General features: G+C 70.0%; 41 protein-coding genes. 23 read left to right on the top strand and 18 right to left on the bottom strand.

Translation table 11 applies throughout. The annotated features are described in order from the left end of the window. Positions 1–115 precede the first annotated feature (115 nt). Together KDL01_RS08660 and KDL01_RS08655 are read right to left on the bottom strand one after the other, a co-directional pair. A complete protein-coding gene (locus tag KDL01_RS08660) occupies positions 116–523 on the bottom strand; it encodes a hypothetical protein (RefSeq protein WP_212527854.1) in 408 nt (135 codons plus the stop codon). A 125-nt stretch (positions 524–648) separates the two neighbouring features. After that, complete coding sequence (locus KDL01_RS08655) at positions 649–1677, bottom strand: serine hydrolase domain-containing protein (RefSeq protein ID WP_212527853.1); 1029 nt, start codon at positions 1675–1677, stop codon at positions 649–651. A gap of 45 nt (positions 1678–1722) precedes the next feature. Here KDL01_RS08655 and KDL01_RS08650 point away from each other — a divergent pair, with 45 nt between their 5' ends. Together KDL01_RS08650 and KDL01_RS08645 are read left to right on the top strand one after the other, a co-directional pair. After that, a complete protein-coding gene (locus KDL01_RS08650; RefSeq protein WP_212527852.1) occupies positions 1723–2082 on the top strand; it encodes a nuclear transport factor 2 family protein in 360 nt (119 codons plus the stop codon). Between the two features lie 115 nt (positions 2083–2197). After that, positions 2198–3202: a hypothetical protein gene (locus tag KDL01_RS08645; RefSeq protein WP_212527851.1), complete on the top strand. Its 1005-nt coding sequence runs from the start codon at positions 2198–2200 to the stop codon at positions 3200–3202. 19 nt (positions 3203–3221) lie between these two features. Here KDL01_RS08645 and KDL01_RS08640 read toward each other — a convergent pair whose 3' ends face one another. Both KDL01_RS08640 and KDL01_RS08635 read right to left on the bottom strand, forming a co-directional pair. Further along, positions 3222–4160, bottom strand: coding sequence for an alpha/beta hydrolase family protein (locus tag KDL01_RS08640; RefSeq protein WP_212527850.1), 939 nt, complete (start codon positions 4158–4160; stop codon positions 3222–3224). Between the two features lie 111 nt (positions 4161–4271). Further along, positions 4272–5135 (bottom strand): PaaX family transcriptional regulator, encoded by an 864-nt coding sequence (locus KDL01_RS08635; protein ID WP_307846187.1) that lies wholly within the window; start codon positions 5133–5135, stop codon positions 4272–4274. Between the two features lie 142 nt (positions 5136–5277). Here KDL01_RS08635 and KDL01_RS08630 point away from each other — a divergent pair, with 142 nt between their 5' ends. The 6 genes from KDL01_RS08630 to KDL01_RS08605 all read left to right on the top strand — a co-directional run bounded on the left by KDL01_RS08630 (position 5278) and on the right by KDL01_RS08605 (position 12391). Continuing rightward, the gene (locus KDL01_RS08630; protein WP_212527848.1) at positions 5278–6198 is read left to right on the top strand and encodes an SDR family NAD(P)-dependent oxidoreductase; all 921 of its coding nucleotides are present in this window, start codon (positions 5278–5280) and stop codon (positions 6196–6198) included. A 44-nt stretch (positions 6199–6242) separates the two neighbouring features. Then, positions 6243–7079 carry an amidohydrolase family protein gene (locus KDL01_RS08625; RefSeq protein WP_212527847.1) on the top strand — a complete coding sequence of 279 codons (837 nt, stop codon included), beginning with the start codon at positions 6243–6245 and terminating at the stop codon, positions 7077–7079. Between the two features lie 65 nt (positions 7080–7144). Further along, the gene (locus tag KDL01_RS08620; protein WP_212527846.1) at positions 7145–8677 is read left to right on the top strand and encodes an acyl-CoA synthetase; all 1533 of its coding nucleotides are present in this window, start codon (positions 7145–7147) and stop codon (positions 8675–8677) included. Positions 8678–8702: 25 nt separating this feature from the next. Further along, complete coding sequence (locus tag KDL01_RS08615) at positions 8703–9158, top strand: MaoC family dehydratase (RefSeq protein WP_281415314.1); 456 nt, start codon at positions 8703–8705, stop codon at positions 9156–9158. A 36-nt stretch (positions 9159–9194) separates the two neighbouring features. Continuing rightward, positions 9195–10814 (top strand): MFS transporter, encoded by a 1620-nt coding sequence (locus tag KDL01_RS08610; RefSeq protein ID WP_212527845.1) that lies wholly within the window; start codon positions 9195–9197, stop codon positions 10812–10814. A 206-nt stretch (positions 10815–11020) separates the two neighbouring features. Next, complete coding sequence (locus KDL01_RS08605) at positions 11021–12391, top strand: alpha/beta fold hydrolase (protein ID WP_212527844.1); 1371 nt, start codon at positions 11021–11023, stop codon at positions 12389–12391. Positions 12392–12482: 91 nt separating this feature from the next. Here KDL01_RS08605 and KDL01_RS08600 read toward each other — a convergent pair whose 3' ends face one another. The 3 genes from KDL01_RS08600 to KDL01_RS08590 all read right to left on the bottom strand — a co-directional run bounded on the left by KDL01_RS08600 (position 12483) and on the right by KDL01_RS08590 (position 15895). Continuing rightward, positions 12483–12896, bottom strand: a complete 414-nt coding sequence (locus KDL01_RS08600; protein ID WP_212527843.1) for a VOC family protein — start codon at positions 12894–12896, stop codon at positions 12483–12485. A 198-nt stretch (positions 12897–13094) separates the two neighbouring features. Beyond that, complete coding sequence (locus KDL01_RS08595; protein ID WP_438801953.1) at positions 13095–14582, bottom strand: arabinofuranosidase catalytic domain-containing protein; 1488 nt, start codon at positions 14580–14582, stop codon at positions 13095–13097. Positions 14583–14866: 284 nt separating this feature from the next. Continuing rightward, complete coding sequence (locus tag KDL01_RS08590) at positions 14867–15895, bottom strand: substrate-binding domain-containing protein (protein ID WP_212527842.1); 1029 nt, start codon at positions 15893–15895, stop codon at positions 14867–14869. Between the two features lie 156 nt (positions 15896–16051). Here KDL01_RS08590 and KDL01_RS08585 point away from each other — a divergent pair, with 156 nt between their 5' ends. Further along, entirely contained in the window at positions 16052–16720 is a 669-nt protein-coding gene (locus KDL01_RS08585) for a ThuA domain-containing protein (RefSeq protein WP_212527841.1), read from the top strand. A gap of 61 nt (positions 16721–16781) precedes the next feature. Here KDL01_RS08585 and KDL01_RS08580 read toward each other — a convergent pair whose 3' ends face one another. Next, positions 16782–17174 carry a MerR family transcriptional regulator gene (locus tag KDL01_RS08580; protein WP_212527840.1) on the bottom strand — a complete coding sequence of 131 codons (393 nt, stop codon included), beginning with the start codon at positions 17172–17174 and terminating at the stop codon, positions 16782–16784. A gap of 74 nt (positions 17175–17248) precedes the next feature. On the opposite strand from KDL01_RS08580, the gene KDL01_RS08575 reads away from it, so the two are divergent. Continuing rightward, a complete protein-coding gene (locus KDL01_RS08575) occupies positions 17249–18277 on the top strand; it encodes an aldo/keto reductase (RefSeq protein WP_212527839.1) in 1029 nt (342 codons plus the stop codon). A gap of 28 nt (positions 18278–18305) precedes the next feature. Here KDL01_RS08575 and KDL01_RS08570 read toward each other — a convergent pair whose 3' ends face one another. The 4 genes from KDL01_RS08570 to KDL01_RS08555 form a co-directional block, all read right to left on the bottom strand. Continuing rightward, positions 18306–19280, bottom strand: a complete 975-nt coding sequence (locus KDL01_RS08570) for an NAD(P)-dependent oxidoreductase (protein ID WP_212527838.1) — start codon at positions 19278–19280, stop codon at positions 18306–18308. A gap of 10 nt (positions 19281–19290) precedes the next feature. Next, positions 19291–20109: an SDR family oxidoreductase gene (locus tag KDL01_RS08565; RefSeq protein ID WP_212527837.1), complete on the bottom strand. Its 819-nt coding sequence runs from the start codon at positions 20107–20109 to the stop codon at positions 19291–19293. A gap of 137 nt (positions 20110–20246) precedes the next feature. Further along, positions 20247–21611, bottom strand: coding sequence for an NAD(P)/FAD-dependent oxidoreductase (locus KDL01_RS08560; protein ID WP_212527836.1), 1365 nt, complete (start codon positions 21609–21611; stop codon positions 20247–20249). 9 nt (positions 21612–21620) lie between these two features. Next, positions 21621–23216 (bottom strand): GMC oxidoreductase, encoded by a 1596-nt coding sequence (locus KDL01_RS08555; protein ID WP_212527835.1) that lies wholly within the window; start codon positions 23214–23216, stop codon positions 21621–21623. Positions 23217–23461: 245 nt separating this feature from the next. On the opposite strand from KDL01_RS08555, the gene KDL01_RS08550 reads away from it, so the two are divergent. The 7 genes from KDL01_RS08550 (at position 23462) to KDL01_RS08520 (ending at position 33220) form a co-directional block, all read left to right on the top strand. After that, complete coding sequence (locus KDL01_RS08550; RefSeq protein ID WP_212527834.1) at positions 23462–24847, top strand: cytochrome ubiquinol oxidase subunit I; 1386 nt, start codon at positions 23462–23464, stop codon at positions 24845–24847. A gap of 24 nt (positions 24848–24871) precedes the next feature. Then, a complete protein-coding gene (gene cydB, locus KDL01_RS08545; protein ID WP_212527833.1) occupies positions 24872–25888 on the top strand; it encodes a cytochrome d ubiquinol oxidase subunit II in 1017 nt (338 codons plus the stop codon). 19 nt (positions 25889–25907) lie between these two features. Further along, a complete protein-coding gene (gene cydD / locus KDL01_RS08540) occupies positions 25908–27599 on the top strand; it encodes a thiol reductant ABC exporter subunit CydD (RefSeq protein ID WP_212527832.1) in 1692 nt (563 codons plus the stop codon). Positions 27600–27634: 35 nt separating this feature from the next. Continuing rightward, the gene (cydC, locus tag KDL01_RS08535; protein ID WP_212527831.1) at positions 27635–29365 is read left to right on the top strand and encodes a thiol reductant ABC exporter subunit CydC; all 1731 of its coding nucleotides are present in this window, start codon (positions 27635–27637) and stop codon (positions 29363–29365) included. Positions 29366–29505: 140 nt separating this feature from the next. Continuing rightward, positions 29506–31326 (top strand): glycoside hydrolase family 15 protein, encoded by a 1821-nt coding sequence (locus KDL01_RS08530; protein WP_246576155.1) that lies wholly within the window; start codon positions 29506–29508, stop codon positions 31324–31326. Between the two features lie 5 nt (positions 31327–31331). Continuing rightward, on the top strand, positions 31332–32282 hold the full coding sequence (locus KDL01_RS08525; protein ID WP_212527829.1) for a cyclase family protein: 951 nt from the start codon (positions 31332–31334) through the stop codon (positions 32280–32282). A gap of 83 nt (positions 32283–32365) precedes the next feature. Then, positions 32366–33220: a hypothetical protein gene (locus KDL01_RS08520; protein ID WP_212527828.1), complete on the top strand. Its 855-nt coding sequence runs from the start codon at positions 32366–32368 to the stop codon at positions 33218–33220. Between the two features lie 328 nt (positions 33221–33548). On the opposite strand, the gene KDL01_RS08515 is transcribed toward KDL01_RS08520, so the two are convergent. After that, entirely contained in the window at positions 33549–34709 is a 1161-nt protein-coding gene (locus KDL01_RS08515) for a glycoside hydrolase family 3 N-terminal domain-containing protein (protein WP_212527827.1), read from the bottom strand. A gap of 344 nt (positions 34710–35053) precedes the next feature. Between KDL01_RS08515 and KDL01_RS08510 the strand changes: the two genes are divergently transcribed. Next, a complete protein-coding gene (locus KDL01_RS08510) occupies positions 35054–36367 on the top strand; it encodes a lipase family protein (RefSeq protein ID WP_212527826.1) in 1314 nt (437 codons plus the stop codon). A 127-nt stretch (positions 36368–36494) separates the two neighbouring features. On the opposite strand, the gene KDL01_RS08505 is transcribed toward KDL01_RS08510, so the two are convergent. Beyond that, positions 36495–40451 (bottom strand): glycoside hydrolase family 3 C-terminal domain-containing protein, encoded by a 3957-nt coding sequence (locus KDL01_RS08505; RefSeq protein WP_307846183.1) that lies wholly within the window; start codon positions 40449–40451, stop codon positions 36495–36497. 601 nt (positions 40452–41052) lie between these two features. Between KDL01_RS08505 and KDL01_RS08500 the strand changes: the two genes are divergently transcribed. Next, positions 41053–41232, top strand: coding sequence for a hypothetical protein (locus KDL01_RS08500; RefSeq protein ID WP_212527824.1), 180 nt, complete (start codon positions 41053–41055; stop codon positions 41230–41232). Between the two features lie 109 nt (positions 41233–41341). Here KDL01_RS08500 and KDL01_RS08495 read toward each other — a convergent pair whose 3' ends face one another. After that, on the bottom strand, positions 41342–42838 hold the full coding sequence (locus KDL01_RS08495) for a DUF4246 domain-containing protein (RefSeq protein WP_212527823.1): 1497 nt from the start codon (positions 42836–42838) through the stop codon (positions 41342–41344). Positions 42839–43061: 223 nt separating this feature from the next. On the opposite strand from KDL01_RS08495, the gene KDL01_RS08490 reads away from it, so the two are divergent. Then, on the top strand, positions 43062–44033 hold the full coding sequence (locus KDL01_RS08490; protein WP_212527822.1) for a phosphotransferase enzyme family protein: 972 nt from the start codon (positions 43062–43064) through the stop codon (positions 44031–44033). A 93-nt stretch (positions 44034–44126) separates the two neighbouring features. Here KDL01_RS08490 and KDL01_RS08485 read toward each other — a convergent pair whose 3' ends face one another. Continuing rightward, the gene (locus tag KDL01_RS08485; RefSeq protein ID WP_212527821.1) at positions 44127–44822 is read right to left on the bottom strand and encodes a hypothetical protein; all 696 of its coding nucleotides are present in this window, start codon (positions 44820–44822) and stop codon (positions 44127–44129) included. Between the two features lie 234 nt (positions 44823–45056). Here KDL01_RS08485 and KDL01_RS08480 point away from each other — a divergent pair, with 234 nt between their 5' ends. Together KDL01_RS08480 and KDL01_RS08475 are read left to right on the top strand one after the other, a co-directional pair. After that, entirely contained in the window at positions 45057–45578 is a 522-nt protein-coding gene (locus tag KDL01_RS08480) for a hypothetical protein (RefSeq protein ID WP_212527820.1), read from the top strand. Positions 45579–45968: 390 nt separating this feature from the next. Continuing rightward, positions 45969–49955, top strand: coding sequence for a glycoside hydrolase family 3 C-terminal domain-containing protein (locus KDL01_RS08475; RefSeq protein ID WP_307846180.1), 3987 nt, complete (start codon positions 45969–45971; stop codon positions 49953–49955). 161 nt (positions 49956–50116) lie between these two features. On the opposite strand, the gene KDL01_RS08470 is transcribed toward KDL01_RS08475, so the two are convergent. Next, a complete protein-coding gene (locus KDL01_RS08470) occupies positions 50117–50836 on the bottom strand; it encodes an SDR family NAD(P)-dependent oxidoreductase (protein ID WP_212527818.1) in 720 nt (239 codons plus the stop codon). A gap of 265 nt (positions 50837–51101) precedes the next feature. After that, entirely contained in the window at positions 51102–51737 is a 636-nt protein-coding gene (locus KDL01_RS08465) for a TetR/AcrR family transcriptional regulator (RefSeq protein ID WP_212527817.1), read from the bottom strand. 115 nt (positions 51738–51852) lie between these two features. Here KDL01_RS08465 and KDL01_RS08460 point away from each other — a divergent pair, with 115 nt between their 5' ends. Then, positions 51853–52485, top strand: a complete 633-nt coding sequence (locus tag KDL01_RS08460) for an FMN-dependent NADH-azoreductase (protein WP_212527816.1) — start codon at positions 51853–51855, stop codon at positions 52483–52485. Positions 52486–52526: the final 41 nt, after the last annotated feature.

The raw sequence follows: 52526 nt of genomic DNA, 5'->3' as shown, positions 1-52526 counted from the left end.
GGGGAACAGGGGTGGGTGCATGACGCCTCCTGGATGACAGCGTTGTCATTGCTCCGACGTTGTCTAATGGAGAATCAGGCCCGTGGCAAGATCTGCTCAGTATGCGGGATCGCCGTCAGTCGGCCCCCGGCCCCTCCGGAACCGGCTGGAGCAGTCCGTACTCAAGGCCGCCCGGGGCCCGACTGCGGAATCTCATCGGCAGCGGCACCTCGACCAGGTCTCCGCCGACGAACATCCAGAGGCCGGCGCACGAGTCCTCCTCGTCATGGATCAGGACCTGCACCCCCTGTGGGTCCCACCAGGGCAGCGCCGCCAGATCGGCGAGCAGTGCCGAGCGCTCCAGATGGTTGAACGCTCCGACCCATACCTTGCAGCACGTGGATTTGCCGGAAGTCTCCCAAAGGCGTTCGCCGACGAGGTTGAAATAGCCGTACCAGGCGCGGCTCTCGTCAAGGCGGGTCAGTGGATCCATGGCGTCGCCCTCGGAAGGGGAGACGATGATGACATCGGTGATTCGGCTCATCGGGGCAGTGTGACAGTCGGTGACATGGCAGAGCACGTGGTTTGTTCCGGGCGTTTGTTCCGGGCGCCCGCAACCGCCGCCTGTCGGCCACCGGAGAGGTCGCGGTCGATCGCCGGACTAATAAGTCATCCGCGGAGCGCGGCCTGGATGAATGCGGTGTCCGAGGACAGCGGGTCGTGCAGGTCCAAACCGTTCTGCCACAGCACGATGCATCGTCCTGTCTCGGTTCGAGCCACGAATGTCGTAAACCCGGGTGAGCCGCCGTGATGACCGTAGGCCACGTTCCCGGTCCCGAAGTCGAGACGGACCACCCCGAGACCCCGGCTGCGGTGCCGATCGAGCTGCTCGGTCGGTTCGATCATGCGGGCCAGGTACCGGTCCGGCAGCAGAGCGCCGCCGAAGAGCCCGTCGAGGAACGCGGCGATGTCTGAGGCAGTGGATACGATCGCGCCGGCAGTCCACCCCTCCGACGGGCTCATCGAGGTGATTTCCGTGTAGGGGGCGCTCGGAGAGGTGCGCAGGTAGCCTCTGGCGTGCGGACCGCGCAGGTACGGGTCGACCGTGGGAAGCGTCGTATCCGCCAGGTTCAACGGCTTGAAGATGCGCTGCCACATCTGTGCGTCGATACGCTCGCCGGTGGCCTGCTCGACCATCATCCCGAGCAGGATGTAGTCGGTGTTGGAGTAGCGGTACTGCCGGTTCGGCGGAAGGCGGCCGCTCGACGCCAGCGCCGCGGTCACCAGATGCCGCGGAGACCAGTAGGTCTCCAGCGGGGACAGGTCGGTCAGCGAATCCCCGAACAAGGCGGCCATGTAGTCCGGTAACCCTGATCGCAGTCGCAGCAGCATTTCGACGGTGATGTCGGAGCCTTCGGGCACGAGGCCGGGCAGGAGTTTCTCCACCGTGTCGTCGAACGCCAGCAGCCCGTCGGCCACCACCTGCGACACGAGGGTGGCGGTGTACATCTTGGTCACGCTGCCGATCCTGAAACGGTCGCGGGCCTCGATCGGACGAGGATCATCGAGGTCCGCGGAACCGGCCGAACCGCTGAACACCGGCTGACCGCCCTCGGTCACCAGGCCGAATACGCCAGGTCCATGGTCCGCGGCAGTAGCAGCGAGAGCGATCTCCAGAGCCTCCGCGTCAACCGGCATGCGCCGAGTGTATGCGCGGCAGCCGTGGTCTCCTAGGCTCGAGGAATGACCGACGATCAGACTTCTGCGGCAGTGCGGGAACATGTCGAGGCGTTCAACGACGGCGACCTCGAAAGGCTCATGGCGGGATTCGCTGAGGACGCGCTCTGGATCACCGGCGAAACGGTCGTACGCGGCCTGGGCGAACTGAGGAGTTTCTTCGGAGGGGCGATCGACGGGCTGCGGCCGAACCTGGCCGTCGAGAACCTGGTCGCGCAGGACTGTCGGGCAGCATGTCAGATGACGGAGACGCTGCTGTTCGAACAGGAGCAGCGCTCGTATTCGATCGCGGCGTTCTTCCGGCTCCGCGACGGACTGATCACCTCGGCGAAGGTCTATCGGGAGGGCAGCGCCAAGGTCGCCTGACGTGACCCGAGAGTCAGCCCTCGATGTGTGCGGCATCCTGTTATCGGCTTGCGGAGGGCTCGCCGGTCCGCGATGATCGCGGTATGTATGAAGGAACGGACATCCATCCCGCCCGGTGAACGGGCACGTGGCAGGACTGCGGGTCTGGGGTGCGCTGCCTGAGCGCTATTCCGGCCGGCAGGTCGCGACTTCCACCATCGACGCGCAGGGGCGCATCGTCGCCTTGCTCGTCGATCCCGATGCGACGTGCGCGCAGCGAGTCCCTTTGACAGCGCCTTACGATGCGACTGCCGTCGTGATCGATGGCGGTGATCGGTACGAGGTCGAGATCCACGGGCTCGACCTGCGCTTTCCGAAGATCGACACGCTCGGGGACGGCTTCGTTCTGGCCGCCGCACGCTGCACGATGCCGTCCGGGCCCGCGGCGAGGACGTTCGAGGAGTTGGAGGCCGAGATCCCGCACAATGCGCGGGTGATCGGGGCCGACGGCGGCACCACGTGCACCTTCCACGCCGGCGACGGCATCGAAGACCTGATGACCGACGCCGCGGGCGACATCTGGATCGGGTACTTCGACGAGGCTTCGATCTGCGCGCTTCTGCCGGGCAGGCGCGCCCGTCTCGCCGATGGCTCTCGGCCGCAGCACCGGGCGACGATGTCGACGCCCGGGCTCATCCGGTGGACCTCGGCCGGGGAACCGGCCTGGTATGCCCTGTCCGACCGGTCGGGGCCGCGCAGTTGGGTGGACTGCTACGTGCTGAACGTCGGACGCGAGTACACGTGGGCGTACCCCTACACCGGGTTCCCTCTTGTGGAGATCGACAAGAAGGGTGTGCGTTGCGTACGCCGCACGCCCGTCGACTTCGCCACCGGCATCATGGTCGACGGCGGCACGCTCGCCTTCGTCGCCAGCGCGGGCGGCCGGACCAAGACGCCCGGCCACTACACGGTCACGCTGGCGCACACCGACGGCGGCCCCATCGAGGCGACCGGCGAGTCGCCGTTGCTGCTGCCGGACGGAAGCCGACCGCGGGTTTGGGCGAAGCGCACGGTGTGCCGCGACGGCCGGATGTGGATGCAGTTCGAAGACCCGAGCACCTGGTACGTCATCGAGGTCTGATCGAGCTCCGCCGGCGTCGTCAGATGGCGGTGGCCAGCCAGTCGGCGAGCATCGGGAAGAATCCCGGGGCGAGTTGCCCGGCCAGCGGGACGTGCTCGTCGCGTGCTTCGACGAAGAGGTTGTGATCCGCGCGGGAATAGACGACGAGGGCGTGGCGCGGGTCCTGCGGCAGCCGCTGGGCGTAGACGGCGACGCTGCTGTGGACCGGCACCATGTCGTCCGCGCCGCCGAACGCGGCGAAGACCGGGCAGTGGACGCGGGGAAGCACCTCGGCCGGATCGAAGCGCGCGATCCGGCCGGCGAACGCGAGCAGGTCCGCCGTCTCGTAGGCGTATTCGGTCGCGGTGGTGAACCACGGCCGGTCGGCATACAGGAGCTGGTCGGCCAGGATGCGCTCCGGGGCTTCGCCGGCCACCAGGCGCCTGGCCCGCTCGTCGACCCAGGCCATGGCCTCGGCGTCGTGCTCGAGCGCCTCGCCGATGCGGTGGCGCTCCTGCTGCAGCGCGGTTTCTCCGGGCCCGGAGATCGTGACGATGAAGGCGACCGCGGCGCCGCCGACCGCCGCCGCCTGCTGGCAGATCCAGCCGCCTTGGCTGATGCCGAGCAGGCCGACCCGCTCCGGATCGACGCCGGGCTGCTTGCGCAGCAGTTCGAGTGCCGCGAGCGACTCGGCGGCGCGATCGTCGAAGTCCTGCGTCCGCCAGTCACCGGGCGAGTCGCCGCAGCCGGGCTTGTCGTGGCTGAGCACCACGGCGCCGCACGCGGCGATCGCATCCGGCCACCGTCCCCAGCCGTCCGCGGTGCCGTCGCCGGAGCCGTCGACGAGCACGATGCCCGGGCGCAGGCCCTCGGCGGAAGCCGTACGAGTGCTTGCGGCGTCCGCGTCGGGGTGGTGGATCAGGGCGTGCAGATCGCCCTGCGCGGTGTGCAGGACGGCAGGTTCGGGCTTTGTGGGCACGGCGAGACTCCTGGCTGTGTCGGCGGTGTCGGTGTTACGACCGCCTTGACTGATCGTCACAGACCGATTGTCACAGGGGCGGAAGTTCTGCGCCGACGGGAGTCGGCGCGGCTAACTCCGCTCGCCCGCCGACGGACGCAGGTCGAGGATCTCTTGCGCGATGGCGTGGGCGGCTTCGTCCACATCCTTGTCCACGCGGACGAACAGGGCCTCGGCCTCGGCCGCGGGCCAGTCGGCGGGCAGGTGGGCCGAGGGCAGGCGCGGGTCGGCGCGGATGACCTGGAGCCAGTCGCAGGCCAGCAGGAGTTTGACGGCGAGCGGGTCGCCATGGCGTGGGGGAGTGTCCGGGTCGTGCCAGCGGGTCAGGAAGCTGCGGTAGCGGGTGGCGACGGCGTCGAGGTCCCAGGTCTCCTGGACCATCTTGGCCGCGTCGGTGCCGGGCACGGACTGCGCGTAGAACGCCTTCACGTGCGATTCGAGGCCGAGGCTGCCGACGAGGTCGGTGACGTCGAGCTTGCCGGGGGCGATCCACAGGCCGTTGAACAGGGGGCCGAAGCCGGCCCAGGTCAGCTGGGAGCGCAGCTCGTGGCGCTGGCGCTGCCAGGACTCGGGCAGGGAGAAGCCGAGCAGGGTCCAGTACCCGTCCCAGTCGCGGTTGACCGCGCCGCGGCGCCAGATCCGGTCCTCGCCGTCGCGCAGGATCCGCTCGGCCTGGGCGGTCAGGCCGAAGTACATGGCGCGGCCGTGGCGCTGGCGGGTGAGCATGCCGCGGTTGACCATGCGGGCCAGGGTGGAGCGCGCGGCGTGCTCGCCCACGTTCACGCGGGCGAAGACCTCGATGACGCTGGCCGCGGACACGGCCACCTGACGGCCCAGCACGTAGCGGCCGAGCATGTTGAGCATGAGCGTCTGGGGGCGGACCGCGCCGTCCTCGGACCCGTGTTCGCCGCCGTCGCTCTCCGGATTCCTCTGCACGGCGGTCACGATACCCGACCTGAGACGTGGGTAGCGCCTCGTCAGCGGCATTATTTGGCCGATCGTTGACGGCAGCAGCGAATCTGCCTAATGTTCTCCGCACCGGGCGGGCCGCCCGGCGCACGAGGGAGGAAGGTGCCTGATGGTGCATGCCGTCGATCTGTCCGGGCGCACGGCCGTGGTCACCGGCGCGGGCCGGGGTCTCGGCCTGGCCTATGCCAGGGCCCTGGCCGCGCACGGAGCCGCCGTGGTCGTCAACGACGTGGACGCCGAGGCGGCCGAGGCCGCGGCCAAGCTGGTGCGCGAGGCCGGCGGCCGGGCGCTGGCGTTGGCCGGCCCGGTCGGGCCGAGCGAGACGGCCGATGCACTGGTGCACGCGGCGGTCGCGGAGTTCGGCGGGATCGACGTGATGGTGACCAACGCGGGCGTGCTGCGCGACACAGTGCTGTGGAAGATGTCCGACGAGGACTTCGACACCGTCGTCAACGTGCACCTGCGCGGCACCTTCACCTGCGTGCGCGCCGCGGCGGTCGCGATGCGGGCCGCGGGCCGGGGCGGGCGGGTCATCGTGGCCGGCTCGCCGACCGGGCAGCGCGGGAACTTCGGGCAGACCAACTACGCCGCGGCGAAGGCGGGCATCGTCGGGATGATGCGCACCTGGGCGATGGAGCTGGCCCGCGCCGAGATCACCGTCAATGCCCTGATCCCAGTGGCGGCGACGGCGATGACCAGGACGATCCCGTTCTTCGCCCCGCACGTCGAGGCGCTCGAGCGCGACGGGGTGGCGCTGCCGGACGAGCTGCGCAAGGGCGAGGGCTTCGGCACCGTCGAGGACGTCGCAGGGCTCGTGGTCTATCTCGCCTCGGCCGAGTCGGCCGGCGTGACCGGCCAGGCGATCGGGATCGGCGGGGACAGGCTGGCGCTGTGGTCGCACCCGCAGGAGGTCGCGGTCGAGTACGCCGACGGTGGTTGGAGCGCGGAGGCGATCGCCGCCGCCTGGCCCGCGACCCTCGGGCGCGCGCCGGAGACGGTCGGGATGCCCGCGCCGGGGGAAGGGCAGTGACAGAAATTACAGAGCTTGATCTCGATAGTCTGGTTGCGATCGACATGCACACCCACGCCGAGGTCTCGAACTCGGGCTCCGGCTCGCTCTCGCGCGAACTGGAGGAGGCTTCGAGCACGTACTTCAAGGTGGACGGCGCACACCGTAAGCCGACCTTGGACGAGATCGGCGCGTACTACCGCGGTCTGAAGATGGCGGCGGTGGTGTTCACCGTGGACGCCGAGGCCGCAACAGGCGTCCCGGCCGTGCCGAACGAGGAGATCGCCGAGGCGGCGCGCCGCTACCCGGACGCGATCATCCCCTTCGCCTCGATCGACCCGGCCAAGGGCCGAGCGGGGGCGCGCCGGGTGCGCGAACTCGTGGAGCGGCACGGGGTGCGCGGCTTCAAGTTCCACCCGAACGTCCAGGCCTTCTACCCCAACGACCGCGCGGCCTACCCGCTGTACGCGGCGATCGAGGAGTGCGGCGCGATCGCCGTGTTCCACACCGGCCAGACCGGGATCGGCGCCGGCGCGCCGGGCGGCGGCGGGATCCGGCTGAAGTACTCGAACCCGATGTACGTCGACGACGTCGCCGCCGACTTCCCCGGCATGCCGATCATCCTGGCGCACCCCTCGTTCCCCTGGCAGGACGAGGCGCTGGCGGTGGCGACGCACAAGCCGCAGGTCCACATCGACCTGAGCGGCTGGTCGCCGAAGTACTTCCCGCCGCAGCTCGTCCAGTACGCCAATACCTTGCTGAAAGACAAGGTGTTGTTCGGCACCGACTATCCCCTGTTGACTCCGGAGCGGTGGCTGGCAGACTTCGCCAAGCTGCCGATCAAGGACGAGGTGCGCCCCAAGATCCTCAAGGGGAACGCGGCTCGGCTGCTGGGGCTGTAGGAACCCCTGCCTGTCCCAGGACCTCAGCTTCGATCCCGCGACGATGCGCAAAGGAGCCATCGACGATGCGAAACCAGGGCCTCGGCTCGTGGACCGCGCGGCGCGCCCGCAAGAGTCCGCAGGCCACCGCCGTGATCCACCGGGAGCAGCGCCACGGCTATCGGGAGCTGCACGCGCGCACCCTGGGCCGCGCCGCGCAGCTGCACGCGGCTGGACTGAGGCGTGGTGATCGCGTCGCCTACCTGGGTCCGAACCACCCGGCGTATCTGGAGACGCTGTTCGCCGCGGGCATGCTCGGCGCGGTGCTCGTTCCGCTGAACACGCGGTTGGCTACGGCCGAGCTCGCTTACTGTCTGACAGACAGCGGTAGCGCGGTACTGGTATACACCGAGGGCTACGCCGACGCGGCCCGCGCCGCCGCCGCCGAAGTCGAGCATGCGATGCACCTGATTCCCGCCGCGGCGAGCGTGATCGACGAAGCAGAGTTCGACGAACCGGTGGGCCTGGACGACCCCTGCATGATCCTCTACACCTCGGGCACCACCGGACGGCCGAAGGGGGTCGTGCTCAGTCACGGCAACCTGATCTGGAACGCGATCAACGTGGTGGTCGACACCGATCTCGCGCACGACGAGGTGACGCTGGTCAGCGCACCGCTGTTCCACACCGCGGCGCTCGGCATGACCTGCCTGCCCACGCTGCTCAAGGGCGGCACGGTCGTGCTCGAGGAGACCTTCGACGAGCAGCGGGCGTTGGAACTGATCGCCCGCCACGGAGTGACGCTGCTGTTCGGCGTGCCCGCGATGTACCAGCGGCTCGCCGACGCGCCGGGCTTCGCGGACGCGGATCTCGGAAGCATTCGTACGCTGATGTGTGGTGGTGCGCCCGTTCCGCGTACGCTGATCGACCGGTATCTGGCGCGTGGGCTCGGATTCGTCCAGGGCTACGGCCTGACCGAGGCGTCGCCCGGCACGCTGTTGCTCGACGCGCAGCACGCGGTGAGCAAGGCCGGCAGCGCCGGGGTGCCGCACTTCTTCACCGACGTGCGGCTGGTCGGTGCGGGCGCGGACACGGACGCAGCCGCCAGCGGAGACGCGGAAGCGGACGCGGGGGAGCTGCGGGTGCGGGGCCCGAACGTGATGCTCGGGTACTGGGGCCGACCCCAGGAGACCGCGCAGGCGCTGGGCGACGACGGCTGGCTGCGCACCGGCGACCTGGCCGTCGCCGACGCGGACGGCTACGTGCGCATCGTCGACCGGCTCAAGGATCTGATCATCTCCGGCGGGGAGAACATCGCTCCTGCCGAGGTCGAAGAGGTCTTCTACCGGCATCCCGCGGTCGCCGAGTGCGCGGTGATCGGTGTGCCGGACGAGCGTTGGGGCGAGGTCGGCCGGGCCGTCGTCGTCGCGCGGAGCACGCAGGGGCTCGGCGGCGCTGCCGAGGCGGAGGAACTCGCCGCCGAACTGATCGGCTTCGCGGCGCAGCAGCTCGCGAAGTACAAGGTCCCGAAATCAGTGGTCTTCGCCACGGCGCTGCCGCGCAGCGGTGCGGGCAAGGTCCTCAAATCCGTGTTGCGCGAGCAGCACGGCAAGCCATGAACACAGAGAAGCGGGAGTACTTCCCTTGGCACTGATCGCGACCGGCCTCGACGAACTCAGGAACCTGTCCGGAGCCGATCTGGGCGCGACCGACTGGATCCCGGTCACGCAGGAGCGGGTGAACCTGTTCGCCGACGCCACCGACGACCACCAGTGGATCCACACCGACCCTCAGCGCGCGGCCGACGGCCCGTTCGGCGGCCCGATCGCGCACGGATACCTCACCCTCTCGCTGCTCATCCCGCTGTTCAACCGGCTGCTCGAGGTACGCGGCGTGGCGATGAGCATCAACTACGGGCTGGAGAAGGTCCGCTTCCCCAGCCCGGTCAAGGTCGGCGCGAAGATCCGCCTGCTCGGGCGGGTCGAGAGCGTCGAGGACGTGAAGGGCGGGGTGCAGATGGCACTCGCCTTCACCGTCGAATGCGACGGCTCGGCCAAGCCGGCCTGCGTCGCCCAAGCGCTCTACCGGCACTACGCCTAGAGACACCCCCGTCCCTGTTCGGAGTGGAGATTCACCGTGGAATCAGAGCACACCGAAACACCCGGCACACCACCGATATCCTCTTCTGCCGCCCCCTCCGCGCCCGACACCCTCACCGGGTGGACGCTCGCGGCCGCGTGCCTCGCGGTCTGCGTGGCGCAGATCGCGCTGGCGATGCCCGCCACGCTCAACGGCCTGTTCCAGGCCGACCTGCATCCCGTCGGCACCCAGCTGACCTGGATCTCCGACGCGTTCCTGCTTCCCACCGCGGTACTCGAACTCACCTTCGGCGTGCTCGGCGACCTGTTCGGACGTCGCAGGCTCCTGCTCTTCGGCGGCACGTTCATCGTCATCGGCGCGATCGTCTCGGCCACCGCCGGGGCCGTGCACCAGCTGTGGGCCGGGCAGGCGCTGACCGGACTGGGCGCGGCCGCGCTGTTCCCGACCACCTTGGCCGCGATCGCCGCCGGGACGAGCCAAGGCCGTGGCCGCGCCCGCGGCATCGCCTCCTGGTCCGGCGCGCTCGCGGTCGGGGCCATGGCCGCGCCGCTGCTCGGCGGTCTGGCGGGCACCTACGGCAGCTGGCAGGACGCGTTCACCGTCCTGGCGATCCTCGGCGGACTCAGCGTCCTGCTGTCGCTGCGGGCGGCGAACTCGAGCGCGCCGGAAGGCCGCTCGCTGGACTGGGGCGGCCAGATTACGCTCGCGGTGGGCCTGTTCGCGCTGCTCTATGCCGTGATCGACGGCGGCAACGTCGGCTGGTCCGCGCCAGCGGTGATCGGCGGGTTCCTGGCCGCGGCGGTCTTCCTCGGGCTGTTCCTGCTCGCCGAGCACAGGGCGGTGGCACCGATGCTGCGCCTGGACCTGTTCCGCAACCCCGCCTTCGCGGGCGCCGCGGCCGTCGCCCTCGTCGGCATGTTCACCTACCTCGGCACCGCCTACTCCATCAGCATCCGGATGAGCGCGGTGCAGGGACAGAGCTCGCTGCGCACCTCGGTCCCGTTCCTGCTGCTCAACGGGGCGACGCCGTTGCTCGGTCCGGTCATGGTGCGCGCGCTGCAACGCGTCGACCCGCGGCTGCTGCTCGGCGGCTCGCTGGTGCTGATGGCGATCGGGGACTTCTGGCTCGCCGCCCTGCCGGTCTCCGACACCACGATCCCGTCCCTGCTCGGTCCGTTCATCCTGGTCGGCGTCGGCTTCGCCGGCACGCTCAACGCCATCACCGCGGCCGCCGTGAACACCGTGCCGCTGCGCCTGGCCGGCATGGCCAGCGGCGCGACCAGCATGATGCGCGACTTCGGCCAGACCCTCGGCCCGGCCATCATCGGATCCATCGCCCTCGGCCACGCCGCCGCCTCGTTCAGCAGCCGGCTGGCCTCGGCCGGGCTGAGCGCGCAGCAGCTCGGGGCGGTCACCGCGGTGAACCAGGCGGGCGGAACCCTCGCCGTGGTCGCCGTCGGCGGCGCCGAGCCGCACTCGCCCGTCGCCGCGGGCCTGCCCAGCGCCGTCGCCGCCCTCGGCCAGGGCTACAGCATCGGCTTCGTCGTCTGCGGCGTCAGTGCTCTGATCGCAGCCCTCGTCGCCGTGCTGCTCGTGCGCGGCCTGGGCAGCCGCCAGGAGACGCTCGAAGCTGTTCCCGCCGCCCTCGCCGCCTAGGTCGTGTCTTCAAAGGTTCGTCGGGGCCGCGACGCCTGCCACGCACGCTCGCGGCGTTGCCGGACCGTTTACAGACGACCGAGTATGCGCGCGGCCCGGCGCCTTGCGAGCGCACGCGTCAGACGCCGCGGCCTGACCCGACGCCCCTTTGAAGACACTCCCTAGGACAGACCATCCCCGTATCCCCCAGATGAGGGAGAACTCTCATGCACCGAAGCAAGACAAGAATCTTCAGTACAGTCGTATCCGCGTGCGCGCTGGCCTGCGCCGGAGCGACCGGCGCCCAGGCGGCCTCGGCCTCCGACACCGCGACCACCGGCTACAGCGGCACCTTGGCCGACAGCGCCCAGTGGATCGCGCAGGTGCCGGCGAACTGGAACGGCACCGTGGTGCTCTTCAGCCACGGCTTCGGACCGCTCGCGGCCCAGGACGCCCCGTCCGCGGGCAGCGCCGTGCAGCTGCTCGCCCAGGGCTACGCGCTCGTCGGTTCCTCCTATGACGAGAACGGCTCGTGGTGGGCGCTCGACACCGCCGCCGCCGACCAGTTCCAAACGCTCGACGCCTTCCTGCAGGCGAGCGGCCTGCGCCCGCACCGTACCCTCGCCGTCGGCGTGTCCATGGGCGGACTGATCAATAGCCTGATCGACCAGCAGGCGAACGGGCGGGTTCAGGGCGCGGTCACCTTCTGTGGCCTGGTCGCCGGCGGCACCGACCTCAACGACTTCCAGCTCAACGCCGAGTACGCGATGACCGAGCTGCTGCCGGGCGCGTCAGGCGTGCGGATCCGCGACTACGCGTCGATGGCCGACGGCAGTGCGGCCGGTACGCAGCTGAGTGACGCCGTCACGGCCGCCCAGTCCACCGCGGCCGGCCGCGCCCGCGTCGCGCTCGCCGCCGCGCTGCTCAACGAGTCGGACTGGACGACGAGCGCGACCCCGCCCGCCGCGCAGGACTATGCGGGTCAGGAGGTCCAGGAAGAGCAGATGCTCACCAGCGGCCAACTGCCCTTCATCGAGTCCGGCCGGTACATGATCTCGCTGGCCGAGGGCGGCGACAGCGGCTCCAACATCGGTGTCGACTACGGTGCCCTGATCCGCGCTTCGCCCTACTACGCGCAGATCAAGGCCCTGTACCGGGCCTCGGGCCTCGACCTCGACGCCGACCTTGCCACGCTCGACCACCACGAGACCTACGCGTCCGAGGGCGACTCGCTCGCCCGCACCCGCGCCACGTCGGACAACACCGGCCGCCTCCAGGTCCCGGAACTCGACGTGCACACGGTCTCCGACCAGCTCGCGCCGGTCCAGTTCGAGGCCACCTACGCCCAGCGCGTCGCCCGGGCCGGCGACTCCGGCCTGCTGCGCCAGACGTACGTGAACGCCGTCGGCCACTGCGACTTCACCGACGCCGACTACGTCGCCGCCATCGACGCGATGAACACGGTGGTCGCGCAGCGTCAGTGGACTTCGGGAGTGACGGTCGCGGGCCTCAACCGCGCGGCCGACGCGCTCGACCCGACCCTCGGCGGCGGAGACTTCACCGCCTACCGGAACACTCCGCTGGACGTACAGAACTGAGCGAAGACCTGAGTGAGCGCTCACACTCGGGCCGGGCGGGCCTTCACCCAAGGCCCGCCCGGCATCAGGCGCCCGCCGGATCGCAGCCTGATCAGCTCTCGGTGCCCCCGCCTCGGCGCGGCTGACGCAGTTCGACGCGGTTGCCGTCGGGATCGAGGGCCGTGAGCAGGATGCCGAAGGGATAGGGCGTCGGACCGTCCTGGACGAAGCTCACCCCTCGTGACCGGAACGCCTCGAAGTCCTTGGCCAGGTCGTCGGACTCGAGGAAGACCGAGCCGGGCACCACGCCCGGCCGCGCCGCATCGGCCTCGGGACGCTGCTGCCCGGGACCGCTCGGCCACAGGATGATCTCCACCGACGCGTCGCCGGGCGCGACCGTCAGGAAGCGTCCGTCGGCACCGGTGTAGTCGATCCGCTTACTCAGCCCCAGCTTCTCGGTGTAGAACTCCAGCGCCCTGTCCTGGTCGCTGACATAGACGGTCACGTACATCAGGCTCTTCAACATGGTGCTTTCCCCACTCGTCCGCGTGTCTGTCGATGGCGGCGCCATGGACCGGGGTCCGCGGCGCTCACCCCCTATGACGTGAGGAATCGGGAAAGGTAACAGGAGGCGCGAGCGTCCGCCAGGTACGCCTCCTGCCGCCCCGGCGCAGCGTGGCGGGACGGCAGGAGGTGGTGAGCCGGTGTCGCTGGATTCAGGACGTCAGCTCAGCGACCACTGCTGGTTGGTTCCGCCCCAGCAGGTGTAGAGCTGGATGAGTGTGCCGTTGGCGGTGGCGCCGCCTTCGACGTCGAGGCAGAGGCCTGATTGGGCTCCGGTGATGGTGCCGTTGGAGTTGATGTTCCACTGCTGGTTGGCCTGGCCGTTGCAGGGCCAGATGTCGACCTTGGTGCCGTTGGTGGTGCCGTTGCCGTAGGCGTCGAGGCAGTCGGTGGTGCCGCTGTCGGTGACGGTCAACTGCCCGGAGGAGGTGTGGGTCCAGGTCTGGTTGGCTCCGCCCCAGCAGTCGTAGATCTGCACCCGGGTGCCGCCGGTGGTGCTGGCGTTCGGGTCGTCCAGGCACCGGCCTGAGGCGGTCGCGTGGATCTCGCCGGTGGTGCCGCCACCACCGCCGGTCGTGCCGCCGGCGCCGTATCCGGCCGCGACGATGTTGGCTTGGACGGCGGCTTCGGTGGAGGCCGAGGCGTAGCCGGTGGTCATGACGCCCTCGTAGAAGGTGCCGTCGACTCCGTCGCTGTTGTCGCCGCCGATGCCCAGGATGATCGCGCCCTGCTTGTGCATGGGGTTGTAGCCGGACACGTTGGGCCTGGTGCCGCTGTAGTCGGTGGCCAGGGTGCCGGACTGGGCGTTGCCGCCGAGGATGTCCCATTGGTTGGCGCCGCCTTCGACCATGGCGGTGGTGTAGCGGTAGTTCGTCGTGGGGTCGTTGGCGTTGTAGCCGGCGTTGGCTCCGGAGTACAGGCCGTTCTCCATGTCGGCCATGATCCACGGGCCGTTGCCTGCGCCGTAGCCCCAGACCTTGATGTTGCCGAAGTAGATGGCCTCCATGGTGCCGTTGCCGTCATCGTTGTTGTTCGTCTCGGCGTTGCCGTAGTCGAAGCAGCAGCCGCCGTTGTAGTCCTGGCCGTCGAGGACCGCGTACTCGGACTCGGGGTTGTCGCCGGTGGCGATGCCGTTGGTGGCGTCGTCGCGGTAGCCGGTGCCCGGGATGATCGCGACTCCGTACGCCTCGTGGCCGTCGAGGGTGGTGGGGGCGGCGTTGGCCACCGCGAGCTTGTCCGGGCCGGGCTGTGCGCCGCCGGCCGGGGCGTCGGTGAGGTTGTTGCCGCGCCCGGACTGGTCGTAGATCTCTGTGATCACGCAGCTCGTGCCGGCGCAGAAGGAGTCCTGCGCGGCGGCGTTGGCGTACCCGCCGGCCGAGGTGACGCCGATGTTCAGGGTCGTGTTGTCCGAGGCGCGCCGCACCTGGTAGAGATTCCCGCTGTAGGACGCGTACAGCGCCCGGGTGGTCGAGTGCGCCGCCACGCACGGCGTGCCGGCGGATGCGTAGATGTCGCACGGGCCCTGCGACGCGGCCTGGGCCGGGCCGGCCGTGATCGTGTAGCCGGTCAGCGCCGCTACGGCGAGGGCCGTGGCGGCGGTCAGCCGGCCGAGCGTGCGCAGTCGGCCGGGCCGCTGCGCCCGCCCGATCCGGGCTGCGGTGGAGTGGAACGGAAGTCGTCTCACCGGTTGCCTTCCTGGTAGTTCGGCGAGTGAAATTGTTAGCGTTAACAACTCGGCTTCGCGGGTGGGCCGGAAACCGAGGAAGACCCCGGGGGTGTCGCGAGGGGAGACGGTGCACCCACGCGCCGAGAGCTGTCAAGAAATGCGGAGTCGAGGCGGGCGGACGAAGCCGGTTCGAGAGCGTGGCAAGCATGCTGCGATGCGCGGCGCGCGGGTCAGGGCCCTTCATGAAATTTTCATCGGAGCGGGTGTCACCGGGCGCGGGTGCTCCCGCGTTCGATCAGCCGGGTCTGCAGTTCGACGCGGGGGACCTGGAGCCGCTCCCCGGCGATCAGGCGCAGCAGGGTGCGAGCGGCCAGTTCGGCCATCTCGCGCACGGGTTGGCGCACGGTGGTCAGGCCCGGGCTGAGCCAGCGCGCTTCGGGAAGGTCGTCGAACCCGACGACGCTCAGATCGCGCGGGATCCGCAGGCCGCGTTCGGCGGCCGCGTCGAAGACGCCGAGCGCCATCCGGTCGGAACAGGCGAAGATCGCGCTCGGCCGGTCCGGCTGGTCGAGCAGCACCCGCGCCGCCGCGGTCGCCTCGGTGCGGCGCCAGTCGCCGTAGCCCACCGCGAGCGTGTCGCCGCCCAACCCGCGGGCGGCGAGCGCCGAGCGGAATCCGTCGACCCGGGCCTGGCTGTACTGGTGCCGCGGGGTGCCCGCGACGACGGCGAACCGCTCGTGCCCCAACGCGATCAGATGCTCCGCGGCCTGCCGTCCACCGGTCCAGTGGCTCGCGCCCACGGTCGGGATCGCGCTGGAGATCGGCTGATGCGGGTCGAGAGCGACGAGCTGGATTCCGGCCGCGGTCAGCCGGCGGTGTTCGGCCGTGGTCGGTGCGACCAGGGCGAGCACCGCGCCCTTGCTGCCCCGGTCGATCAGCCGCTGCACCCAGTCGCGGTCCGCCGGCACGCCCTCCCGGGCCAGCACGACGACCACGTCAAGGCCGGTCTCCGCCGCCGCGCCCTCGATCCCGGAGAGCATGACGTTCGCCCAGGTGCCTTCCACGGCCGAGACGACGAGGTCGAGCAGAGCGGCCGGAGCCGCGAGCGTCACCGGCGTGGCCGGGGTGTAGCCGGCCAGCCGGAGCTGGGCGGCGACGGACTCGCGGACCGAAGGCGAGACGTCGCTGCGGCCGTTAAGCACCTTCGAGACCACCGGCACCGGCACCCCCGCGGCCCGGGCGATCTGAGTGAGCGTCGGGGATCCCGGCGGTCTGCGCCACGCGCGCTGGGTCATGCGCCGAGTATGCCGAGGCCCCTAATTTTTGCGCAACTTTATCCCTCTGTCCTGCCGCCCCCTGCCGAGGTATCGTGCGAAAGCCGACCACGCGCGGAAGGTCCCTTCACGACCGGCCGCCCCGACCTCGAAGTTGCGCAAGTTTTGGAGAGAGTGATGTCCCAGGCCCCCAGGCGGGCGATGGTCGTGCACGGGCGCTGGAAGGGCCATGCTCCGGCCAGGATCATGGGACTGTTCATCGCGTTCCTCCAAGAGCACGGATACGTCGTGGCGGTCTCCAACGACCTCGACGTGTACACCCACGCCACGCTCATGGCCCGGACGGACCTCATCGTGCAGTGCTGGACCACGGACCCGCCCGGCGACGACCAGATCGCCGGACTGCGCGGCGCGGTCGAAGCAGGTGTCGGATTCGTCGGCTGGCACGGCGGCGGCGTCGAGTCCTTCCCCGGCTCTCCGGCGTACCTGCAGCTCACCGGCGCCCGGTTCATCGCCCACCCGGGTGGCCTGCACCCGCATTCGATCCACCTCGTCCCGGCCTCCCGCGATCACGAGATCGTCAGAGACCTGCCACCGGAGATCAAGGTCGAGGACAGGCAGTACTGGGTGCTGTCCGACCCCTACAACGAGGTCCTGGCCACCACGACCATCCCGGCGCGCGCCGGGGATGCGTGGTCGGACCCGATCACCGTCCCCGCGATCTGGACGCGCCGATGGGGAGCGGGCCGCGTCTTCGCGTGCAGCCCCGGCCACCACGTGCCCACGCTCGAGATACCCGAGATCCGCACCATCGTCGAACGCGGAATGCTGTGGGCGAGCCGATGACCCCGCCTACACGAAGAACACGCTCGCCGAGCAGCACCGCTGAGTCGGCGGCGCGCTGTCGTCAGGTGTGCGCAGGGGACAGCGCCGCGCGGTAGTGCTCGATCTTCTCGTGGATCCTGGACCGCTGACGCTCCAGCAGGGCTATCTGGTCGGCGACGCCGCGGTCGTGCTCCTCGAGCAGAGCCAGGCGGTGGGCGAACGTGCCGTCGCCGGCCCGTACCTGCTCGGCGAACTCGCGCATGCGGGCGATCGGCATGCCGGTGTCACGCAGACAGCGCAGGACGCCGAGCCATTCCACGTCCTCCTCGCGGTACCTGCGCTGGCCGCCGACCGCCCGGTGTACGGGCTCGATCAGGCCGATCCGCTCGTAGTAGCGCAGGGTGTCGAGACTGAACCCGGTGAGCTCGACGGTCTCGCCGGGTGAGTGCGTGGGGGTGGAAGTCGAGCTGGACATGACAGCAGCATGTCATAGCCGCGTCCACCAAGGCACTTGACCTGGAGTGCGCTCCAGCTGTGAGCATCGTGCCCATGGAACTCACCGCTCTTGGCGGGCCGGACGGCCCCCGTGTCAGCACCCTGTGTCTCGGAACCCTGCCCTTCGGCGGCTCGCTCGGCGAGGCCGCCTCGTTCGCGATCCTCGACCGCTTCCGCGAGGCGGGCGGCACCTTCCTCGATACGGCGAACTGCTACCCGTTCTGGCGCGAAGGCTGCACCGGGCGCGAAAGCGAGCAGCTGCTCGGCCGCTGGCTCGCCTCGCGCGACGCCCGCGCCGAGATGGTGATCGGCACGAAGCTCGGTGCCCAGCCGATCACCTCGGACCCGGCTTCGGCCAACGGCGCCCTTGCCTGGTCGCGCAACGCCGAGGGCCTGTCGCGGCAGACCGTGGCGGCTGCGGCGCAGGGAAGTCTCGGGCGCCTGGGCATCGAGCGGATCGACGTGCTCTTCGCGCACATCGAGGACCGCAACGTCGAGCTGGCCGAGACCGTGGCGGCCTTCGCCGAGCTGATCGAGCGCGGAATCGTCGGGGTGGCGGGCGTCTCGAACCACCCGACCTCGCGCGTGCGCCAGGCACGCGCCGCGGCCGAGGAGCTCGGTGTACCCGGCTACCGCGTGGTCCAGCAGCGACACAGCTTCCTGCGTCCCAATCCCGGGGCCAGCTTCACCAACCAGGAGGCCGCCGACGACGAGTTGCTCGCCTACGTCGCCGAGCAGCCGGACCTGTCGCTCATGTCGTTCTCCTCGCTCCAGGAAGGATCTTTCGTCCGGGACGATCGCCCCGTCGTCCACCAGTACCAGGGCCCGCAGAACGCGGCTCGGATCCGCGAGCTCCGGCACGTGGCCGCACAGGCGGGCGTGACGCCGAATCAGCTCGCGCTCGCGTGGCTGCTGCGCGGCACGCTGGCCGTCATCCCGGTCCTGGGAGTCACTTCGGTGGCCCAGCTCGACGAGGCGCTCGGCGCGTACGACGTGCCGCTCCAGGCCGTCGAGGAACTGCGGACGCGCTGCGAAGACGCCGAGCGGCCCCTCAGCTCCCCGGTTGGCGCAGCGCGCGGCTAGAACCGACGGCTCGTCGGAAGAGAGCGGCTTAGCGACGCCGCACGAGCGGGTCGACTCCGTTGACGACGTGCTCCAGCGGTTCCCCGCGCACGACGCGTTCGACCGCCGCGCGGATGCCGGCCAGCAGCCGGTCCCGGCTCTGCCGGGTCGTGCCGGCCGCGTGCGGGTGAAGCAGGATCCGGCGGTCGCGCAGCAGGGGACTGTCCGCGGGTAGGGGCTCGGTCTGGAAGACGTCGAAGGCTGCCGCCGCCAGCCCGCCGTCGCGCACCATCCGGGCGAGCGCCTCCTCGTCGACGATGCCGCCCCGGCCGACGTTGACCAGGACCGCATCCTGGGGCAGGCGCCCGAGCAGGTCGCCGGAGAGCAGTCCGCGGGTGTCGTCGACCAGCGGGAGCGCGACGACGAGGACATCGCTGCGGGCGACCAGGTCGGGCAGTTCGAGCCAGGGCACTGTGTCCCGGCGGGTGCGCGACCACTGGGCGAGTTCGCAGCCGAAGGCGGAGAACAGCCGCGCGCAAGCCTGGCCGACGGCGCCGAAGCCGACGATGCCCACGCGCAGGCCGCACAGTTCGCGGGAGCCGCGCCGGACGAGTTCGGGCTGTGGCCACCCGCCTTCGCGCACCTTGTCGTCCGCCGCGACGAACAGCCGCAGGGCACTGATCGCCGCCCCGACACACCACTCCGCGACCGACTGCGTGTTGAACCCCGCCGCGTTCGCCACCGGGATGCCGCGGGCGGTGGCCTCGGAGACGTCGACGGTGTCCACGCCGACGCTGGCCTGGATGACGGCCGCCGTCTTGGGCGCGGCCCGCAGCAGCTGCGGCCCGACCGGGACCGCGCCGCTCCAGCCGCCGAGGATGAGGTCGGCCTCGGCGGCGGCCGCGGCGGCCGCGTCGGTGTCGAGCCGCGCCGGCGCGGTCACCGTCACGGGAAGCCGCTCGAACAGCGGCTCGACCCGGTCGGCGGGAAGTTCCAGGAGGGAGAGCACACGCCACGGTGTCATGGGACGCCGGTCAGCCGCCGGTGGCGAAACCGGGGAACAGGGTCATGCCGCCGTCGACGTACACGGTGGTCCCGACGACGTAGTCCATCAGGTCCGAGGCCAGGAGCGTGACGGCGTTCGCGATGTCGTCGGGCTCGCCGACGCGGCGGTAGGGGATCAGTTCGAGCAGCGACTTCTCCGCGTCCGGAGTCTCCCAGGCGCTGCGGTTGATCGGGGTCTTGATGGCGCCGGGCGCGACGGCGTTGACGCGGATGCCGTGCGGGGCGAGCTCCTGGGCCAGGGTCTGCATCATCATCAGCACGCCGCCCTTGGACGAGGCGTAGTTGACGTGGCCGGCCCACGGGATGATCTGGTGCACGGAGCTCATGCAGACGATCTTGCCGACGCAGCGGGAGACCTCGGGGACCAGGCCGCGGCGCAGGAACTCCTTGGTCGCGGCGCGGGCGCACAGGAACTGGCCGGTGAGGTTGACGTCGATGACCTTCTGCCACTGGGCCATCGTCATGTCGGTGAACGCCGCGTCGCGCTGCAGGCCCGCGTTGGCCACCAGGACGTCGATGGTGCCGAACTCGCTCACCATGTGCGCGAACATCTCATCGACCTGGTCCTCGTTCGCGACGTCGGCCTCGTGGGCGTAGGCGCGCACACCGAAGGACTCGATCTGCTTGACCACGTCCGCGGCGTCCTCGGCGCCCACGACGTAGTTGACCACCACGTCGGCTCCCGCGCGGCCGAGGGCGATCGCGGTGGCCTTGCCGATGCCGGAGTTCGCCCCGGTCACCAGCGCCTTCTGCCCCCGCAGCAGCGGCGGAGTCGTCTCTGTGGTCACAGCGTTCTCCCATCAGTCCGTTGTCGAGATCCCAGCCAACGTAAGTGCCCGCGGCGCGCGGCGCGTTCCGTGTGGGCGAACGGGTGACGCCGGGGGCCGCAAGCAGGGGGCGCGCTGGTGCTGCTCGGCCCGGCGGCTCAGCCGGACTCGCCGCCGGACGCGCCTTCGGACTTCGCGGGCGGATTCGCGGGCGGCGCGTAGATGTCCTTGGACCGGTCGATGGGCTGGGCGATGAACGCCCGTTCCCGGCGCACTTCCCGAGCGAAGGTGTAGACCCAGGTCAGGATGGCGCCGAGGCGGTTGCGGTACCCGGTGAGGAAGGCGATGTGGATGAACAGCCACCCGATCCAGCCCGGCAGCCCGCTCAGCTTCAGCGGTCCCGCGCTCAGCACCGCCTGGCCCCGGGCGATGTAGGCGGCTGAGCCGAGGTCGCGGTAGCGGAACGGCTTCGGCGCGTCCCGGCCCTCGACCAGGAGCCTGACCCGGCGGGCCGCGTAGAAGCCGGTCTGCATGGCCACTTCCGCCACGCCCGGCAGCTTGTCCAGGCTCATCATGTCGCCCACGACGCTGATCTCAGGGTGCTGCGGCACGGTCAGGTCGGGCAGCACCTCGATCCGGCCGGCCCGGTCGCTCTGTGCTCCGCAGGCCTGGGCCAGCCGGCCCGCCATCGCAGGGGCCTGAACTCCGGCGGTCCACAGCACGGTGGCCGCCTCGTAGCGGGTGCTCTGGCCGTCCTTGCCGCGGGCGAGCAGGCCGTGCTCGTCGACCTGGGTGACGACGGCGCCCATGTGCAGTTCGACCCCGAGTTTGCGCAGCGCAGCGGCCGCCTTCGCGGACAGCTTCGGCCCGAACATGGCCAGCGGGCTCTCGCCGCCGTCGAACAGCAGGACTCTGGCTTCCTCAGGGTCGATCGAGCGGTACTCCGCGCGCAGGGTGTGGGTGGCCAGCTCGCGCAGCTGCCCGGCCAGCTCCACGCCGGTCGGGCCGGCGCCGACGAGGGCGAAGGTGAGCCAGCGCCGTCGTTCCTCCGGGTCGACGGCGCTTTCGGCGAGCTCGAACGCGCCGAACACCTTGCGGCGGATCGACAGGGCGTCCGAGAGCGACTTCATGCCCGGGGCCCACTGGGCGAACTCGTCGTGCCCGAAGTAGGACTGGTGCACGCCGCCCGCGACGATCAGATGGTCATAAGGGAAGCTCATCTCCGTACCGCCCGGCCGCCGGGCGAGCACCCGTCGGCCCTCGGTGTCGAAGTCCGCGACCTCGGCCAGGACGAACTCGACGTTGCGGTGACGCTTGAACAGGTCGCGCAGCGACGCGGCGATCTGCCCCTCGGACAGGATCCCGGTGGCGCACTGATAGAGCAGCGGCTGGAACAGGTGGTGGGCGACCCGATCGATCACGGTGACCTGCACCGGGGCCCGGCGCAGGGCGCGGGCGGCGAACAGTCCGGCGAAGCCTCCGCCGATGATCACCACCCGTTGCGGGGTACTGTGCTCGCTCATCCGGCCGCCTCAGCCGAGGCGTTCGGCGATGTGGTCCCCGACGCGCAGCGCGTTGGCGATGGCGGTCAGCGAGGGGTTCACGGCTCCGATGCTCGGGAAGAAGCTCGTGTCCACCACGTAGAGGTTGTCCAGGTCGTGGGCCTTGCAGTTGACGTCGAGAGCCGAGGTCTTCGGGTCCGTGCCGAACCGTACGGTGCCGGCCTGGTGCGCCGTGGCGCCGATCGGCATGGCCTTGTGCAGGTACAGGCTGTGCGGCAGCAGGTGGTGCGGGTGCATGCCGAGGTGCTCGAGCATGCCGTGGAGCTTGTGCTGCAGCCGCTTGACGCCCTCGACGTTGTTCTTCTCGTCGAGGGTCAGGTGGATCGCGCCCTCGCGGTCGAGGGTGACCCGGTTGTCGGGGGCGGGCAGGTCCTCGCCGCACAGCCAGAAGTCGACGGCGTGGTGGGCCATCGTCTCGAAGGGCATGTCGGGCGATGCCAGTCCGGCCCACCGCGGCGCCTCGCCCTTGATCTGCTCGTCGTCGGACTTGCCGAGCATCTGGATCCCGCCGAGCGGATAGTCCCAGTCGTCCGAGCCCAGATACCAGTCGTTGACGGCGAGGGTCTTCTGGAACTGCGTGTCGTTCGGCTCGTCGGAGATCGCCATCAGCGCGAGGTTGTTGTGGCGCATGTAGTGCCGGCCCACGACGTCGGAACTGTTGGCCAGCCCGCCCGGGTGCTGGTCGCCGACCGAGCGCAGCAGCAGCGCGGCCGAGTTCACCGCGCCGCAGGCGACCACCACGATGTCGCCGTGGAAGTCGGCCGTGGTGCCGTCCGCCAGTTCGGTGAACACCTTCGTCACGGTACGCCCGCTCGGGTCCGTGTGCAGCTTCCTGACGTTCGCGCCGGTGATCATCCGCACGTTCTCGTGCTTGAGCGCCGGATCCACGCAGATGACCTGCGAGTCGGACTTGGCCGACATGAGGCAGGGGAATCCGTCCACCCGGTTGCACCGGATGCACACGCTCTCGTGCGTGGCCCGGCCGTTTTTGTCCTGGGTGAGATTGACCCCGATGGGCAGGTGGAACGGGTGCAGGCCCTGCTTTTCCAGGTCGTCGCTCAGCTGCTGGATCCGCGGTTCGTGCTCGACCGGTGGGAAGGCGTACGGCGCGCTCGCCTGGCCTTCGGTCGGGTCCTCGCCGTGCCGGCCGTGCACGAGATAGAGGTGCTCGGCCTGGGTGTAGTACGGCTCGAGGTCCTGGTAGCCGATCGGCCAGGCCGGCGAGATGCCGCCGTGGTGGCGCAGTTCGCCGAAGTCCTCAGGGCGCAGCCGGAAGAGGGCGGCGCCGTAGAACTTGGTGTTGCCGCCGACGTAGTAGTTGACCTCCGGCTGGAACTCGTCGCCCTGCTTGTCGTACCACTGCTCGGCGGCCAGGTACTTGCCCCTGACGAAGACGGCGCTCGACTCCCAGTTGTCGCGCTCCCTGGGCAGGTAGTCGCCGCGTTCCAGGATCAGGATCTTCTTCCCGGTGGGCGCCAGCCGGTGGGCGATCGTGCCGCCGCCGGCCCCGGTGCCGATGATGATCACGTCGTAGTGCTGGTCCTCGCTCACGTCAGTCCTCTGCATCGTCGGATCCGCCGGAACGCAACGGCGGGGGTTGCCGGGCCCTCACGACGATGGTGGCCCAGCGCAGCGCGGGCCGCCCGTCCACGGTGCCCGTGCGCCCGGGCGCGTCTGGGCCGTCAGAGTGATCCCCGGGCCCGCGGCGTCACCCGGCGGCGTGGCTGCTCGTCCGGATGGCCGCCACCCGTGTAGATCAGTCCCACGGCAAGCGTTTGGGCCCGACATGTCTCACGTGAGCGGAATCCAGCATGAACCAGCTCGACCTCGCGCGGCTCCAGTTCGCGATGACCTCGATCTACCACTTCCTGTTCGTGCCGGTGACCATCGGTCTTGGATTCCTGACCGCCGTGCTGCAGACCGCCTGGCACCGCACCGGCCGGCCGGACTATCTGCGGCTGACCAGGTTCTTCGGCACGCTGATGGTGATCAGCGTGGCGGTCGGCGTGGTGACCGGTCTCGTGCAGGAGTTCCAGTTCGGCATGGACTGGTCGCAGTACTCGCGCACGGTCGGCGACGTCTTCGGCGCGCCGCTGGCGATGGAGGGCCTGGCCGCGTTCTTCCTCGAGTCCACCTTCCTCGGACTGTGGCTGTTCGGCTGGGAGAAGCTGCCGCGCCGGGTGCACCTGGCGACGATCTGGGCGGTGGTGTTCGGCAGTGTGCTCTCCGCGCTGTTCATCCTGGCGGCCAACTCCTGGATGCAGCACCCGGTCGGCTACCAGATCAACTCCTCCACCGGCCGCCCACAGCTCAACGACGTGTGGGCGCTGTTCACCAACCCGGTCTTCCTGGCCGGCTATCTCCACGTACTGCTCGCCGCGCTGGTCACCGGTGCGACGGTGATGCTCGCGGTCGCCGCCTGGCAGCTGCGCAAGGGCGCGGACCCCGAGGTCTTCCGTCCGGCCGCCCAGCTTTCGCTCGTGGTGATCGTGCCCGCGCTGCTGTTCGCGATGCTGGTCGGCAGCGAGCTCGGCGTGATCGAGGGCAAGTACCAGCCGATGAAGATCGCCGGCGCCGAGGCCCAGTGGTCCACCTGCCAGCCCTGCTCGTTCTCGGTGTTCCAGGTCGGTGGCGGGAACAAGGACGAGAATCCGACGAAGATCTTCGAGATCCCGCACCTGCTCTCGCTGCTGGCCACCAACCACTGGAACGGCAAGGTGCTGGGTCTCAACGACGTGAACACCCAGTACCAGCAGCAGTTCGGGCCGGGCTACTACGTGCCCAACATCTTCATCCAGTACTGGTCGATGCGGGTGATGGCCTACCTGGCCAGCCTACTGCTGCTGATCGGAGCGGCCGGGCTGTTCCTGATGTACCGCAAACGCCTGGCCCGGGCGCGCTGGTTCCTGGTCGTGGCCACGTGGGCGGCGATCCTGCCGTTCCTGATCAACACCGCCGGCTGGCTGCTGACCGAGAACGGACGCCAGCCCTGGATCGTGCAGGGCCTGCAGCTCACCGCCCACGGCGTCTCGCCCTCGATCGACACGACCACCGTCGCCATCAGCATCATCGCGTTCTTCGTGATCTACGCGGCACTCGCCGTGGTCGCGGCCGTACTGATGGCGCGTTATTCCCGCAAGCAACTGGCACCCCCGCCGACCGAGCACGCAGCGCCCGTGCCCGCGGTCACTTATTAACAGTCTGGATCATCAGGGGTTCCCATGGGTTTCGCCGTCTTCTGGTTCATCGTCACCGCCGTCCTGTGGACGGGCTTCTTCGTGCTGGAGGGGTTCGACCTCGGCGTGGGCATGCTGCACGCCGTGGTGTCCAGGGACGAGGCCGACCGGCGCGCCGCGATCAACACGATCGGCCCGCTCTGGGACGGCAACGAGGTCTGGCTCATCGTGGCCGCGGCGGCCATGTTCGCCGCGTTCCCCGACTGGTACGCCACCATGTTCTCGGGGTTCTACCTGGTCATGGTGATGCTGCTGGCCGGTCTGATCATCCGCGGGGTCTCCTTCGAGTTCCGCGGCAAGCTCGGCCACGAGCGCTGGCGGAGCACCTGGGACGTGCTGATGACGGCCGGCAGCATCCTGGTCCCGTTCCTGATCGGGCTCGTGCTCGCCGACCTCGTGCACGGGGTGCCGATCGGGTCGGACCACGAGTACATCGGGAATCTGGGCGACCTGTTCACCGGCTATTCGGTGTTCGCCGGCATCACGATCGTGCTGCTGTGCGTGACGCACGGCGCGACGTTCCTGGCGCTCAAGACCACCGACCACGTGCGCGCCCGGGCCCACCACATCGGCCGCACCGTCGCGCCGATCACCGCGCTCGCCGTGACCGCGTTCGTCGCCTGGACGCACGCGTCCTCCGGCAAGGGCGTGCTGATCAACTTCTGGGAGTTGGCCGCGGTGCTGGCCGCCATCGCCGCCGCCGTGCTGCTCTACCACCGCAACGAAGGCTGGTCGTTCACTGCCACCTCGGTCGCGATGGCCTCCACCGTCATCTCGGTGTTCGTCGAGCTCTACCCGAACGTCATGGTCTCGAGCACCAACCACGCCTACAACCTCACCGTGCAGGGCAGCGCCTCGGGAGACTACGCGCTCAAGGTCTTGACCGTGATCGCCGCGGTGCTCCTTCCGGTCGTGCTGCTGTACCAGGCCTGGACCTACCACGTCTTCCACGCGCGCGTCTCCTCGGCGCAGTTCCAGGGCCTTGATGCCGGCGGGCACTGAGGCGGCAGGGCGACGGCCGATGAAGCCCCTCGATCCGCGGCTGCTGCGCCATGCCGCCGCGGCGCGCCGACAGCTGTGCGTCGCGGGAGCGATCGGCGTGGCCGGCGCGGTGCTGACCGTGACGCAGGCCTTCGCGCTCGCCGACCTGGTCACCCGACCGCTGCAGGCTTCCGGCGCCGTGCGCCTGCGTGGCCCGTTCATCGTCCTTGCCGCAGTCCTGGCAGCGCGCACCGTGCTCGCCTGGGCCGGAGAGGCGAGCGCCTACCGGGCGGCGAGCGCCGTCAAATCGCAGCTGCGCAGGGCCCTGTTTCGCCGGGTACTCGAAGTCGGCCCGGTGCGCCAGGACACCGGTTCGGACGGCGATCTCGCGACCCTCGCCACGCGCGGCACCGACGCGCTCGACGGCTACTTCTCCCGCTTCCTGCCCGCACTGATCACGGCCGTGGTCACCCCGCCCGCCGTCCTGACCGTGCTCGCGACGCAGGACCCCCTGTCCGCGGTGATCGTCCTCGTCACGCTGCCGCTCGTCCCCGTCTTCGGCTTCCTGCTCGGCTCGGCGGCGGCACGGCGCAACCGGGAGCAGTGGAGCACTTTGACGACGCTGGCCGGCCATTTCCTCGACGTGGTGGAGGGGCTGACGACCCTGCTGGTGGTGCGCCGGGCCACCGTCCAGGTCGCGGCGATCAGGCGGGCCGCCGACGAGCACCGACGCGCGACCATGGCCACCTTGCGCCTGGCGTTTCTTTCTTCGGCCGTGCTCGAATTCCTCACCACGATCTGCGTGGCCCTGGTGGCGGTCGCCATCGGCCTGCGGCTGCTGTCGGGACGGATGGACCTGCGCACGGGGCTGCTCGTGCTCATCCTCACTCCCGAGGTGTACTGGCCGTTGCGGCAGGTCGCGGCACAGTTCCACGCGAGCGGAGAAGGCCTCGCGGCCGCGGGACGGCTGACGCAGATCCTCGACACCCCCGCACCCGCACCCGCGCGCGGTGCCGGTCTGCCCGTGCCGGATCTGACTCGCGCGAGCCTGCGTATCGAAGGACTCAGCGTCGACTACGGCCGGGCGCGTCCCGCACTCGCCACACTCGACCTGCGGGTGACCCCCGGTGAGCACCTCGGCGTGGCCGGGCCGAGCGGCAGCGGCAAATCCACCCTGCTCGCCGTACTGCTCGGGTTCGCCACGCCGAGTCAGGGCAGAGTGCTGATCGAGACGGCTGACGGCGTCTCCGGCCTCATCGACCTCGCCGACCTCGCAGACCTCGATCTGGACGCCTGGCGATCCCAGATCGCGTGGGTACCGCAGCGTCCTTGGTTCGCCGCGCGCAGCATCGCGGAGAACCTGCGCATCGCGCGCCCCGACGCCTCGGACGAAGAGCTGGACCAAGCGCTGCGCTCGGCGGACGCGGACCGCTTCGTCGCGGCGCTGCCCGGCGGAACGTCCTTCGTGCTCGGCGAGGACGGCGCGCCCCTGTCCGCCGGGCAGAGACAGCGCATCGCGCTGGCCCGCGCTTTTCTGCGTGACGCCGCGCTCGTGCTGCTCGACGAGCCGACCGCGCATCTGGACCCTGACAGTGAGCAGGTGGTGGCCGGGGCGGTCCGCCGGCTGGCACGCGGACGCACCGTGATCGCCGTCGCGCACCGGCCCGCTCTGCTCGCCGACGCCGACCGCGTCATCGACCTCGGGCTCGTGACCGCGGGGGCCGTCGGGTGAGCCCCGGGACTCGCGTGAGGGGCACGGGGCCTCGGATGCCGCCGTGGACGCTGATGCGGGCGGCCCGCACCGCGCGCCCCGCGGCCTCGCGCCTCGTGCTCGGCGCGCTGGCCGGCGCGGGCGCCCTGGCCTCCGGCTGCGCGCTGACGGCGACCGCGGCCTGGCTGATCGTCCGCGCTTCCCAACGTCCTGAGGAGACGGCGCTCGCCTTCGCCATCGTCGGCGTGCGGCTGTTCGGGATCACCCGGCCGCTGCTGCGCTATCTCGAACGCCTGGTGTGCCACGACGCCGCGCTGCGGATGCTCGGCGAACTGCGTGCGACGGTGTACGAGCACGTCATCCCGCTGGCGCCGGCGCGGCTGCACGCGTATCGGCGCGGGGAACTGCTGGCCGGCCTGGTCGCCGACGTCGACGCCGTCCAGGACCTGTGGCTGCGCGTGGCGGAACCGGTCGCGGTCGCCGCGCTCGTCTCCGTGTTCTGTACCAGCCTGGCCGCGTGGCTCCTGCCCGCCGGTGCGGCGGTCCTCGCGGTCGGCCTCGCGTGCGCCGGGGTCATCGCCCCACTGGCCGCCGCGGCCTGTTCGCGCCGGGCGCAGGAGCGGCTGGCGCCCGCACGTGCGGCGCTGACCACGGCGACGCTCGATCTGCTGCGGGGCGCCCCCGATCTGATCGCCGCCGGCGCCGCGCGCGCCGAACTCGACCGCGTCGAAGCACTCGACGACGAACTCGACAAGATCGCCGCGCGCTGTGCGAGCGCGGCCGGAATCGGCTCGGCGCTTGCCGCGATGGGCGCGGGCATCGCGGTCTGGGGCTGCGCCCGGGTCGCGGACTCGGCGCAGCGGGTCGGGCATCTGGCCGGCCCCACGCTCGCCGTCGTGGTCCTGCTCCCACTCGCCGCGTTCGAAGCCCTCGCGCCGCTCCCGGGCGCCGCCGTGCTTCTCGCCCACGTGCGCAGCGCCGCGGCCCGGCTGTTCGCACTGCTCGACGAGCAGCCGGCCGTGGCGCAGGCCGCGATCACGCAGCCTCTGCCACAGGGGCCTTATACGCTCGCGCTGCGTGACGTGCGCGCCCGCTGGAGCGCGGCCGGTCCGCTCGTGCTCGACGGCGTGGACCTGGTCCTCGAACCCGGCCGACGCGTGGCCGTCACCGGCGCTTCGGGCTGCGGGAAGTCCACCCTCGGCGCACTGCTCCTGCGCTTTCTCGACCCCTGCGCCGGATCGGTCACGCTCGGCGGCGTCGACCTGCGCATGCTCTGCCAAGACGATGTGCGCCGCGTCATCGGCCACGTGGCCGACGACGCCCACGTATTCGACTCGGACCTGCGCGAGAACCTCCGCCTGGCGCGCCCGGACGCCGACGACGCCCGCCTCGTCGAAGCGTTGCGCAGGGTCGGTCTCGGCCCGTGGTTCGAGGCACTGCCCGAGGGATTGGCGACCCGGTTGGGACAGCGCGGCGGAGCGCTCTCTGGCGGCGAGCGGCGCAGGCTCGCCCTGGCCCGCGTCCTGTTGGCCGACCAGCCGATCGTGGTCCTGGACGAACCGACCGAAGGCCTCGACCCGGCGTCGGCACAAGCCGTGGTCGCCGAGCTGTTGGACGCGGCCTCGGGACGCACCGTCGTCATGCTCACCCACCGGCCCGAGGGCCTCGATCTGGTCGACGAGATCCTCACGCTCACCGGCTCCGGCCGGCTCCGGCCGGCTCCGGCCGGCCTTCGACCCGCCGATGCCGCCGCGTATCAGGACGCGGTCGCTGCCCGTGCCGCGTGATGAGGGTGTACCTCGGCTCTACTCCGGTTGAGCGATCGGCATACACCCGTTCGCACCAGCCATCGGGCAAATGGCCGAGCAGGGAACTCAGGCATCGATAGTATCCGCTCGAATCTTCGGAAGGGGTTGTCGTGGTCTTGATGGACCGGTATCCGCCCATCGCCGAGCACGGTCTGGTCGGCGACATGCAGACAGCAGCTCTGGTCTCCTCGCAGGGCGTCGTGGACTGGTTCGCCGCGCCCCGATTCGACTCGCCGAGCGTGTTCGCCGCGCTGCTCGACCACGACAAGGGCGGCTACTTCCGGATCAGTCCGGAGCACCCCGAGGCCAGCGCGAAGCAGCTGTACTACCCGGACTCCGCCACGCTGGTCACCCGCTTCCTGTCGCCGGACGGGGTGGGCGAGGTGATCGACTGGATGTCGCCGATCACCTCGAAGACGCCGACCGACCGGCACACTCTGTATCGTGCGATCCGGGTGGTGCGCGGCAGCGTGCACTTCACCGTGGAGTGCCGGCCGCGATTCGACTACGGCCGCGCCCGGCACACGCTCACCACGGACGGCGCCGACGCGTCGTTCCGGTCGGACGGCGCGGCCGCGCACGTGCAGGGACTGAACATCGCACTCGTCCGGGACGGCGAGGACCTGCGCGGCGAAGTGACCCTGAAGGCGGGCGAGTACGCCGCGATGGTCTTCACGTTCTGCGACGGGGACGGCCCGAAGCCCAGGCCGATCTCGACCGAGCACGCGGTCGAGAAGGCGTTCGAGGACATCGCGTTCTGGCAGAAGTGGGTGCGCGGATCGAACTACCGGGGCCGCTGGCCCGGGTTCGTACACCGCTCCGCGATCACCCTCAAGCTGCTGACCTACCACCCGACCGGCGCGCCCGTGGCCGCGGCCACCATGGGCCTGCCCGAGCAGGTCGGCGGGGAGCGCAACTGGGACTACCGGTACACCTGGGTGCGCGACGCCTCCCTGTCCGTCAGGGCCCTGCTCGACATCGGCTTCGTCGAGGAGGCCTCGGACTTCGTCCACTGGCTGCGCGACCGCCTCGAGGACCGGGTGGGCAAGAAGGGCGAACCGCTGCAGATCATGTACCGCGTCGACGGCGACCCGGACATTCCCGAGACGATCCTCGAGCACTTCGAGGGCTACCGGGGCTCGGCCCCCGTGCGGGTCGGCAACGCCGCCTCCGACCAGCTGCAGCTGGACATCTACGGCGAGGCGCTCTACGGCTTCTCCGAGGGCAAGCAGGTCTCGCGCAGCCTCGGCTACGCGGGCTGGAAGACCCTGGCCGGCACGATCGACTGGCTGGTGGACAACTGGGACCGCAAGGACGAGGGCATCTGGGAGACGCGCGGCGGGCGCCAGGACTTCACCTACAGCAGGGTGATGTCCTGGGTCGCCTTCGACCGGGCGATCGCCCTGGCCATCGACGCGAGCCGGCCCGGCCACATCGAGAAGTGGACCGCGGCGCGCGACGCGATCCTCGAGCAGATCATGACCAAGGGCTGGCACGAGAAGAAGAAGGCGCTGGTCCAGCACTATGGCAGTGACGTGCTCGACGCGTCCCTGCTGCTGATTCCGCGGGTGGGCCTGCTCGCCCCGCGCGACCCGGCGTGGCTCTCCACCCTGGACGCGATGGACCGGGTCCTGGTCTCCGACAGCCTCGTCTACCGCTACGACCCCGCCGCCTCGCCCGACGGCCTGCGCGGCTCCGAGGGGACGTTCAGCCTGTGCAGCTTCCTCTACGTCGACGCGCTCACCAGCGCGGGACGGCTGGATCAGGCTCGGTACGCCTTCGAGAAGATGCAGACCTACGCCAACCACGTCGGCCTGTTCGCCGAGGAGGTCGGCCCCGCGGGCGAACAGCTGGGCAACTTCCCGCAGGCCTTCACCCACCTGTCCCTGATCATGGCCGCGAGCTCGCTCGACGAGGCCCTCGACGAAACCGGGGGCTGAGCGGCGTGACGGCGAGTCCGGCCGGCAGCGCGGCGCCGAGACTGAGCGCGGATCAGTTCGAAGCGCTCTTCCGAAGACTTCGGGAGGGCGTCACGTTCGGCGCGCACGACCGGCGCGGCGCGCTGAACCACCTCACGCCCGCCCACGTGGCCGCGGCCGCCGGCGAGATCCGGGCCGGCATCGCGGTCTCACTGGCGAACGACATCCGCCACCGCGAGGCCGCCGACAACCCCAAGCCGGCCCGGCACCAGATGATCGGCCCCATCACCCCGGGCCGCACTCCGGGCGACCTGCAGTTCGCGCAAGACCAGTTCGCGATGAACGTCCACGGCGACGCCGAGACCCACATCGACGCCCTATGCCACGTCATCTACCACGGCACCCTCTACAACGGGGTCCCGGCGAGCGAGGTGCGCGAGGACGGCGCCCACCAACTCTCGATCGACACAGCACACGACGGCATCGTGGGCCGAGGCGTCCTGCTCGACATCGCCCACGCCCGCGGCGAACCCTGGCTAGAACTCGGCGACCACGTCACCGCCGACGACCTACTGGCCGCCGAGAAGGCCCAAGACGTCCGGGCCGGCGAAGGCGACCTCGTGTTCATCCGAGTCGGCCACCAGGCCAGACGCCGCGAGCGCGGCGACTGGACCGCCGCAAAAGCCCGCGTCGGCCTGCACCCCAACGCCGTCGAACTCCTCGCCGACCGCCACATCGCCCTCCTCGGCGGCGACGGCAACAGCGACAGCGCCCCCAGCCTCGTCGAAGGCGTCGACTTCCCCGTACACGTCCTCGCCATCAACGCCCTCGGCCTGCACCTGATCGACTACCTCCAACTCGAGGACCTGCACGATCACTGCGTACGCCTCGGCCGCTGGTCCTTCTTCTGCACCGTCGCGCCCCTACGCCTGCCCGGAGCGACCGGCTCACCGGTGAATCCGATCGCGGTGCTGTGACTCGCTGATTCCCTGACGCCCCGCCAGCAGCCGAGCGGTGCTCAGCACCGGTCTGTCGGTGCGCCAGGCTATTGTCCGGTGCCGTGCCTGACAACGCCTGGATCACCCCTCCGGCGCCGCTCGATCTCGCGGCGTTGTTCCCTGGCATGGCCCACCTCGCACGCACCACCACGCGCCTGCACCCACGCGTCGGCGCACCAACCGTCTTCGAGTCCTCCATGGGTGCCAAGCCGTTGTGGCCGGCCGAGGAGCCATGGCCTACCTGCACCGAGCTTCATGACGACGCTGACGACGACGAGGGGCCGGTCGCTGCAGTACCGCTGCTTCAGCTGTTTCAGCGCGACGTGCGACAGCTCCCGTTCCCCGAAGGAACCGACCTCCTCCAGGTCCTGTGGTGCCCGCGCAATCACGAGGACTTCGACAGGTGGCCGGCCGGCCCGCGAACATCCCTGTACTGGCGCCAGTCCGCCGCCGTCACGGACGTGATCGCCCTGATCCCCGTCACCGCGTCCCGCGATGGCTATTACGTCATCGAGCCGAGCGTCCTGCATCCTGAGCCAGGCGTGATCGAGTACCCGCGTGGTGGCGGATACCCGCACGAGAACTGGGACTGGGATCCGATCGTGCAGCTCAAGGGGCAACTCGGCTACCGGGCAGACTGCGCGCTCTTCACAGCCCCGGGCACGAAGGTCGGGGGCTGGCCCGGCTTCTGCCAGGAACCGTACTGGCCGGAGTGTGAGCAGTGCGGGCAGCGCACCGAACACCTGCTGACCGTGTCCGACTGCGAGGATGTCGCCGACTCCGGCGGCCGCTGGGTGCCCAGCTGCACCAACCCCGGGGTCGTACCGGAAGGCATCGACTTCTGCCACGGCGCGATGCAGCTGTTCTACTGCGCACGCTGCCCGGACCTCCCGCACATCCAGTGGTACGACCGCTAGTGTCGTGTGAATAAGTTCGGTGGACGGTGGCGAGTTGGTGCGGACCACGGGGGACAGGGGATCGGTTGCCGGCCTGTCCATCGACGCTGGTGGGCGGTGAACCATGCGGCAGCTGCCTCGGCGAGTTCGCCGGGTGACCGGCCCCGCGCCGTTTCGCTCACTCCGTCCGGTCCAGTCATGTCGATCTGGGCATCCTCGGCGCGCACTGCGTCGTCCCAGTTCAACAGGCCCGGGCTCCATCCACCGCGCAATCCCGCCTCGTCAACGTCCAGGCGTAGCGGTGTATATACAACGGTCAGCCGACGAGAGAGCACATCGGGGGACGTTTCTAGCGAGCCAGGCAGCAGCGGAGTTCGAGGATTCGTCGCAGGGCGGCGTCGGACTCGCGCGGGTCCAGGTCGCCGTCGGTGAGGGCGGTTGTGAGCGCGTCGACGACTGCCTGCCCGTGGGAGACGTTGCGGGTCGCTTCGAGGATGAGGTCCATGCCGGCGTTGGCGGCCGTGACCGCGTTCTGTGGCGGAGTGCCCAGTGCGGCTAGGGCGCCGGCGCTGATGGCGTCGGTGATGGTGACTCCCTCGAAGCCCAGGCGGTGGCGCAGTTCGCGGTGGATGATCTTCGCCGACAGGCCGGCCGGGTTGTCGGGGTCGAGGGCGGTGTAGACGGCCCAGGAGAGCATGACCAGCTGGAGGTTCGCGGCGATGGCGGGGATGTAGGGGCGCTCGTCGATGGCGCGCAGGTCGGAGAGCGAGGTGGTGAGGGTGACGGGGGACAGGTCCGTGTTCTGATGGGCGCTGGCGGGGCCGAGCCCGGGGAAGTGCTTGGCGGTGGCCGCGACGCCGACCTCCTGCTGTGCGGTGATGAAGGCGGTGGTGCACGTCGCCACCACGTCCGGGTTCATGCTGAAGGATCGCTGGTACTGGTCCTCGAAGTCGCCGGGGGTGCGGAAGACGTCGAGGACCGGAGCGAGGTTGACGTTCAGTCCGGCGCCGCGCAGCAGCAGTCCGGCCTCGCGGCCCGCGCCTCCGGCGGCGGGCCCGGGATCGGCCGAGGCGCCGATCTGCTTCGCCGTCTGGACCGGGCCGCCGGGCAGCCGGCGCACTTTGCCGCCCTCCTGATCGGTCATCACCAACAGGGGCGCGCCTACCGGGCTGCTCTGGTTCGCCTCGTGCATCTGCTGGACGGTCGAGGTGATCTGACTCAGGCTCGAGATGTTCTCGCCGTACAGGATGACTCCGCCGACCAAGCCGGAGGCGATCAGGTCCAGCAGCGACTGCGGCACGGTGGTCCCGGGATACGAGAACACCACCCGCTGCGCCGCCCGCTGCCGTGGGGTCAATTCAGCCGCTGCTTCGAATTCGAACGGAGACCGTGGCACGGAGCCGTCGGCGGTGGCCGCGTGCGCGACGCCCGGAACCGACATCGCGGCGGCGAGGGTGGCACCGGCGAACAGCGTGTCGCGGCGGGAGAGCGGGTTGCCGGGGTGGACCATTTCGCGTGTCTCCTGTGGGGTTTCTGCGCTGGGATTTCCGCGCTGCGATCTCTGCGTTGAGATCGCTGCGCTGCGATCTCCGCGCTGGGGTTGCGGTGCGACGCCCGTTTCTACCCGGCTGGGCGCGGTGTCCGCGGAAGGCGCGCCTCGACGGTGCGCGCGGATCCCCGCTTCGGCCCAGCGGAGCGTGGCAGGACCCTGATCGGTTCGGGCAGCTGAACGGGTGAAACCGGCTGGAGGGCCCGGCCGCCCGGCTCAAGTCCGGACCCTGAAACACCGAATCCCTGTTCGGACACAGCGCCCGCCGCCGTCGCCGCGGCGGGCGCCGGATGAAGGGAAGCGGAATGAAGGCTCTGTCACGATCGGCCGCAGCCGCCGCGCTGGCCGCGGCGCTCGCCCTCGGCGTGCCGACGGTCGCGGCCGCCTCCGGCACCGCCCGATCAGCGTCCGCCGACACTCCGGCGGCGTGCGCCGCGGGCGTACCGGTCGGCCCCGCCGGCGCCGCGTTCTACAACCCGCCCGCTCCGCTGCCGCGCGGGCGGCACGGCGACCTGATCTGGGCGGACGCGGTGCCCGCCCCGCGGCTCGCGCACGCCTGCCGGATCCTGTACCTCTCCACCCTGCACGACGGCACCCCCGTCGCCGTCTCCGGCATCGTGGTGTGGCCGGACGGGGCCGGTCCCGCGGCCGGGCACGACGTGGTGGCCTGGGCGCACGGGACGGTCGGCGGCCCGCGCCAGTGTGCGCCCTCGGCCGCGGCCAAGCCCGCGGTGAACCTGGTCGACTACTTCACCTTCGACAGCTCGCTCGGCATCGACGTCGGCGTCCCGGCGCTCACCGACCTTCTCGCGCAGGGCGACGTGGTCGTGGGCACGGACTACCAGGGCCTCGGCGGGCCCGGGGTGCACCAGTACGTCGTCGCCGGAACCGAGACGCGCAACGTGCTCGACTCGGTGCTGGCGGCCCGTCAGATCCAGGCCGCGCACGCCGGCCCGAAGACCGCGGTGCTCGGCTGGTCCCAGGGCGGCGGCGCAGCCCTGTTCATCGGGCAGGACGGGGCGGGCTACGCGCCGGGCGTGGACCTGGTCGGGGTGGCCGGGCTGGCCCCGGCGGCCGACATCGGCCCCGAACTCGAGGGCCATGTCCTGCCCGGCCCGCACACCGCCACCTCCCGCTCGCACAACGCGGGCCTGCGGATCAACGTCTACCGCGGCTTCCTCGCCGCCTACCCGGAGCTCAAGGCCGACGAGGTACTGCAGACCGCGGGCATCCAGGCACTGGCGGGCGACGGGACGGCCTGCATCGAGCACTTCGCCGATGTCCTGCAGAGCAACTACGCCGAGACCCACGAGTTGCACACCCTGTTCCAGCCGCTGCGGGACGTGCCGCAGGACTGGACCAAGCGGTTCGACGAGAACACGGCCGGCTACGCTCCGAGCCGGGTCCCGGTCCTCGTCGTGCAGGGCACTGACGACTCGGTGATCAACCCGCACTCCACCGCGCAGTACGTGCGCCGGGCCTGCGCGTTCGGCGAGCCGCTGGAGTACACCACCTACGCGGGCGCGACGCACCAGACCATTCCGTTCGTCGCCCGCCCGCAGTACCTGCACTGGCTCGCGGACCGCTTCGCCGGCCGTCCCGCGCCGGCGACCTGCTGACCTGCTGACCTGCTGACCTGAGCGCCATTCAATGCAAAAAACAGCGTGCCGCGCGGGCGGAAATCCCCACGCGGCACGCTGTTCGGCGTTACGTCAATCCACTCATATGGCGATCATATGGTGATCGTCACTGCACGACCGACCAGATGAACGTGGCCGAGCCCGACACCCCCTTCGTGTCGGTCGCGGTCACCGTCACGATGTAGGTCCCCAGGGTGCTGCCGGTCCCGGAGATCGTGCCGTTCGAGGCGATGCTCGTGCCCGGCGGGAGGCCGGTGGCGGTGAAGGTGAGCGTCTGGGCGCTGTTGGAGTCGTCCGCCTGCATGGCGAAGGAGACCGCGGTGCCCTTGGGGCTGCTGTAGCCGAACGGGTTGGCGACGCCGACGGTCTCCGAGCCGGGCACGCCGGAGTTCGCGGTGACGTTGGCGCTGACCGCCGTGTTCGTCGGCGCCACTCCGGCGGCCGACTGACCGGCCGCGACCTGGCCGGTCAGGGTCTGGGCCAGGCTGGTCGAGCCGGTCAGCAGGAGGTTGTTCGACGCGTCCCCGACCTTGATCGAGTATGTGCCGGCCTGCGCCTCCCAGGCGTTCCCGCTCGCGGACCAGGAAGCCAGGTCGTGGATGTTGAGCGGGAAGGTCACCGTGGCGGACTGGCCCGGAGTGAGCGAGACCCGCTGGAAGCCCTTGAGCTGCTCCGGCGGATCCGCACTGGCGGCCGGATCGCCCACGTACAGCTGCGCCACGTCGGCGCCGGCCACCGAGCCGGTGTTGGTCACCGTCGCGGTCACGGTCGCGTTGCCGTCGGCGTTGAAGGCGCCGACGCTGAGGTTGGAGAAGGAGAACTTCGTGTACGACAACCCGAATCCGAACGCGAAGGCGGGGGTGATGTTCTGGGACTGATACCAGCGGTAGCCGATGTTCACGCCTTCACTGAAGCTCACGCCGGCCGAGGTGCCCGGCCACTGCGCGGTGGTCTGCGCCGGGACCTGGCTGAGGCTGGTCGGGAAGGTGACCGGCAGCTTGCCGGACGGGTCGGCCGTGCCGAAGATCAGCGCGGCCATCGCGTTGCCGACCTCCTGCCCCGGATACCAGTTCGCGAACACGCCCGCGACGGAGCTGAGCCACGGCATGACCACCGGTCCGCCGCTGTCGACCACCACGATCGTGTTCTTGTTCACCGCGGCGACGTCCGCGATCATCGTCTCGTCCGTGGCCGACAGGTCGAGCGTGGTCAGGTCGGTCTCCTCGCCCTCCGGCAGGTTCACGAACACGACCGCGTCGGTGGCGGCCTGCGCGGCGGCCACGGCCTGCGGGATGTCCGTGGTGCCGTTGTCGTCACCGGCCGTGTAGGTCACCTTCACGTTCGCGCCGACCGCGTCCTGGATGCCGGTGATCGGCCAGATCGTGTTCGAGCTGGTGACCGTGCCGCTGCCGCCGCCGGCGAGTTCCACCCCGGCGCCGCCGTCGGTGCCGATGACCGCGATCGACTCGCTGCCGTTCGGGTTCAGCGGCAGCACGCCGTTGTTCTTCAGCAGAACGGTGCCCTCCTCATTGAGCTGCAGCGCCGTCTGCTGGTGCGCCGTGGAGGTCACCGTGGCCGAGAGCGAGCCGCTCGCCGGGTTGTCGAACATGCCGAAGGCGAACATCTGGGTCAGGATCCGGCCCACGGCCTCGTTCACCGTGTACTGGCTCAGCGTTCCCGCCGTGATGGCGGCGGCGAAGTCACTCGGGATCGAGCCGGGGAACGGCATGCCGACGTCCATGCCGCCCACCTCCGAGGCGACGTTGTTGTAGTCGCCGCCCCAGTCGGAGGTGATGAAGCCGCCGTAGTTCGCCTGCGCGTCCAGGCCGTCCAGCAGCATGTCGGCGTTCTGGCAGGAAGCGGCTCCGTTGACCACCGCGTAGGAGCACATCATCGAGGCGGGCGCGGACTGCTCGGCCGCGGTCTGGAACGGCGCCAGGTAGAGCTCCTCGAGCGCCTGCTGACTGACCGTCTCGTTGTTGTTGCCGTTCGGGTACTGCTCCTGGTCGTACGCGGCGACGTGCTTGACCATGGCCATCACGCCCTGGCTCTGCAGGCCGTCCACCTCGGCGGAGGTGATCTGCCCGGCCAGGTACGGGTCCTCGCCGTAGGTCTCGTACGTCCGGCCCCAGCGCGGGTCGCGCACCAGGTTCGTCGTCGGGCCGAGCGCCACGTTCACGCCCTTGCCCGCGAACTCGGCGCCCATCGCCTGGCCCTCCTGCGTGATCAGCGCCGGATCCCAGGTGGCGGCCGCGTTCTCGCCGTCCGGGAACGCGGTGACCCCGCCGGTCCCGTCGCCCACCCCGTTCGGTCCGTCCTGCACGTTGTCCGCCGCGATGCACAGGTTCGGAATGCCGGCGATCTGGCCGATGTAGCTGGACCCGCCGTCACCGGAGAGCAGGGTGAACTCCTCGGACTGGTCCATGGTGTTGAGGATCTGCTGCACCCGCTGGGCCACCGGCGCGGTGGACCCGACCCAGGGGCAGACTCCGTTGCCGCCGGTGCCGTTACCGCCGGAGAGCGGAGCGGTGGTGGTCAGCCCGTAGACGTCGAACTCGAAGATCGAGTCCCCCCACTGCGTGGCCCGGACGGTGGCGTACACCCGGATGTAGCGGGCGGTGGTCGAGATGCTGAACGTCTGGCTCCCGCCGGCACCGGTGGTGGTGGAGTACTCGGTGGTCCAGGTCGCGTTGTCGTTGGACACCTGGATCTGGAAGGCCGAGGCGTACGCGGTCTCCCAGGAGATGCCCACGCTGCAGATCTGCTGCGGGGCGCCGAGGTCCACCTCGAGCCACTGCGGGTCGGTGTACGCGCTCTCCCAGCGGGTGCCGGGGTTGCCGTCGGTCGCGGCGGACGGCGGGTTGCCGGTGGTGGAGTAGACCGAGGAGGCCGTGGTCGGCTGGTCGAGGGCGAGGTCCTGGAAGCCGCAGTACTCGGTCGGACCGGTGCCGCCGGTACCGCCACCGCCACCGGAGGAGCCCTGGGCGAAGGACAGGTAGTGCAGGTTCCATCCGGCCGCGTCCTGGTCGACGGTCAGCGTCTGCTGCCCGGCCGCGAGCGTCACGCTGGCGGTCACCGTCGCCCAGGTCTGATACCCGCCGGTCGCCGGCACCGCCACGGAACCGGACAGGTTGGTCCCGGCCGCGTTGGCGATGTGCAGCGCGTCGGTGACCGCGGCGGGCGCGGCCACCCGGAAGCTGACCGTGTAGATCCCGGCCGTGCTGACGGTGACGGTGTATTTGAACCATTGCCCGGCCGCGGTCCAGCCCACGTCATAGGCGCCGCCCGCTGGACTGGTGTCCAGGGTGTCCGCGGTGGCCTCGAGGTCGACCCCGTCGGTCCGGTAGCTGTTCGCGGTCCCGTTGGCGGCGGAGCTGTACGCCACCCCCGAGCCCCCGGTGTCGTAGTTCGCGGCCTGCACCGTGCCCGGCACGGCGGCCGGCGTCCCGCCGAACGGCGCGTCACCGCTCGTGCCCGTGCCGCCCCCGCCACTCGAGCTGAGCGTGAAGGCCACGTAGTGGAAGTTCCAGCCGTTGGAGTCCTGGTCGATGGTGAGGGTCTGCTGCCCGGCGGGCAGCACCACACTCGCGTCGACCGTCGTCCAGGTCTGATACCCGCCGGTGTTCGGCACGGCGACCGCGCCGGACAGGTTGGTCCCGGCCGCGTTGGCGACGTGCAGCGCGTCGGTGATCCCGTACGGTGAGGAGATCCGGAACGCGAGGGTGTAGGTCCCGGCAGTGGCGACGTTCACGGTGTAGTCGAACCACTGCCCGCTGGTCGTCCACCCCATGTCGTCGGCCCCGCCGGCCACCGTGGTGTCCAGCGTGTCCGCCGTGGCCTCGAGGTCGATCCCGTCGGTGCGGTAACTGTTCGCGCTGCCGTTCGTCGAGGTGACGTTGTACGCCACCCCCTGCCCCCCGGTGTCGTAGTTCGCGGCCTGCACCGTACCCGGCACCGCCGCCGCCGTCCCGCCGAACGGCGCGGACGCGGCGGCACTGGCCACCGTGTGCGTACTCACCACGGACAGCGCGGCCAAGGTGAAGGTCGCCAGCAGCGCGCGCACGCGCAGGTGGGTGCGGTTGCGCCGGCCACTCGTGCGTGGCCTGGGCGTTCCCGGCGCGCTGCCACGCGGCGCCGTCGTCCCCGGCGCTGTCTTACGCGGCCCCCCGCGCGCGGGCGCGGGCGGTCGCAGGGGTGGGAAGTGCTTCATTGCGTTCCCTTCCGTACGTCAATCGTCTTCGATGCGGTGCTCGGTGCTCGGTGCTCGGTGCTCGGTGCTCGGCGCCGTGCCGCGCGGTGCCGCTTTCGCGGTCGCTGCCGCGGTTCGTGGCGGCCGTCGTGCCGAGCGGTGGGTGCCCGCGGTACTGGTGCGGGTGCGGGTGGGTCGCTGGATCGGTGGAGAGCGCTCTCCAAGCGGGGAGAGCGCTCTCCGGCACTCGATGTGTATGGCGTGAAACCTGCCGCGTCAAGCCTCTGCGAGTCCCGGAACCTGCCCGGGCGTTACGGAACAACGGCCTCAACGTGTCCCTGAGTCGTCGACTGCTGTACGTCTGGAGTCGTGAAGCGCGGGTAGCCAGGGCAGCGTACAAGGTGGCAGACTGCAGGCGGGGATGGACCCGGGGAGCCACAGGGTCCTTACAAGCGTCGAACCAGGGGGATGGGTCATGAGCGGCGATGTCAGCACGGGTACGGGCTGGTTCACGTTGACACTTATTAACGCCGGCCTTGCCCAAGGCAAGAATCGAAGCGGGTGGAACTGGTTCCTCGTGTCACTGTTCCTGGGGCCGATCGCGACGCTGCTGATCGTGACGTGGCCGGCCCTCGATCGTTCCACTGACCGCTGAACGGTCGGGGAGACGGCGTACGCCACCACGGCGGGCCGAGCCGGGGCGAACCGGCCCGGCCCGCCGTCTCCGTTCGCCGACGACCGGCTGACGACGCGGCTCGGCTTGGTCAGTGCTCGCAGAGTGAGAATTCGCGCTCGTAAGCGCGCCCGCTGTGTGCGTCCACCACGAACTTCCGCTCCTGCATCAGTTCCTCGCGATAGGCCTTGGCCTGCTCCAGCGTCATCGTCGAGGTCGGGGACCAGGGTTGCTGCGGCGGCACGTCGGAGGTCGAGACGATGGTCTCCGAGGGCTCGACCAGGAAGAAGACCAGGATCTTGCGATACCCCGGCCGGGTGGGGTCCGCGAGTCGGAACGGGCCGACGCGGTGCTGGAGTGCGTTCGGGAACGCCAGGGCGCGGCCGGCGCGGGTCTCGGCCGCGCCGAGCACCTGGTTGAGGGCGGCTTCGTTCTCCAGGCCGTAGATGTCGCGCAGGGCGGCGCGGTCGTTCTGTTCGTGGCCCGGAGGGTCGACCGCCGCGCGGAAGCCCAGTCGGCTCTCGGTGATGTTCTCGCTGTCCCAGTAGTAGATGCCGGTCGCGACGATGCGCTCGTTCATCATTCCCTCGACGTGCCAGGCGCCGCCGGCGTAGTCGGGCTTGTCGGGCGTGAGGTGAATGGCGGCGAGCTTGACGATGACCTGGAGCCGGCGCCCGCGCAAGTCCACCCGGGCGGCATCGGAGGCTGCGGGCGGGGTGAAGGCCGGAGCGTCCGGGACGATCGGCGTGCGGGTGGAGAGCCATTCGGTCATGGCGTCCTCCCAGACCTCGAAGGCGTCGGCGGGGTAGTCGATTTCGGGGTTCCAGGGCCCGCGAGGCTCGCCCTCGTACCACGAGGAGGATGCGGTCTCGATCCGCAGCGGGCGCGGATGCGACAGATCCGTGAGCACATTCTCGAGCAGCGGGCGCATCCGCCCGACCAGGATCGGCAGGATGTCGGCCAGTTCGCGGTGGTCCACGGGGTGGAGGTTGTTGACGTAGGAGCAGAACACCGCGTCGCCGTCTTCGTCGACCTCGACGTCGGTGGGCAGCCATTGGAATCTGTTCGACAACGCGTATTGCGCTTCTCCCCGACTCGAGGTCGGCCAGCTGGTGGTGTCCGGGCGGCTCACGTCGCGCACGAGGCAGAACAGCGAGGGATGTACGAGATCCAGGACCTGCCCGTCCGAGCCCGGATGCCAATCGAGCTCGGCGTCGGGGACGTCCTCCAACACCCGTACCGCCTCGCGCAGCCGGGACCGCAGCTTCTCGTCGATCAGCGTGTCCGACTGCCACACCCCGTCGACGCCGGAGACCTCGATGCCGGTCGGTTCGTCCCGCAGCCCGGCGTAGTACGCCAGTTCCGCCAGTACGTAACGGATCTGGGCCTGGGTCATGCCCTGCTCGGCGGCCTCCCGCGTCCACCTGGCGACGATCTCTGCGTCGTTCATCTTGACGTGCCACTGCGGCTTCGCCCGGATGACCGCGCTCATCCGCATCATCGCGAGCTCTCGCAGTGTCCTGATGTTCGCGACCGGCAACCTGTACGCGCCGGCGAAGGGCAGCGGGAAAGCGGCTGTCTCTGACACTTCTGCGGACCTCCCCATGATCCATCCGATCAGTGCACCAGGCCGTCTCGGCGCACCGGACGGTCTAGTTTAGAGCCGCGTCAGACATCCGGTGGGCTTAGCGGTCAAGAGCGCTACGTTCGTCCCGTCCCTACGACGGCAAATGCGTGGCGCGATCAACCCGCGTCGAGCAGGATGGGTTCGCCGGCGGACCGTTCGTCGGGTGTGCTGGAGGGCCATTGCCGTGACCGGAATCGAAACTTCGAGCTCTCCCCCTGCCTTGCCGCGCTGGTTCGGACCTAGAGCCAGCCCGGATGACCCGGCTGTCTCGGCCCTGGTCGCCCGCGTCGCGCGCGGGGCCGGATGGGCGGACATCGGTGGTGAGTTCAACCTCAACCTGCGGATAGACGCTGAGCCGCCGATTGTCCTTCGGGTTCACCGGCCCTGGGTCCGCCGCGGGCGGGTCGCGGGGCTGCGGCGCCTGCGGGAGCGTCTCCAACAGACGCAAGTCCGCGTCGCTCAGCCGATTCCGAGTTCCGGCCGCGACCTGCTGAGAGTCGCAGATCGCTGGGCTGAGACCGAGGAATTCATCGATCACGTGCAGCCACGGGCTGACGCGGACTCCTACCTCCGCCTTTTCGAGGAGCTCGGACGCCTTCACACTGCGCTCAAAGCAGTCTGGGAGCCCAGTGCGCCCGAACCCCTCGACGACCACAGAACCTTCGGCCAACTGCGTTACTCGGTCGGCTTCACATGCCGCAGGCTCGGACCCCGCAGCGAGCCGGTCGTGCATCGGATGCGCCAACTGACCGGCGAGCTCTCCAAGCTCCGGGAGCAGGTCGAACTGCCATGCGCTCCGATCCATGGGGACTACAAACTGGGCAACGCGGGAGAACTGCCAGACGGCTCATGGGTCAGCTTCGACCTGGATTTCGCGAGGGTCAGGGAGCGGCTGTACGACATCGCGGCCAGCCTGCACCACGCCGCACGGGACGGCGAATTGCTCGAGCCGCAACGACTGCTCGACGCCTACGAAAGCACGGCTCCGGAACCGCTCACCCGCGACGAGCACCGATGGCTCCCCGGGGCTCTAGCCCTCATACCCCTGCACTGGGCTGCCACCGCAGGGCTCGTGGGAAACGGCATCCACGAGTCCGAGAGCGCAATGACCGCCGCCGAGGCCTGGTGGTCGCGCCGGGCTGAACTCTCGTCGTAGCCCGGCGGCCGCGCAAGGGGGACCGGTTCTGAGGGGCGACCCCCGCGCATCGACGACCCTGACATCACGTCAGGATCCAGGTCCACTGCCGTATCACGCTGGACGCAACACGCCGGGTTCGGTGATGTCTTTGCCGTTCCGCCACAGCTCATCATGATACGTAATCATGTATTCCGCGAGCTCGACGTTGCGCAGGCTGAATCCCGTCACGCTCGATCTCTCCGCGCCGAAAGCGAAGTACACATATTCGTGGTCGATGATAGCCACGCTCATCGCGTCGCCCCTCACCTCGACCTGGCGGACCAGGTAGCGCGGATCGTTGTCCCGCATCAACTCACGCTCGGATTCCATCCACCTGGCCATCTCGCCCGCACTGTCCGAGGTCACGACGCGGCGAAACATGCGCTTCGGCTGCCGGGCCCACGCCAGGCAGGCCTTGAAGTAGTCGTCCACGGCCGTGCTGTTGAGCACGTCGGGCGGAAAACGACGCAGATAGCTGACACGCACCTCCCTCTTGGCGTGGCACACCTGCCGGGTCAACGACTCGTAGAACGCTTCGTACTGCTGGTAGAACTGAAGTTCGCTGACGGAGTCGATCGCGTTACGGATGTCGTCCAGCTTCCTGCCGAACTCGACGGCCTGTTCCCGTGAGCGGCGGTCCCACTCGATCTGGCTGCGGCAGATGATGCCCAGCACCGCGATGATGGCAGCGGCGGCATAGTCGGAGTTCATGACCTTGAACGCGTCCAGGAGGGCGAGGAGCACGCCGAGGCCGACGGGAATACCCACCTCCCAGATTTGGCGAGTCCGCTCATTTCTCTCGTCCGACTCAACCGTCACTTCAGCCCCTCAATCCATGCTGGTCGAACAAGCCCCGGTCCGACAAATCTCAGCGCAGCGCGGCTTACGCTGTCAATAGTCTGCGAATTCGGGTTCTGTCTCTGTGGCCGTGCCGTACGCGCGGTTCGCGGTTCAGGCCCGCTGCTGCTCTCACGCGACGCCGAGCAGGCCCGCGAGAAGGCCATGCCCTGGCGCAACGCCACGATCCCCGCGTTCCTGACGGCCTTCGCGGATCTCATCCGATCCAGCCACTACTGCGCCGACTTCGAAGAGGGATTCGGGCCGCCCCCGATGAACGGCTGGCGTGACCTGGCGGCACTCCTTCACGCCGCGCGAGGCGCCGTGGTACGAGGCGAACTACCCACGCCTGAGCCGATCAGCGACCACCGTGGCGTCGAGGACGCGGAGACGCTTCGCGGCTACATTCAGTGGCTGACCGGGGACTTTCAGAACGACCAGGCTGACTTGGCCATGCGAGCCGCCGAAGAACCACGGGCACGCGAGGGCGGATGGGCCCACGCGGTCATAGAGAACTGGCTCGCAACCTGGTCGTACTGGCTGCGGGACTGGTATCTCACGTGCCTCAAGGCCGCTTCTCCCGAGTTGAAGGCCGAACAGGCCGCCCGATTGGAACCAGTCACCTGGACCTCGATCGCAATCCAGCTTTCCGCGGCGCGGATCTACTCTTCGCGAGCTGACGTGTAGCCAGGGGCGTCGTTCTGCGGGGACTCCGGCGCGGCTTCCCTGATACTCCGCCATGGGACTTCCGCTGGAATCGGGCAGAAGTGCTTGCGCGTCCTCGGGGCACGTCAGTCGCCGGGCGCACCTGCCTCGGCGCGAGCCTCGGGCCGCGTGACGGTCGTGTCTGGGGCGGTGGGGGAGGCTCGCGGCCGCCCTGCCGGAGGCCGTCGGCATCCCCGAGTGGTCTTGACTTTTGCTCACAGTGGGCTAAACAGTGTGACAGAGTTCTCATTAATCCCTCAGGCTGCCACGGACCGCGGTGCCTCGCGCGAAAGGAAGACAACGTTGTCATCTCCCCGAGCAGGCTGGCACCTCCGAAGATTCCGATCATCCGGGCGAGCGCTGAGCGCCGTGGTGGCGATCAGCCTGGTCGCCGCGATACCGGCGGGGGCGCACGCGAGCGCGCGAGGCGGGGCGCAGTCCGCCGCCGCCTCGACGCAGCCGATCTACCTGAACACGCACTACTCGTTCGCCGAGCGGGCGGCCGATCTGGTGTCGAGGATGACCCTGGCCGAGAAGGTCGCCCAGCTGCAGACGAACAACGCGCCGGCGATCCCGCGGCTCGGGGTGCAGCAGTACACGTACTGGAGCGAGGGGCAGCACGGGATCAACCGGCTCGGTGCCGACACCGCGGCGAGCAGTCAGGGAGAGCTCAACCCGGCGGCGACCAGCTTCCCGGTGAACTTCGCGTCCACGATGTCCTGGGACCCGCAGCTGACCTACCAGGAGACCACGGCGATCTCGGACGAGGCGCGCGGGTTCCTCGACAAGTCGCTGTTCGGGACCGGGCAGAACAACCTCGGTCCTTCGGCCTCGGACTACGGCGACCTCACCTTCTGGGCGCCGACGGTCAACATGGACCGTGACCCGCGCTGGGGGCGGACCAACGAGTCGTTCGGCGAGGACCCGTACCTGGCGTCCACCATGGGCGACGCGTTCGTCGACGGGTATCAGGGCGAGACGATGACCGGCCGGCAGATGACGCCGTATCTGAAGGTCGCGGCCACCGCCAAGCACTATGCGCTGAACAACGAGGAGGACGCCCGGCACACGCAGAGTGCGGACACCACCGACGCGAACGTCCGGGACTACTACACCAAGCAGTTCGCCAGCCTGGTCGAGAACGCGCATGTGGCCGGCGTCATGACCTCCTACAACGCGGTGAACGGGACGCCGTCGCCCGCGGACACCTACACCGTGGACGAGCTGCTGCAGGCGACCTACGGGTTCAGCGGATACACCACCTCGGACTGCGGCGCGATCAGCGACATCTACTCCTCCGGCGGCCACGACTGGGCCCCGCCGGGATGGACGACCGACGGCACGACGTGGACGGACACCTCCACCGGCCAGCAGATCGCCGCGGCGGCGGGCGGGCAGGCGTTCGCGCTGCGGGCCGGCACCCAGCTCAACTGCAGCGGCGGGGAGATGAACGTCCAGAACATCGACGCGGCGATCTCGCTCGGCCTGCTGACGACCGGGGTGGTCGACAGTGCGCTGACGAAGCTGTTCACCATCCGGATGGAGACCGGCGAGTTCGACCCCTCGGGCAAGGTCGCCTACACCGATCTCACCAAGGCGCAGATCCAGTCGCCCGCGCACCAGGCGCTCGCCGAGAGCGTCGCGGCGCAGGATCTCGTGCTGCTGCAGAACAACGACGTCTCCGGCACCTCCGCCCCGCTGCTGCCGGCGGATCCGAGCAAGCTGAACAACATCGTCGTCGTCGGCAATCTGGCGAACACGACGACACTCGGCGGCTACTCCGGCGATCCGACGCTCCAGGTCGACGCGGTGCAGGGACTCACCCAGGCGGTCAAGGCGGCCAACCCCTCGGCCACCGTCACCTTCGACGCCTGCGGTACCTCCACAAAGGCCACGGCGCCCGCGGCGTGCTCGGCCGCGACACAGTCCGCGATCAAGGCGGCGGACCTGGTGATCGTTTTCGTCGGCTCGGACCTGAGCGTGGCCGACGAGGGCACCGACCGCACGACCCTGGCGCTGCCCGGCAACTACGACTCGCTGATCAGCCAGGTCTCCGCCCTCGGCAACCCCCGTACTGCTCTCGTCATGCAGGCCGACGGCCCGTACGACATCCAGGCCGCCCAGAAGGACTTCCCGGCGATCGTCTTCAGCGGCTACAACGGCGAGAGCCAGGGAACCGCGCTCGCCCAGGTGCTCTTCGGGCAGCAGAACCCGTCCGGGCACCTGGACTTCACCTGGTACGCCGACGACTCGCAGCTTCCTGATGTGGCGAACTACGGGCTCACCCCGTCGCAGACCGGCGGGCTCGGCCGCACCTACATGTACTTCACCGGCACGCCCACCTACCCGTTCGGATACGGCCTGTCGTATGCGAACTTCGCGTACTCGCACGTGAAGGTCGACTCCGGCTCCGTCACCGCCGACGGCACGGTGAACGTCGGCTTCGACGTCACCAACACCGGATCGGTCGCGGGTTCGACGGTCGCCCAGCTCTACGCGTCACCGCAGTTCACCGAGGCCGGTGTGGAGTTGCCGAAGGCGCAGCTGGCCGGCTTCCAGAAGACGGCGGTGCTCAAGCCGGGGCAGACCCAGCACATCAAGCTGTCCGTCCAGGTCTCCAGCCTCAGCGAGTGGGACGAGAGCACACTCAAGCAGGTCGTCTACGACGGTGCCTACAAGTTCAGCATCGGACCCGACTCCGCCACCGTGGCCGGCTCCGGCACGGTGAAGGTGCGCGGCGCCATCACGCCGAAGGTGCAGACGGTCACCGTCCAGCCGGACCAGGTGGAGTTCAAGCCCGGCGACACGCTGAACCTCACCGGCACCAACCCGTGGATCGCGCCGGACACCGACCCGTCGCTCGAGCAGACCCATGCCACCGCGGACGGCATCGTCGAGGCGGCCGACAACGACCAGTCGTTCGCCGACCTGTCCCACGCCCACGTCTCCTACCGCTCCAGCGACCCGCGGGTCGCCACGGTCAGTGGCGCCGGCGTGGTCACCATGCGGGCTCCCGGCGTCGCGACGATCGCGGTGACGGTGAACGGCGTGACCGGTACGACGCCGATCGTGGTGCAGGACCCGTATAGCCTGCAGGCGGCGAGCATCGTGAAGCCGAACAGTACGATCACCGCGACGGCGACGCTCACCAACACCAGCGCGCAGGCCGTCCGCGGCGTCACGATGAGTCTGAACGCGCCGAGCGGATGGACCACGACGGCGACCTCGCCCGTCACGCAGTCCGTCGTCCGTCCGGGTCAGCAGGTGACGGCCACGTGGAGCGTCACGATTCCCGCCACCGTGAGTACGGGTACCGTGGCGGAGCTGGACGCGGCGACGGCGTTCACCGGCGCGGCCGGAACCTATACCCAGGACGCGGTCAGCACGCTGACGGTGACCTCCGGCGCCACGCCCGAACAGGTCACCCCGGTGGTGACCGGGATGAGCCCGCCGGCCGGCTCGCTCCAGGTGGTCCTGAACAATCCGTCGGACACCCCGACCACGGTGACGGCGGTCAACTGGAAACTCGGCAGCGAGTCGGGTACCCAGCCGGTCAGCGCGACCATCCCCGCGCAGGCCTCGGCGACCGTGGACGTGCCCGTCCCGGACGTCACTTTCGCCGAGAACTACCCGTTCACGGTGACGAGCGTCATCTCCGGCGACCTGTCCTCGGAGTCGCTCTCCGGGCATGTCACCTTCCTACCCGTGGTCTACAAGAGCCTGGGTAGTTCGTGGACGGAGGCCGACGTCCAGGACGGCCCCTACGTGGACCTGGCCACTACGGCGGACGGGACCTGGGGATCGCTGGTCGACTCGCTGCCCTACGGCGGCTCGTCGTACCTGTCGGGCAAGATCTGGTTCGACTGGGATTCCACGAACCTTTACATCACGGCCGACATCACCGAGAGCGCCTTCTCCAACCCGGCCACCGGGGCCAACATCTGGCAAGGCGACAGCCTTCAGGTGGCGGCCACATCCGGGGTACCTGGCTCCTCGGCCACGGTGAGCACCGCTTCGGCCGACGGGCACTACGAGTACGGGGCGGCGCTCACCCCGGACGGCTCCCAGCTCTATCGGTGGACCTCACCGTCGCAGGGCTCTGGGCCGGTGACCGACGCCACGGTCAACGTCACCAGAGACGACGCGACCGACACCACCCTCTACGAGCTGGCGCTGCCGTGGAGCGACCTCACCTCGGTCACCGCCACGCCGAACACCGTGTTCTCCCTCTCGGCGATGCTCAACAACGTGGACTCGGGAGTCCGCAACGGCTACCTGGAGTGGGGTGGCGGCATCGGCGACAACAAGAACGTGGCCGAATTCAACATGGCCCAGCTGATGCCCGCGAGCGGGTCGTAGTCACGTAGCCCCAAAGGACCGGGCCCGGCGATGACGCACCTGACGGGGCGTCGCCGCCGGGCCCGGAGCCTTTCCTTCGTGGGCGCGGCAGGCAGCGCCCGGGCACACTTCGGCGCAGCCTGCCGCCATCTGCCCCGTCTGCGCCTGCGCCCGCGCCTGCTTCAGTGCATCACCAGGCCGCCGTCGACGGTCAGCGTCTGGCCGGTCAGCGCCGCGGCGTCGTCGCCGGCGAGCATCGCCACCACTGCGGCGGTGTCGTCGGGGGTGAGCGGCCGCGGCAGGGCCTGGAGCGCCGCGGTGTCGTCGAACTCCTTGGCCGGAACGACGTCGGTGGCCGCCGTGCGGGTGAGTCCGGGGGCCACGGCCGTGACCGCGATGCCGTCGGCGCCGAGCCCGACCGCGAGCGTACGGGTCATGCCGATCAGCGCGCCCTTGGACGCCACGTAGGCGAGCATGTGCCCGCCCGAGGGTCGCCAGAACGTGTTGGACACGATGAAGATCACCCGCCCGAAGCCGCGCTCGCGCATCCCGGGCGCGAACGCCTGCGTGAGCAGCAACGCCGACTCGACGTTGACCGCCTGCACCCGGCGCCACACATCGAGTTCGAGCACGTCGAACGGTCCGAAGGCGACCATCGCGGCCGAGTGGACCAGCACGTCGCAGCGGCCGTAGCGCTCGAGCACTGTCTGAGCGGCCCGGCGTACCGCCTCGGAGTCGCCCAGATCGACCGGGACGTCGCCGGTTCGGTCGAGCACGACGACGGTATGGTCTGCCGCCAGCCGTGCGACGATGGCGCCGCCGATCGCACCCGCCCCACCGGTCACGACCGCGACCCGGCGATCTGCGTCGACCTCCGAGGATGTGGTGGAGGTGGTGGACATCGAGGGTGCTCCTCTCATTGCCGAACTCCGCCATTGTCGCCGTCAGAACTGACCAGAAGTTGGCCATCCGCCCGTGTCGTCGAAGAGTGCGACTATCAGAGCACCGCCGTTCGCGCCCGCCGACCGTGCGGCCACAGACCCGGGTCCCCGCCGGCAGGCCTTCTGGCGGCGAAGCTGCTGGTCGTGCGACCAGTCGGCGTGACGATCGTGGTCGGGGGCTCGTCCTGGTGGTCGGCAGGCCACCAGCATGGCGTTGTGGCGAAGATCAGCCGGGTGTGGTGCCGGGCTCTGCGCGCAGCAGGCGGTGGACCAGGACGCTCCAGCTCTCGGCCAGTGGACGGCCCGCGGCCGGTGAGGGGGGCGTCTCGGGCTCGGGCAGGACCACATACAACAGCAGCGGGCCCTCGAGCGCGCCGGTCAGTTGGACGGCCAGAGTGTCCAAGTCCGGCAGGTTCAGCCCGGCCTGGCCGAGCAGCATGCGCAGATGAACGCGGGTGATGGTCGCCTCGCCGGCCGGAGCGGGCTGGTTACGGTCCAGCGCCGCGCGGGCGACGCTGTGGTGATCCAGCAGAAAGGCGATGCGGGCCTGCCCATAGGCCACCATGCGATCGAGTGCCGATGCTCCGGGCCCCAGCGGGGGCGGGCCGTAGAGCACCTGTTCCTGGAAGCTGCGCTCGTCGGCGTCGAGCAGGGCGCGGAAGATCCCGGCGCGGGTGCCGAAGCGCCGAAAAACGGTGCCCTTGCCCAGCTGTGCCCGTTCGGCGAGGGCATCCATCGTGACGCTCCCGGCTCCCCCCGCGGCCAGCATCTCCCGGACGTTCGCCAGCAGCAGCTCGCGGTTGCGCGCGGCATCGGCACGCTCGGGGCGCGGTTTGCCCAGGGGCACGACAGATCCGTTCACGCGACCAAACTACCGCCTCCTCTCTAAACGGGGTATAGTCCGTTTATGGCAGGCGGGACGTCCGTTCACGGGCGCCGCGCCGACCCACCCCGCACTTTCTCCGAGGAGTTCCGCCATGAACCTGTTCCGTCTGGATGCCAGCATCTTCCCGGCCACCTCCGCGAGCGCCGAGCTGGCCTCGGTGGCCGAAGCCGAGTGGAGCGCCGCACATCCTGGCGCCACGGTGACGCGGCGCCACATCGGCACCGAACCCCTGCCCGCCGACGCCTGGGCCCTGGCCACCACCGCCGGCTTCAACCCGGAGGCCGAGCGCAGCCAGGCTCAGAACGACGCGGTGGCCCTGGCGGCCGCCTTGGTCTCGGAACTGCGCGGCGCCGACGCCGTGATCCTCGCGGTGCCCTTCTACAACTTCGGCGTCTCCCAGCACTTCAAGGCCTGGGTCGACCTCGTGATCGCCGGAGCCGGGCCCACCGATCCGCTGCTCAAGGGCAAGCCCACCGCCCTGATCACCACCCTCGGCGGCGGCTACAGCCCCGGCACCCCGCGCGACGGCTGGGACCACTCCACCTCCTACCTCGAGCGCATCGTCCGCGACGTCTGGCAGGCCGACCTCACCCTGATCAAGCGCGAACTCACGCTCGCCGCGTCCGTGCCCGCCATGGAACCGCTGCGCGACCTGGCCGCCCAGCACCACACCACCGCCAAGGGTCAGGCACGCGAAGCCGGACTCGCCCTCGCCGGCAACTGACAGACCGGTCAACCGCGGAAACGACCGGACCGGGGCGGGGC

It is taken from the genome of Actinospica durhamensis, assembly GCF_018139695.1.
GTDB lineage: Bacteria > Actinomycetota > Actinomycetes > Streptomycetales > Catenulisporaceae > Actinospica > Actinospica durhamensis.
This window is presented reverse-complemented; position numbering and strand designations above follow the sequence as displayed.

Excerpts from the sequence above, each read along its gene's own strand:
- KDL01_RS08515 (WP_212527827.1), bottom strand. The coding sequence starts at position 34,709 with ATGGTCCACCCCGGCAACCCGCTCTCCCGCCGCGACACGCTGTTCGCC.
- KDL01_RS08655 (WP_212527853.1), bottom strand. The coding sequence starts at position 1,677 with ATGCCGGTTGACGCGGAGGCTCTGGAGATCGCTCTCGCTGCTACTGCC.
- KDL01_RS08510 (WP_212527826.1), top strand. The coding sequence starts at position 35,054 with ATGAAGGCTCTGTCACGATCGGCCGCAGCCGCCGCGCTGGCCGCGGCG.
- KDL01_RS08460 (WP_212527816.1), top strand. The coding sequence starts at position 51,853 with ATGAACCTGTTCCGTCTGGATGCCAGCATCTTCCCGGCCACCTCCGCG.
- KDL01_RS08650 (WP_212527852.1), top strand. The coding sequence starts at position 1,723 with ATGACCGACGATCAGACTTCTGCGGCAGTGCGGGAACATGTCGAGGCG.
- KDL01_RS08580 (WP_212527840.1), bottom strand. The coding sequence starts at position 17,174 with ATGTCCAGCTCGACTTCCACCCCCACGCACTCACCCGGCGAGACCGTC.
- KDL01_RS08500 (WP_212527824.1), top strand. The coding sequence starts at position 41,053 with ATGAGCGGCGATGTCAGCACGGGTACGGGCTGGTTCACGTTGACACTT.
- KDL01_RS08575 (WP_212527839.1), top strand. The coding sequence starts at position 17,249 with ATGGAACTCACCGCTCTTGGCGGGCCGGACGGCCCCCGTGTCAGCACC.
- KDL01_RS08660 (WP_212527854.1), bottom strand. The coding sequence starts at position 523 with ATGAGCCGAATCACCGATGTCATCATCGTCTCCCCTTCCGAGGGCGAC.
- KDL01_RS08625 (WP_212527847.1), top strand. The coding sequence starts at position 6,243 with ATGCACACCCACGCCGAGGTCTCGAACTCGGGCTCCGGCTCGCTCTCG.
- cydB (WP_212527833.1), top strand. The coding sequence starts at position 24,872 with ATGGGTTTCGCCGTCTTCTGGTTCATCGTCACCGCCGTCCTGTGGACG.
- KDL01_RS08570 (WP_212527838.1), bottom strand. The coding sequence starts at position 19,280 with ATGACACCGTGGCGTGTGCTCTCCCTCCTGGAACTTCCCGCCGACCGG.
- KDL01_RS08605 (WP_212527844.1), top strand. The coding sequence starts at position 11,021 with ATGCACCGAAGCAAGACAAGAATCTTCAGTACAGTCGTATCCGCGTGC.
- KDL01_RS08560 (WP_212527836.1), bottom strand. The coding sequence starts at position 21,611 with ATGAGCGAGCACAGTACCCCGCAACGGGTGGTGATCATCGGCGGAGGC.
- KDL01_RS08585 (WP_212527841.1), top strand. The coding sequence starts at position 16,052 with ATGTCCCAGGCCCCCAGGCGGGCGATGGTCGTGCACGGGCGCTGGAAG.
- KDL01_RS08600 (WP_212527843.1), bottom strand. The coding sequence starts at position 12,896 with ATGTTGAAGAGCCTGATGTACGTGACCGTCTATGTCAGCGACCAGGAC.
- KDL01_RS08590 (WP_212527842.1), bottom strand. The coding sequence starts at position 15,895 with ATGACCCAGCGCGCGTGGCGCAGACCGCCGGGATCCCCGACGCTCACT.
- KDL01_RS08620 (WP_212527846.1), top strand. The coding sequence starts at position 7,145 with ATGCGAAACCAGGGCCTCGGCTCGTGGACCGCGCGGCGCGCCCGCAAG.
- KDL01_RS08555 (WP_212527835.1), bottom strand. The coding sequence starts at position 23,216 with ATGCAGAGGACTGACGTGAGCGAGGACCAGCACTACGACGTGATCATC.
- KDL01_RS08630 (WP_212527848.1), top strand. The coding sequence starts at position 5,278 with ATGGTGCATGCCGTCGATCTGTCCGGGCGCACGGCCGTGGTCACCGGC.
- KDL01_RS08550 (WP_212527834.1), top strand. The coding sequence starts at position 23,462 with ATGAACCAGCTCGACCTCGCGCGGCTCCAGTTCGCGATGACCTCGATC.
- KDL01_RS08530 (WP_246576155.1), top strand. The coding sequence starts at position 29,506 with ATGGACCGGTATCCGCCCATCGCCGAGCACGGTCTGGTCGGCGACATG.
- KDL01_RS08480 (WP_212527820.1), top strand. The coding sequence starts at position 45,057 with ATGCCCTGGCGCAACGCCACGATCCCCGCGTTCCTGACGGCCTTCGCG.
- cydC (WP_212527831.1), top strand. The coding sequence starts at position 27,635 with ATGCCGCCGTGGACGCTGATGCGGGCGGCCCGCACCGCGCGCCCCGCG.
- KDL01_RS08470 (WP_212527818.1), bottom strand. The coding sequence starts at position 50,836 with ATGTCCACCACCTCCACCACATCCTCGGAGGTCGACGCAGATCGCCGG.
- cydD (WP_212527832.1), top strand. The coding sequence starts at position 25,908 with ATGAAGCCCCTCGATCCGCGGCTGCTGCGCCATGCCGCCGCGGCGCGC.